Below are 57,671 nucleotides of genomic sequence, written 5' to 3'. Positions count from 1 at the left end.
GTTCAGCAGGCACTGGCCGGCAAAACGATCCGCAAGGTAATTGCTGTTCCAGGTAAACTGGTTAATATTGTTGCCGGTTAATCGGCTTTAAGCCGAAGGAGACATCTACCTTTTGCATATCCTCTTCATACTTGTTGTGCGTGGCCTGTATCAGCTCGGGAAAGACGCTATGCAGGCTGATGTCCAACAATGCGAGAGCTTCGGCGGTAATACCTCCCGGAACCGCCACTCTGGCCTGTAACTCGGCTGGTGTCATTCCGCCTTCCGTGAGCAGCTTTCCAGTGCCGATAATCATTTCACCGGCCAGGGCGCATAGCTCCGTACGGTCTATACCTGTAGCTTGAACTGCGGCTTGAATCCACTGGTCCATAAAAAAGGCCAAGAAAGCAGGACCACAACTCGAAAAATCCGACGTGATCCGAGTATAAGATTCTTTAACCCGAATCGGCCTGCTGATGTGGGACATAAGCTCTTCCAGAAGGGTGCGATCCTCCTCTGTAATCCGGCTTCCATGGATGCACAGTGAGGCTCCGCTGCCCACTTGGTGGGTGATACTTGGAATAATTTTGGACACTTTGGCTTTCAGTGCATGTTCCAAAATACGAATCTGCACCGGGCTTGTGATAGATACGACGATTTGCTCTTCTGTAATGACGTTGCGTATTTCATCCGTTACGGCTTTTGATTCCAGCGGCTTCACACAGATAAACAGAACATCGCTTTCCGCTGCCGTTTCACGGTTGCTTTGGGCTGCATGCAAACCTGGATAGCGACGGGCTAGCTCGGTTACCTTGGAATGCGTTCGATTGCTTGCTGATATTTGCTGCGGCTTGAGTGCGTTAGAATTAATAAAAGACTCAATTAGCAGACTTCCCATGCTGCCAGTCCCGATAAATCCAACTTTCATTGTTCAACGTCCTCCTTTCATACTTTGCGGTATAGACGCTGTGCTGTCAGCTGTCATTCTTCTTAGTGTATGCGCCTGGTCTTGGCCGACATGACGAATTTTATGTCTGAGCATGTTAGATCGTCCCCGGGGTCGTACCACTTTTTTGTGAAAATGCTCACAGCGAGACCGTATGGAGGTTGTTTGCACCCTCCGGTTTAACGGGAATTGGACAGACTTGCTCTGTTTGATTGAGACGGTGTTTTCAGTCGGCTCAATTTCCCGAAATCCATGTGGAGTAGGGGACGATACGGAAATGAAACGTGTATGGACAGGAACAGCGATAACGCTTGCTGTAATCGGGAGTGGACTTATTTTATTTGCCGGAGGACAGCGCTCTGAGCCGCAAGAAGAGTGGACTTTACTTAACCATAAGGTGGAGCAGGCTGTGGCGATGGAGACAGAGCCAAATGAGTCGCAGCGCAGCAGTGACTACGCCCAGAAAAAGCCTGGTGTAAAAGAACCTTCAGACAAAGCTGAGCGCAGTAGGAATGCTGAAGCCGCTGACAATGTGAAACGTGATACTGTGCAGATTTCTACTGGTGTATCTGCTGCTGTGAGCGAAAACTCTATTGCGGGAAATTCAAGTGCCGTAAAGCAGTCAGGTGTTGCGAATCCGAGCTCAGACACAGGTATTGTCAGTTCGAGTGGTGCAACGACGAGTAGCACCAATAGGGTAAGTGATTCGGTTACTACACCCGATTCCGGCGAAAAAAAGGTAAACATCAACACGGCGACTGCTGCTGAGTTAATGGAATTACCAGGGGTTGGGGCTAAAAAAGCCGAGGCTATACTGAACTACCGTAATCAGCACGGGGCGTTCAAACGTGTGAACGATTTGGATCATGTAAAGGGAATCGGAGCTAAAATGTTGGCTAAAATGAAGCCGTATGTCAGTTTGTAACTTATATAAGATTATAATGTACAGGTCCTGAGAACGGCGGTAGCGGATATGGTTTACGTTTTAACTTGTTTATACGGGAGAGATGGAAATGAGTGCAGATGTACGCAAGGACTGGGACACCTATTTCATGGATATCGCTTATATGGTATCCACCCGTTCGCGCTGTGCGCGGCGTCATGTTGGAGCCGTACTTGTACAAGGTAAAAAGCTTTTGGGGACGGCCTATAATGGAGCACCATCCGGGGTACCTGACTGTTCTGAGGCAGGCTGCATGATCTCAGAGGAGTATGAGGTCGTTCACCGTGATGGGCGTGAGGAAATGGTTAAGAAGCAGCGTTGTATTCGCACTATTCATGCGGAGCAGAACCTGCTGCTGTTTACTGACCGAATTGATCGTGAAGGCTCTTCAGTATATGTCACCGACCAGCCATGCTGGACGTGTGCCAATATGTTGGCGAACAGCGGTATTGTGGAGATTGTATACCACCGACCTTATCCCAAAGATGCCGACAAGGTTCGTGCTATGATGGAGGAAAAGGGAATCGCCTTTCGTATGCTGAAAACCTATCATCCACCAAAAGAAACGCTGATGGATGTAATGAATTAAAAAAGTAAACGAGGAAGAACCTCTGACGAATGCTATTTTGTCAGAGGTTCTTTTTGTTTTGTGTTTTTTGGACAGAAAGCAATGTTTGCTACCGGAAGGTGATTGTATTCAAGCTAAGCTTGTGTTAACTAGACCTATATTGACCCTTACTGTTTGTTGGATTACAGGAAGTGCGGGAGCATGTCTGTATTCTGGACATATGCTTTTGTTACTCTGGGCGGGGGTTACCCTGATCTTTCCGCTTATAGCTTTATGGATGAAAATCCCCATCCGGCATATGGTATTACTTTGGCTTGCATTCAGTGGTGGTGGATTTCATTGGTTTTGGCATGATACGCATAATGTTAGCAGTATTCCCGATGCTCTTCATGTATCGTCTTCTATGGTGGAAGACATGCCTGTTCAAGTAGCAGGGCTTATCGCTTCTAAAGTACAGGTAGATGGTGATCGAACACAGTTTGAGATGAGAGTCACCTCAATCAATCACTACGGAAGTCATTCGAAAAAGGACGAGAATCGTACACCAATTTCTGAACAGGTCATTGTTCATATCAAGTTGGCTGCCAAGCAGGAACAGCAACTTGCGGCAGCATGGCAACGTGGAGATGCAATCCTAGTGCGGGGCACCTTAAAGGCTCCTACAAAAGCGGGGAACTTTGGAGGCTTTGATTACAGTGAATACCTGCACACACAGGAAATCCACTGGCTTTTCAAAGGCGATGGGGTAGCCTCGTTACAGAAACAGGAGGCTTCACTGTGGAACCGCTACACTTTGTTCAGATGGAATGATCAGCTAAGGGAGCAACTAGGGCAGAGAATGGAATCGGCATTTACATCACTTCATCACGCAGGATATATGAAAGGACTGGTGCTTGGGGTAACAGATGAGTTGGACCCAGCAACGTATAACGAGTTTACGAAGCTTGGTTTAACGCATATTTTAGCAATATCGGGCATGCATGTGGCGGTATATGCAGCTACACTATTATATTTACTCAAGCTACTAAGAGTTAGCCGCGAGACATCTCTTACAGTCGTTTTGATACTCATTCCGGCTTATGTCCTGCTGACAGGTGCTTCTCCCTCTGTTGTGAGGGCGGGAATTATGGCGATGATCGGCTTGTTTGCAGCCCGACGAGGCGTGCTCAAAGACGGACTTAATATTTTAAGTATATCCGCGTTGCTCATGCTGATTTGGAATCCATATTATCTACTTAGCGTCAGCTTTCAGCTTTCCTTTTTGGTGACAGGTGGGTTGCTCATTTATATGCCGCTTATGAAGCCGTTTTTCGCCAAATGGCCTTTCCTAATCGGCGGTGAGGTTGCGATTACAATTACGGCACAGCTTGTTTCGTTTCCAATGACGGTATTCTACTTTAATCAATTTTCGCTGTTATCATTTGCGGCCAATTTTGTGCTTGTACCCCTTATTACATATATCGTGCTTCCAATAGGTACGGTGGCGATGGGGCTTTCCTTTTTGTGGGGGGATGGGGCTCGTATTCTTGCGTGGCCGGCAGAGCAATTGAACGATTTGACCTTTTTACTAGTGAAATGGCTGAATGTGGATGATGCTTATGTGAGTATTTGGCCGTCTTCCTCCATCCTGTGGGTCATGGCGTATTACGCAGCTCTGTATAGTGTTCTGTACTGGCTTAAAACGTGGCTGACATCTCGCAGGCAAACAGACGATAATTCTGTTTTGAATTCCACTCCCATATCATCATCCGTGTATACGGGATTAGCGGCTTCTGCCGAATGGGCTGCTGTTTTGAATACAGCTCATGAACCTGAGGGAGCAGGGAAATTTGCGCGTCGACAGTGGAATGGTTATCGTCATTTGGCACTGGCTCTAAGTGTTATCGCCTGGCTTGGGATATTGTATACAGGTTACCAATCTCCTAGTGGAGGAAATACGGGAACTGTTCAATATCTGGATGTGGGCCAAGGTGACAGCATTTTAATTACCACGCCGGGCGGGAAACATATTTTGGTGGATGGCGGGGGTACAATGGACTTTGCTACAGGGAAAAATGCTTGGCGCAAACGCGCAGATCCCTATGAGGTAGGTGAAGATACGATTGTACCCTTGCTAAAGCAACGAGGTGTACATCGGCTGGACGCTGTCATTTTAACACACGGAGATCATGATCATGCAGGAGGACTACAGGCTGTGCTTGACCAGATTCCCGTATCTACCTTGTTTTTTAATGGTACCCTGACAGATAAAGCCCCATTCCGAAAGCTGTTGAACACGGCTTTAGACAAGCAGATTAAGCTGTACGGTGCACATCATAGTATGGAATGGGAGCCAGACCAGGCTACGAAAATCCGCTTTCTCTATCCGTTTACGCCACCGGAGAACGAATCTGAGCAGTTGCCTGTTATGAAGGAGCAAAATCATTACTCTGTTGCCATGATATTGGAGATGGAGGGAGCCTCTTTTTTGTTCACAGGAGATATGGATGATGCAGCAGAGTCGTCGTTGCTCTCTGAATTAACTCGTTTTTCATCAAGTGTGAAAGATAAGGGAGCAACGGGGGCTGTCGGGAAAGCTGTAGATGTCATGAAAATAGCACATCACGGTAGCAAGTATTCCACCTCGGAAGAGTGGTTATCCTACTGGCGACCGAAAGTATCCGTTATTTCGGTCGGTGCGACCAATACTTACGGACATCCGAATGAAGCGGTATTGGAACGTTTATCGGCAGTTGATTCTGCTATATATCGAACAGATACGATGGGAGAGATACAGATTCGAGCGCAGCAAGGAAAACTGAGTGTGAGGTACCAACGCAAACAGTACAAAACAGATACTAATACAACAACATACTAAAACGGGTGCTCACTCTCAGGAGTGGGCTGTTTGCTTTGTATCCAATCTGCATGGACAGTAGCTGTAAGCTTTGATAGAATCATATGAGTAATGAAAATGAGAATCATTATTAATGGGAGGAATATTGTGAGTTATTTTAAATTTAGAGCATTGGCTTATTTGTTCATCATTTCATTAATGCTGGTATTGAGTGCATGCGCTACAAGTGGGGGTGGGACTGTAACAGAAAGCGGTCAATCGACTGCTTCCAAGACCACATCAATTGGAGATGAGGCTGCCACACGTACATATGAAAGTGATAAAGGTACAATTACTCTTCCTGAGCATCCCCAGCGTGTCGTAGTAGCAGTCGGTGATTATGTAGGTGATGTGCTAGCACTTGGTATTACACCTGTAGGGGCTCCAGATACCGTATTTAATGCTCCATATTATAAAAAATACTTGAATGGTGTTGAAAATATCGGTGACAGCTCCGCGTTGTCCCTTGAAAAGGTGATCACCCTAAAGCCGGATCTGATCATTACCTATGATGAGAAAGCATATGAAAATCTGAAAAAAATAGCGCCTACTGTGTTTATTCCATATGGTAAATATCAATATAAGGATCGTCTGATGGAGCTGGGCAAAGTGTTAAACAAGGAGCAGGAAGCGAAGAATTGCCTAGCTGATTTTGCAACCAAGATTGCTGAGAAGAAACAGGCTTTGTCTGACGTCATTGATTCGGGCAAAAAAATCGCTATTTTTGAGATTACAGGAAAAGAATTATATCTATATGGAAAATCTTATGGACGTGGTGGAGCCATACTTTATGACGAGCTGGGACTTCATGCTCCTGAGAAGATAGAAAAGGCAGCGTTCGAGAAGGGGTGGGCCAGCATTTCAATAGAGGCTTTACCGGAGATGCTGGGCGATGCCGATTTTTTAATGTTGGGTATTAGAGGCGACGGAGCAGACCAAGGAAAAGATATTTTATCTAAAAGTGTGTGGAAGAACCTTTCTGCCGTTAAATCAGGTAAAGTATATCAATACTCAATCGACGATTTTTATTTTCAAGATCCGATTGCTCTGACTTATCAATTAGAACTCATATCTGATTTTTTGGTTTCCAAGAAGTAACAATATGATCTTGCAGTTCGAAGGCTAGCATTTAGATGTATGTAGGAGCTAGGGGAAGGTGACTACCTTCCCTTTTTCTGTTATTCTAAGGGAGGATATGCTGGGGATTCTGGGCTTTTTGGTATAATTTTTTTTGTTAAAAAAATAAAATTAGTGTCAGACGTCTATCCTGCAACAATTTGCAAAATGGATACGTCTGTAATATTGCAGGGAGAGGGGGATCCTTTGTGGTAGAGCAGGGACTCATTCGAGCCGCTCAATCGGGCGATCGCGACGCTCTCATTACCCTATTAAGAGAGATAGAACAGCATGTGTACCGTACGGCATATTACATTCTAAACAATGAGCAGGACGCCATGGATGCTTCACAAGAAGCCCTCATACGGATCTATTCCAAAATTAACTCTTATGAGGAAAAAGCGCAGTTTAAAACCTGGGTCCAACGCATTGTAACGAATATATGCATCGACAAATTCAGAAGAACGAAGCCCTCGGTTTCCATTGACGAGCACGACATGATATTCAACGATCCCCAAAACGTGGAGGTCGAGGTGTTGACCTCTTATATGGCACAGGATGTTCGTGAGGCTATACAACAACTTCCGGAGCACCACCGGACGGTAATTGTCTTAAGATATCTGCAGGATTTTTCCTATAACGAGATTGCAGATTCTCTGGATTTGCCGCTAAATACGGTCAAGTCATACTTATATCGTGCAAGACAGCAATTGCAAGGGCTACTTCAGGAATATCAGAAAGGTGGTGTATCAGGATGAAGTGTGGGGAAGAGGTGATGGATTGGATGCAGCGTTATGTGGATCATGAGCTGGGCGAAGAAGAAACGTCCCAATTAATGAACCATATTGCGACTTGCCCGGACTGTGCGGAAAAATTTCTTATTCTTCAGACACTCTCTCGCGAGCTGGAGGAATTGCCTGCGGTTTCCCCGGCGTTCAGCCTGGTGGATTCCATCATGCCTCAGCTTGATGCCATTGACCGCGCACGTGAAGAGCAGGGAAGTGCGCTTCAGGAAATGCAGCCTGTGACTGTAGAGCCTGGACCAGTGCCTAGACAGCGTACCCAGCCTACACCTTGGTGGAATCGAATGGCTGGGCGCGCTGCTATGGGCGTGGCTGCTGCTGCTGTTGTACTGGGGATTGTAGTATTTAACTTCGAGCCTAAAACAGTGCAGGATGCGGAAGGCATACTTACAACCCAGACGCCCGAAGTGACGAATCCGCAGAATCAGACGGGAATTCTTCCAGATACATCCAATGGCAGTGGAGGCCGTGATGCAGCCATTGGTTCGGATTCTACACAGCAGCCATCAGAGCAGGGGCAAGGAACGAATGCATCTCAGCTACCTGCGGATAAAGATCCTGACCTGAGCAAAGGTGCAACCAATGCAGACGATGAAAAGAACTCTTCCAAACGGGATGCTGGGAAACGTGACGATCAGCGAGCTGGGGAGGAAGACTCGACGAAATCTGCACCAGCTGAACGTTCTTCTCGTCAGGAGGAAGGGCAGGGACAGCTACGTACGGATCGTCAGATGACAAAGGAAAATCCGTCTGCTGCAGATGCTCCTAAATCTGAGGACAAACAGTTAAGTCAGGAAAAATCTGATCAACCTACGATTGCATCTGATGAACAGTTAGAACCGAAAATGGAAAAAGCGCCCTTAGCGGGTACGGGTACGGCTCAGGACGGTAATAACGATAGCACAAGTACGAATGATTCATCTTCGTCGCTTAGTCAGGAATTGAAGGTGCAGGAGCGGATTGCGTCAAACGAAACGTCGAAAGACACGACTTCCAAAAGCATCACTAAGGATTCGGGGAATGCCTCGGGAACGGATAGCAGCAATGCAGCTTCTAATGATCAGCAATCATCCGTGTCACAAGACCCAGTTCGTAAAGAAGGCTTTGTATCTAATTCACTGGTCTCTCCAGACAACGATAATGCTTCCAGCTATAGTGCCCAATCCGCATCTACAGATCAGCTCAACTCGCCTGATGGTAGCTATGCGGTGGCTATTGAGGGCAAAAAGCTGAAAGTGTATAAGCTTTCCGATAACGGTGTAGACCGAACAACCCTGGAAGTCCGTACTTTAAAAGGTGCCTGGGTCAAAGGCAGCTGGTCAGAAGACAGCCAGACCTTTATGTATGAGACGGAGCAGGATGGGACAGCAAGTAAATATACGTACACCGTCCCGCGCAGCACTGGAAAATAGTTTCCGTAAGTTGACACACTTTTAAAAACAGAGAATAAACTATATGAACCGACGTCGTATCCCGACGGCCGAAAGTTTCTAGAGCTTTCTGCTGCCGTGTTGATATAGATGGTGGTGAAGGGATCCTGCCTATAGGCAGGGTCCCTTCGTTTGTATCATGACTTGCCTTCCGTTCGGATGTCGGGTACGATCAGTGGGTGGGGGGAACGGAAAATGGATATAAAAACAGCCTCTAAGGCTATTCGCAAAGGCGACATTTCGCCAGTGTATTTGCTATACGGCAGTGAAAAATATCAAATGAAGCAGTTTGTTGAGATGCTTAAAGAGAAAGTGGTGGAAGAGGAGCATCGTGACTTCGCCATCATTCCTTATGATTTAACCGAAACGCCCATTGAGGTGGTCGTGGAGGAGGCGGAAACAGCGCCTTTTCTGGTACCAAAGAAGCTGATTATTGTACGGGATACCAGTGTATTTGCAGCAGGCAAAGATAGCGGTAAGATAGAGCACCGGCTTGAGACGCTGTTGACTTATATGGATAACCCGACTGACTATAGCGTCATCGTTTTTACGGTTCAGGCTGAAAAGTTGGATGAACGGAAAAAGATTGTCAAAAAACTGAAAAGTGATGCTTCGGTTATTGCTTTTGCTCCAATGGGTGGAGATGATCTTGTGGCTTGGATTCATAAGCGTGCAGGAGAAAGAGAAGTGCAATTGGCAGCAGGAGCTGCTGAAAGTCTCATTCAATTCACAGGTACCGGGCTGCAATCCTTGGCTGCCGAGATAGACAAGCTTTGCTTGTACGCAGGAGCACAGGGAACCATCTCATCTGCTGATATAGAATCCCTGGTGCCTCGCAACACAGAGCAAAACGTATTTGCGATGGTTGAGGATCTGGCTAATTTGCGGCTGGATAAGGCACTCAGTATTTTCTATGAGTTGCTTAAGCAAAAAGAGGAACCGATCAAGATTGCCGCTTTGATCACGCGCCAGTTCCGTATTATGTTGCAGGTCAAAGAGCTGGCAGGTCAAAGCTATTCCCAGCAACAAATTGCGAGTCAGCTTAGTTTGCATCCTTATGGAGTGAAAGTTGCAGGAGACCAAGCGCGGAGGTTTCGCCCTGAGCAGCTGCGTCAGCTTCTCTACGAATTGGGCGAGCTGGATTATCATATGAAAACAGGTGTCGTTGATAAGGTACTGGGACTGGAATTATTTTTAATGAAAATGGGTGCGGGGGCTTCAATCTAATTCCCTCCATGTGCTGTTATAGAGTCAGCTAATGTATCGTGAAAAGCTGACTCTATAAATTAATAAAAGTTATAAACTAAAAAACCTGATCAGCCAAGGCTGGTCAGGTTTTTTTCATTAACGTATGAAAGTAGCTCTTGCTTACGCTTGAGCTGTAAGAGCGTTAAGTTTTTTCGCCAAGCGGGATTTCTTGCGAGCAGCTGCATTTTTGTGGATCAGACCTTTAGTTACAGCCTTGTCCAGCTTTTGGGAAGCTACTTTGAAAGCAGCAGCAGCAGTTTCAGCTTCGTTACCTACCAACGCTGTATCGGCAGCTTTTACTGCTGTACGAAGCGCAGATTTTTGGGAAGCGTTCAACGCACGGCGTTTGTCGCTAGTTTTAACGCGTTTGATAGCGGATTTGATGTTTGGCATTACATTCACCTCCTGTAAAGGCATTACTTATGAACACAAACGTTTCACAACTTAAAATATTTTAGCATGCCACACCTCAAATTGCAATAAGAAAACATTCTGAGGCGATGCGAATTACAGGATGAAAATGGATGTGCATAAACCTGTTGGGTGTCTCGCACACTATAGTCAAAGATGGTATCCAAGGAGGCTTAAAAGATGGATCTGGATTTGCAGAAGTATGCGGTACGCACGGATTTGGCATTAGAGGCAAGAGAACTGGCCGAACGGGATCAGCCTGTACCTCTGGCAGGCATAAGTGAGAATGTGGAGGAAGATAACGGAATCAAAATCACACGGCTGGATGTACTGAATGAAGAAGGAGCCAACCGTATTGGGCGGGTACAAGGACATTACGTCACACTAGAAGTACCCGGCCTGCGTGAAGGCGACACGGGGCTCCAGCAACGTGTCGCTATTGCATTTGCAAAAGAAATGGAGCATTTTATACAAAAAATAGGAATCTCTAATACGGCAAAGGTACTGGTGGTAGGTCTGGGCAACTGGAACGTCACTCCCGATTCGCTGGGTCCGCTTGTCGTTGAAAATTTAATGGTGACTCGTCAATTTTTTGAACTGACACCTGATCAAATCAACCCGGGCTATCGAGATGTAAGCGCAATTGCACCGGGCGTCCTGGGTATTACGGGGATCGAGTCCAGTGAAATTGTTCAAGGCATCGTGGATCGCACAAAGCCAGAACTGATTATTGCCATTGACGCTCTGGCGTCACGTTCACTGGAGCGCGTCAACACGACCATTCAGGTGGCCGATATCGGGATACATCCGGGTTCAGGTATTGGCAACAAGCGGCGCGGTATCACCAAGGATATTATGGGCGTTCCGTGTATCGCTATCGGCGTACCAACGGTATGCTACGCTTCGACCATTGTCAATAACGTAATTGAACTGATGAAAACACATTTTACCAAAGAAAAGGCTTCTACAAAAGCAATCCTGGGGATGTTGGACGATATTTCAGAACCTGAGAGACTTGGGCTTGTGAGAGAGGTCCTACAACCGCTGGGGCATGATCTGATTGTGACTCCTAAAGAGATCGATGAATTTATTGAAGATATCGCGAACATTATTGCTACTGGATTGAACGCTGCTCTGCACGAAGCTGTTGATCCTGGCAATGTCGCCGCCTATACGCATTAATCAAGGGTTGGTAAAATCGTATTTCATACACAAAAGTCTCTATCTAACAGGAATCTAATCTCTTTCAAAAAGGGAGGTGATATATCTGTAGTAGAGATTTTTTGTGTTCTAGCAATTGTTCTCCGTTCATAGAGTTGAAGTATAAGAGATTTCCGTAGCAGATAGGAACCCTATGTTCCTAAATAAAGCGGGTTTCGACGGGACGAAGGAGGACAAGGCTCACATGAAAAAAATTCAGACCTGGAACGTCGGAAGATGGAGAAGAAAAGGTATCGAAATTTTGGCGATGGGACACACGCTTGTGCTGCTGATCATGGGCTCGGCGCTTTTATTTGTCGTTTTGGGGCTAGGGGGATTGGCAGAAAATCGTCTACAAACCTCTCCTGTTTCTTCCATGAAAGGATTGGCAGGATCGGTGTCCAGCGGTTTTTTCGCGGATATGCTAGGTATGGAAGTACCTCATTTGGCACAAAAGAAGCAGCAATCTTCGTTGTCGGGTGAACAATGGTCGCCTTTTGTTTTTCAGATGCTTACAGGTATTAATCCGCAGGACCCTAAAAGTCTCATTTCTCGTGAAATTCCTGGTATGTCTGCAGGAGCACCTGTCTTGCTGCGTAAGGGTTCGGGGAACACCAAGGTAGAGGGTCCTACGGATTATCAGCCCGATCAGGGGACGACGGATGCCCCTGGTGGCTCAGATACATCTGAGAATCCACCGACTACTACGCCGGATATTCCGACAACACCGGAAACAGACCCGGTACGTGAGGATCATCCAGGTGATACAGCCAAAGGGGACAAGCGTATATTAATCTACCATTCTCATCCCAGAGAAGCATATAACCCACTACTCAGCAAAACCAGTTCCAATCCTAATTCAGGTTCTAAATCAGCTAATGTGTCAAGGGTAGGGGACTTTGTAAAGAAGAGGCTGGAAAAGCAAGGGATATCCACATTGCATGTAAACAAGGATTATGCCACTACAGTTCAAAATTACAATTGGAACTACTCCTATAAATATTCACGCGAAACAGTCAAGGAAGCTTTAGCTGGAAATAAAGGTTTAACTTATCTGCTTGATATCCATCGAGATTCACAACGTCACGGAAAAACAACAGCAACCATTAATGGGCTTTCCTATGCCAAGGTATATTTTATTATCGGGCATGACAACAAAAATTGGCGCGAGAATGAAGCTTTTGCTGCTCGTATTCATGAAAAGTTGGAAAAATCGTATCACGGCGTATCACGTGGTGTATGGGGGAAAGATGGTGGCAAAGGCAATAACGGTGAGTACAATCAAAGCTTGTCTTCCCACAGTATTTTGATCGAAATTGGGGGTATTGACAACACCGAGGAGGAGTTAAAACGTACCTCGGACGTTTTGGCGGACATGATCGGTGAAGTGTATTGGGAAGATCAGAAAGCTCAGAAAGCGGGCACTAACGTATCGGATACAAAAAAGAGCAACAGCGGCAATTAAATGAGGTAGCGGTAAGGGGGAAGGGTAATGTCTGGACATTTTCGTAAGAAAGCACTTGGATTTGTACTGCTCATGGGGGCAGGCATTCTACTCGGTATGCAACTGGCAGGATCTGGCCTTCGTTCAGTGTATGGACCGGAATGGAATGGGGATACGATTCAATCGGTAAATCATCAGAAAGTCGGATATGAACAGACGGTTATTGAGGATACACCCGCAGCTAACACTCGTGCATATAGCGGTACGTATAGCACAAGTGGAAATGTTAAGGTTGAGCCGACAACGGGAGTGGGTATAAACGAAGCTAGTGGAAGGGAAGAAAATGAGGAACAGACGGAGCATGGGGCATCCAGGTGGTATTCGACGACTGTGCAGCATGTCAATACTCAGGGCCTGGAGACACCGCGTGAACTGCTGGCCGTCAAGGAACAGCAAGCCTCGGTGGATACCATGGCGGACAAAACAGCTGGGTTGCTTCAAAACCTGTCGAGACAGGGCATTCGATGGGTCGTATCTGTATTTGATGGAGTAACAGAATAGAAATATTGCTGACCCCCCTTACAACTGCTATAATAAGCTGATTGACACTAGGCATTGTGTGGGGGTAAGGCATGACTGACATTTTGGCAAGACAACGTAAAATTCGGAACTTTAGTATCATTGCACATATAGACCATGGTAAATCCACGCTGGCTGACCGGATTTTAGAATATACCGGTGCACTCACTTCTCGTGAAATGCAGGAACAAGTGCTTGACCAGATGGAGTTGGAACGGGAGCGCGGAATTACGATCAAGCTCCAGGCAGTGCGACTCACTTATAAGGCCGATGACGGCGAAGAGTACATTTTGAATTTGATTGATACACCGGGACACGTCGATTTTACGTATGAGGTATCCCGTAGTTTGGCAGCCTGTGAAGGTGCTTTGCTGGTAGTAGACGCCGCGCAGGGAATCGAGGCACAGACGTTGGCTAACGTATATTTGGCGTTAGATAACAATCTGGAGATTTTGCCGGTGCTTAACAAGATTGATTTGCCAAGTGCTGATCCTGAACGGGTAAAACAGGAAATCGAGGATGTTATCGGCTTGGATACAAGCGAGACCGTGCATGCTTCAGCCAAAGCTGGAATCGGTATCAAGGAAATTTTGGAGCAGGTAGTCAGAAGTGTGCCTGCTCCGCAAGGTAATCCGGATAATCCGCTCAAGGCACTCATTTTCGATTCGCACTATGATCCTTATAAAGGCGTTATCGTATATGTTCGCGTCGTGGATGGTAGTATTCGAGCCGGTTCGAAAATTAAAATGATGGCGACTGACAAAACGTTTGAGGTTATTGAAGTTGGTGCTTTTATGCCGCGTATGAACATTGTGGACGAGCTGAATATCGGTGATGTTGGCTTTATCGTTGCCGGAATTAAGCATGTAGGCGATACGCGTGTCGGGGATACCGTGACAGATGCAAAAAATCCAACATTAGAACCGATGCCAGGTTATCGCAAAATAAATCCGATGGTTTATTGCGGTCTGTATCCAATCGAAACATCGGAGTATAACGATCTGCGTGAGGCGCTTGAAAAGCTACAGTTGAACGATGCTTCGCTCAGTTTTGAGCCGGAAACATCAAGCGCGTTGGGCTTTGGCTTCCGTTGCGGATTCCTTGGTCTGCTTCATATGGACGTTATCCAGGAGCGGATTGAACGTGAATTTAACATTCCGCTGATTACAACAGCACCAAGCGTTATTTACCGCATAAAGTTGACGAATGGGGAAACGATCCAGATCGACAACCCATCGAATTATCCGGAAATCGGACGGATTGAACATGTGGAAGAGCCCTATGTAAAAGCAGGTATTATCGTCCCTAATGATTACGTAGGTACGGTGATGGAGCTTTGTCAAACCAAGCGTGGGGAATACGTAAATATGGAATACCTGGATACGACACGGGTAACCATTACGTATCAAATTCCGCTGTCTGAAATCGTATATGATTTCTTCGATCAGCTTAAATCAAGTACCAAAGGCTATGCTTCCTTTGATTATGAGATTTCAGGCTATCGCCAGTCCAACCTGGTGAAAATGGATATTTTGTTGAATGGCGAGCAGGTCGATGCGCTGTCGTTCATCGTGCATAGAGATCGGGCTTATCATCGCGGACGTATTATCTGTGAGAAGCTGCGCGAGCTCATCCCGCGTCAAATGTTTGAGGTGCCGATCCAGGCATCTGTGGGAACAAAGGTTGTGGCGCGTGAAACCGTTAAGGCGATGCGTAAAAACGTCTTGGCCAAATGCTACGGCGGCGATATTTCTCGTAAACGGAAGCTGCTTGAAAAGCAAAAAGAGGGCAAGAAGCGTATGAAGCAGGTCGGTAACGTAGAAGTACCACAGGAAGCATTTATGGCGGTACTGAAAATAGATGAGTAAAGCTGCTTGAAGTATTCGTCCATTCTTTCATGGGGCATTTGCCGTGCATGGAGAATGGACGTTATTTATTTGAGCAAGCTATCCAGAGATGGAGTGTTTGTTATCTCAGTTGCAAAAATAGTATAACAACAGCATCTTTAAGCGTATTTCTAAAGATGCTTTACTCTTACTGCAACAACTACACCACAAAAAAATGACCGATGGTGGTAGGCAGCGGCGGAGTGGTCCATTTGAATCTGGAGAAGCGTAGCCTTTACTCCCCAATTTTAACTGTAAGAGTGCTTATATAATAGAAAATTGGGAAGTAACAGCGATCAGAAGATCAAATGGAACACGAAGCGGTTGATCTCGACCTTCGGCGTATTTTTTCACTATTCCCTGAATTGACAAGGAGGATCGGTATGACCGCATCCATACAAAAACATGAACATTCATCCGCCCCTCAAGCGGTTTACCTGCATATACCTTTTTGCACGAATAAATGCTTTTACTGTGATTTCAACTCTTATGTGCTCAAGGATCAACCTGTTATGGAATATCTGTATGCACTGGAACGAGAAATGGAACATACAGTCAAGCTTCACCCGCCAGGAGAGATTAAAACCATTTTTGTCGGGGGTGGAACACCAACAACCCTAAACCCGAAGGAAATGGAGTATTTTCTGAAGAGTGTCCGAACCTATTTTCCACATTGGGCGGAAGATATTGAGTTTTCCATGGAAGCCAATCCAGGCACCACTGATTTTGAAAAACTCTCTGTGATGAAAGAAGGCGGCGTCAATCGACTGAGCTTTGGTGTACAGGCTTTTCAGAATGAGCTACTCACAGGTATAGGTCGTATTCACAGTACAGATGACGTATATCGTAGTTTGGAAAACGCCCGTAAGGTAGGCTTGGACAACTTGTCGATTGACCTGATGTTCGGTTTGCCGAATCAAACGGTGGACATGCTGCATGAAAGCGTGAGTAGAGCACTAGAGCTGGAGCTTCCTCATTACTCTATCTACAGCTTGAAGGTTGAAGAAAATACGCTCTTCCACACGCTGTATCAGAAAAATCAGCTACCGCTTCCACACGAGGATGATGAACTGGAAATGTATTTACTCCTCATGCGTCGCATGAAAGAAGCGGGTTATGAGCAGTATGAGATTAGCAATTTTGCAAAACCAGGCTTGGGGAGCAAGCACAACATGACCTATTGGCGAAATGAAGACTATTACGGTCTCGGCGCAGGGGCACATGGATATGTTGGCAGAGAGCGTCATATGAACATTAAGGGTATTAACCCTTATGTGGAGGCTAGTCGTAATGGTTTGCCACGTCTGGATAGCTTTGAGGTGCCAGCGGCGGAAGCTATGGAGGATTTTCTTATGGTCGGTTTGAGAATGCTAGAGGGCGTTTCTAAGTCCCGTTTTGAAGCTCAATTCGGTCAGGCGTTGGAGGATACATTTACTGCTCCTCTCGGAAAAATGCTCAATGCCGGGTTAATCGAATCCATTGAGGACGGTTATCGTTTGAGTGAACGCGGCATTTTATTCGGAAATGATGTATTTGCAGAGTTCATCGGTTCTATCACGGTAAATTCATAAGTCGTAGGCTTCAGTACAGTACGTTTCAACTTTATAAGCTGGGAAGATCATTTTATAACACCATTCTGTCACATCAGGGTAAATGGAGTATTGCGATTCTATGCGTTATGTTGTATATTTATTCATTATATGCGGCAAGCGGCAGGAGGAGAGCAATATGGCTTCAGTGTGTAAAGATGTATTGTGCAGAAGTGCGGTTCCTGAGGATGTGGAGCCTTTATATCAAATGATTAGCGGCTATGCAGAGCGGGGGATTATGCTGCCACGTTCGAGGGAAGTGCTTACGCGCCAACTGGAGCTGTTTATTGTTGCAGAGGTGGACGGCGAAGTTGTTGGTTGTGGTTCTTTATGCAAATTGGGCGCTGATCTGGTAGAGATTCGCTCCCTTGGCATCTCTGAAGGACACAAAGGTATGGGTATAGGCTCTAAGCTCGTGGAGGGCCTTATTATAGAAGCTCAGCGACAACGTATTCCTAAAATTATGGCATTGACCTACGAGGTCTCCTTTTTTATAAAAAACGGTTTTGATGTAGTAAGCAAAGAGATTTTCCCTGAAAAGGTATGGACCGACTGCATTCACTGTAGTAAACAAAACAATTGTGATGAAATCGCAGTGTTGAAAGTACTGAACTGACCTGTCAATAATGAGGTCAGTTCTTTTTTCATCAGGACCTAATCATGCGTATATTATACAGGCTACATTGTTTAATCCTGATTCATTTCTCATATGTTTTGAGCAACCACCAAATGAATTGATGATGAGGCTCCAGTTCGGAAGGTATTCCATTCAGGCTTCTTATCGGATGGTCCTTATGATAATCAGTATCATTATAAAAGTATGCAGTGCCGGCTAATGGAACTCGGTGTTTATATTTATACAAGGCGACAACATATCTTTCAGACGCTCCGCTTCTGCTTGGACTATATGTATATCCTTCCCAATCGGCTAGTGTTAAATCATCGTAATGTTGTATTGCCGATATACTGTATTTTATTTGCTTGGGAATACTTGGACTGGATTCTTGAGGGTAAAACAAAATGGTATTCCATATGCTTAAAAGTATTGTAGGAACCAAGATTAAGGCACAACACAGGGGGCTTAATTTACGAATTAAATGGATGACTGAAATAATAAGGGCTGCATTCAGGATGAATACCAATGGCAAAGCAACTATTCTTCCTAGTCTTGTATACGGAAACAACTCGATTAAAATTTGAAACATACAAATTGTAGGTAAAAGTGCGATCAATGCGTATAAAAGATTGCGGCGATTAGTTCTCAAATTTAATTCCTCCTCAAGGACAAAGAAGCTATAAAAGAAGCTATAATGGTATGGAGACATAGTCTCGAATTTTTCTATTTTCTGTGTCACTATACATAAATACGGTTTTTATGCGCTGTATATTGAGATTTTTCGTGAAAAAGTGTAAACGTTGTGGATTCATTCCAGTAAACTAAACTGTTGTGATAAATCTTGTTTATTGAAAATACTGAACTGACTTGACAATGATCAGGTCGGTTTGGTATTTTTGTATTAACGGTTAGCACTCATCGCGAACGAGTGCTAATGATTCCATTAACAATCATGCTATTATGGATAAACAACAAGGGGGGATTCGCTTGTTAACCGAACGTCAGAGACTCATTCTGAATGCGATTATTGATGACTACATTCGTTCGGCTGAGCCAGTGGGTTCCCGCAGCATATCCAAAAGGCAGGATGTCGGATTCAGCCCGGCCACAATCCGTAATGAAATGTCGGATTTGGAGGAACAGGGCTATCTGGAGCAACCCCATACTTCTGCGGGACGCATCCCGTCTCATAAAGGCTACCGTTATTATGTGGACCATCTGGTGCCACTGAATACACTGAAGCCTATGGAAATGCGGGAACTGAAAGCCTTTTACGCCGAAAAGCTGAATGTAATGGAGCAAGTGATCCAGCATGCGTCAGGCATTTTGTCCCATATGACCAATTATACTTCCATCCTGCTTGGGCCGGAGGTTTTTCATACTTCATTGCGTCATTTTCAGCTGCTGCCGCTCAACGAAACGACGGCTGTGGCGATAATCGTGACCAATACCGGTCAGGTGGAGAATAAAACGGTAGATATTCCACCGGGAATTTCAATTTCCGAGATGGAGAAGGTTGTGAATTTACTGAACAGCAAGCTGGTCGGTGTGCCGATTTATCAGCTTAAATCACGCCTTTACACCGCACTTGGTCAGGAGATGGAGAAGCATGTGTCTCATTTTGAGGACGCTATGAAGGTGCTGGATAAAGCACTGGATAATGAATCGGATCAGCGCTTGTATTTGAGCGGTGCGACGAACATGCTCAATCAACCTGAATTTAAAGATGTAGAAAAGGTTAAACATATTCTCGATCTGCTGGAGGAAACACCAACGCTACTTAAACTAATGACACCTGTTGCCGGAGCACCTGAAATTCAAGTCCGCATCGGCACTGAAAATGATCATGAAGCGTTTGCCAATTGTAGCCTAATTACTGCCACGTATGCAGTAGACGGAGAAGCGTTGGGCACTATAGGCATACTGGGTCCGACACGGATGGAATATGCGAGAGTTATTAATATTTTGGGTATCCTGTCTAAGGATTTGACCGCAATGCTAACGCAGCGGTTTAAATAGAACAAGACCGCATAGGTTGCGGTACTACATGTTCCGCGCCGGGATACGGTTTGTATCCTGCGCGGGTGCATTGTTGCGTGTTTTTGTAAAGGTAGTTATGACTTGAAGGAGGTGAAACATTTTGAAGGAAGAACAAGCGTTCCAAGAAGAAAAACAACAAAATGTAAGCACAGAGGAAGCCGCCGAAACGAGCCAGCAGGAAGAGCCGGTTAATGAAGCGGCGGCACTGGAAGACCAAGAAAGCGAAACAGAGCTGACTAAGCTTCGCGCTCAGGCGGAAGAGCATCAGCAACGGTTTTTACGCGCTCAGGCGGATTTTGATAATTTTCGCCGTCGTACGCTGAAAGAAAAAGAAGACCTTGCCAAATATGCATCTATGAAGCTGGTTACCGAGTTGGTGCCTGTTTTGGATAACTTCGAGCGTGCGCTGGCAACAGCACCGCAAGGAGCGGAGTCTGAGTCATTCAGCAAAGGCGTGGAAATGATTTTCCGCCAGTTTGAGAGTGTGCTTCAGGCAGAGGGAGTAACGGCCATGAATTCAGTGGGACAACCGTTTAATCCTGATTTCCATCAGGCTATTATGCAGGTAGAGAGCGAAGAGCATGAGGAAGGCATCGTCGTTGAAGAGGTACAAAAAGGATACATGCTGAAGGACAAGGTGCTTCGTCCAGCGATGGTAAAAGTGAGCATGTAGCTTTTTCAATATACATTAGAAATACATCAATTTGATTCAACCATTCTGGCCTGCGGGCCTCGTATATACAGAAGGAGGAATTGTCCGATGAGCAAAGTAATCGGTATTGACTTAGGTACAACCAACTCTTGTGTGGCTGTTATGGAGGGCGGCGAAGCGGTCGTTATTCCAAATCCGGAAGGCGCACGCACAACCCCTTCCGTTGTTGGTTTCAAAAAAGATGGAGAACGTACTGTAGGGGAAACGGCAAAACGCCAAGCAATTACGAACCCAGATCGTACAATCATGTCCATCAAGCGTCACATGGGTACAAATCATAAAGAAAGCATTGACGGCAAGGAATATTCCGCACAGGAAATTTCCGCTATGATTTTGCAAAAGCTGAAATCCGATGCTGAAGCTTACCTGGGACAAACGGTTTCTCAAGCTGTTATCACTGTTCCAGCTTACTTCAATGACGGTCAACGTCAAGCAACCAAAGATGCAGGTAAAATTGCCGGTCTGGAAGTTCTGCGGATTGTCAATGAGCCAACAGCAGCTGCATTGGCATACGGTATGGAAAAATCCGAAGACCAAACGATCCTCGTGTATGACCTGGGTGGTGGTACATTCGACGTATCCATTCTGGAACTGGGCGACGGTTTCTTCGAAGTTAAAGCAACAAGCGGCGATAACAAGCTGGGTGGCGATGACTTTGACCAAGTGATTATTGATTACCTCGTAAATGAGTTCAAAAAAGATCAAGGCATTGACCTAAGCAAAGATAAAGCTGCTGTACAACGTCTGAAAGATGCAGCGGAAAAAGCGAAAAAAGAACTGTCTGGCGTACTGACAACGACGATTTCTTTGCCGTTTATCACAGTAGCTGATGGCGTTCCACAGCATTTGGAGTTGAACCTGACTCGTGCGAAATTTGAAGAATTGTCTGAAGGTCTGGTAGAACGTACTTTGGGACCTACTCGTCAAGCGATGAAAGATGCAGGCATGAGTGCCAGCGACATCGACAAAATCGTTCTGGTCGGTGGTTCCACACGTATTCCGGCTGTACAAGAAGCAATCAAAAAGCTGACAGGTAAAGAGCCTCACAAAGGCGTAAACCCTGATGAAGTGGTAGCTTTGGGCGCGGCAGTTCAAGCAGGTGTACTGACTGGTGATGTCAAAGACGTCGTTCTCCTTGACGTAACTCCACTGTCCCTCGGTATTGAAACCGCAGGTGGCGTATTTACTAAAATGATTGATCGTAACACGACGATCCCTACGAGCAAATCGCAGGTGTTCTCGACGTATGCCGACAATCAGCCTAGCGTAGAAATTCACGTGTTGCAAGGTGAACGTGAAATGGCAGCAGGCAACAAAACGTTGGGTCGTTTCCAATTGGGAGATATCCCTCCAGCACCACGTGGTGTACCACAAATCGAAGTTACCTTTGATCTGGATGCGAACGGTATCGTGAACGTATCCGCTACAGATAAAGGCACAGGCAAAAGCCAAAAAATTACGATCACATCTTCCAGCGGCTTGAGCGATGAGGAAGTAGAACGTATGATGAAGGATGCCGAGTTGCATGCGGAAGAAGATAAAAAACGCAAAGATTTGGTAGAAGCGAAAAACGCTGCGGATCAACTGATCTACTCTGTAGACAAAACGATTAAAGATCTGGGCGAAAAAGCGGATGCAGGCGAAGTCGAAAAAGCAAATGCAGCTAAAGAAAATCTGCAAAAAACGCTGGAAACCGACAACCTGGAAGACATCAAAAAAGCTACTGAAGAACTGACTGAAATCGTTCAGCAATTGTCTGTGAAGCTGTATGAGCAAGCGGCTCAAGAAGCACAGGCTCAACAAGCTCAAGATGGCGCAGCAGACAGCAAAGGCCGCGACAATGTGGTTGACGCGGACTATGAAGTTGTTGACGAAGACCAGAAGAAAGACTAAGTTACGGATCGGGTAGTGGTAGCTTTACGGTACACCGATGCGTTATGATATACTGAATAGTAATTGCAGCGTAGCTGCCTTGATAAATAACAATTAGCCGAAGGGTAACAGTTATTTCCAAGATAAATAAGCATATTACGGGTTGTACTGCCTTGAAATGATGGGAAGGTCAAAGCCGGGTCATCCCGTGCCTTTGGCTTTCCTTTTATATGTAGTGCAGACACGTTGTAGGCATGGGGGTGGAACATTGGCTGATAAGCGTGATTATTATGAGGTGCTGGGCGTCGCGAAGGGCGCTTCGGATGAAGAAGTCAAAAAGGCTTACCGTAAGCTTGCGCGTCAGTATCATCCGGACGTGAACAAGGCTGCGGACGCGGAAACTAAATTTAAAGAAGTGAAAGAAGCTTACGATGTTCTCAGCGATGGTCAGAAGCGGGCAAGATACGACCAGTATGGTCATGTAGACCCGAACCAGGGCATGGGAGGCGGCTTTGGTGGTGGTGCCGACTTCGGTGGCGGGTTTGGCGATATTTTTGATATGTTCTTTGGTGGCGGCGGCAACGGTCGACGCGATCCGAATGCACCGCAGCGTGGGAACGATCTTCAATATACGATGACGATTGAATTCAAGGAAGCGGTGTTCGGTAAAGAAACCGACATTCATATTGAACGTACGGAAACATGTGATACATGTCACGGTACGGGAGCCAAAGCGGGTACTCAACCACAAACCTGCTCCGTCTGCCACGGTAGCGGACAGGAAGAAGTGGTGCAAAATACACCATTTGGTCGTATGGTTAATCGACGCGCCTGCTCCAATTGCAGCGGTTCCGGTAAAATCATTAAAGAAAAATGTACGACTTGTAGCGGTTCGGGTCGGGTACGCAAGCAACGTAAAATTCATATCCGTATTCCAGCGGGTGTGGATGACGGCGCACAAATGCGTATTAACGGTGAAGGCGAAGGCGGTGTCAACGGAGGACCGGCAGGTGACTTGTACGTCGTGTTCCGCGTGAAATCGCACGACTTCTTTGAGCGTGAGGGAGACGATATCTACTGTGAAATTCCGCTGACGTTCTCACAAGCAGCATTGGGAGATGAAGTCGAGATCCCAACGTTGACCGAGAAAGTGAAGCTGAAAGTTCCAGCAGGTACACAAACAGGTACTTACTTCCGTCTTAAAGGCAAAGGTGTGCCAAAACTGCGCGGCGTAGGTCAGGGTGACCAGCATATTAAGGTCGTTGTGGTAACGCCTAGTAAACTGAGTGAGGAACAAAAGGATTTGCTGCGTCAGTTCTCTTCGCTTAGCGGAGAGCAGACACATGAGAATGAGCAGTCTTTTTTTGACCGTGTGAAGCGCGCCTTCCGAGGCGACTAAGCCCAATTAGGAATCGCGGAGCTTCAACCATGAATCAAAGGAAACTATTCCGCAATTGCGGGATAGTTTCCTTTTTTTATATTCACGTAAACACATACATAACCATTTTTGTATAGGCATGTTGAACTGTTGAGACTTAATATCAAGTAGAAAGGGGTGAGTTCCATCGGAAATGTACTGCTTAAGCTACGTCGGGGTAAACCGCTATTAAAGCTCAGAGGCCTAATTACACTGCTAGTATGTCTAGTTATGGCACTTGTGCTTCTGCCTGTAACCCTGTTATTTGCTGAGAGAGTGGAGCATGAAACTGAGAAGGGACTAGAAGAAAAGGCAATGTCCATCGCGCGTACACTCGCCCATACGCCGCTTATTGTCGAGCAATTGCAAGGGACGGGTTCGTCTCCTTCCATGCAGGAGTATGTGAAGAGGGTTTCAGCAGCAAATCACATCCAGTTTATCGTGGCAATGGATATGAAGGGAATTCGTAAAACGCACCCGGATGCTAGGATGATCGGCAAAGCCTTTGTCGGTGGAGACGAGTCTACTGCACTTCATGGCCATGAGAGCGTGTCCGTTGCGAAGGGAACAATGGGCTTGTCCATGCGAGCCTTTTCCCCCGTGTTCAGTTTAACGGGGAAGCAGGTAGGGGCGATTGTTGTGGGTATATCCATGCAAGATGTACAGATGGCTCAGGAAGGCAACAACCGTCTTATTGCAATAGCCATTGGCACTGGAATGTTGATTGGCACTGGAGGTGCGGTTGTGCTGGCTCGTAAAATCAAAAATATGCTAGTCGGTCTCGAGCCGCCGGAAATCGCACGCATGCTGGAGGAACGCAGCGCTATGTTGCAATCTATCAAGGAAGGAGTTATTGCGGTAGATGAATTCGGTTGTGTCATGCTGATGAATGCAGAAGCAATACGTCTGCTTAGACAAGCGGGGATTGAAGATTTCTCATTCTCCGGACAGGAGATTACCGTTTATCTATCCGCTTTTCGATTGCAAGAGGTCTTGGAAGCGAGTACTCCACAAATGGATGAGGAAATGGAGCTGGGTGGAATAACTTTGCTGACCACCAGTGTTCCGATACGGGTCAAGGGGGAAATTGTGGGGGCAATTGTAACCTTTCGGGATAAAACGGAGATGAACCGGCTTGCGGAACGTTTGACAGGAGTGTCCCTGTACACAGAAGCACTACGTGCGCAGGCTCATGAATTTATGAACAAGCTGCATGTCATTATGGGGATGGTACACTTGCAAATGTATGATAAACTAGAGCATTACATTATGGATGCCGTCGAGCATCATCAAGTGGAGATTGGCTCCATCACCCGGCAGATCAGGGACCCAGTTATGGCAGGGTTTGTGTTGGGGAAATTAAGCCGGGCCAGAGAAGTAGGGGCGAATTTTGAACTGACTCCAGGTAGTTACTTGCCCGAATCCAGTCAAACCCAAACGACGCATGAACTGATTACTATTCTTGGAAATCTGTTTGATAATGCGGTGGAGGCGATGGAATCTTTGGAGCACAAGCGGATTACCCTTTCACTTTATTATGAGGAAAGTCAGAAGAACGGTTATCTGACCTGTATCATGTGCGATAATGGTCCGGGTATACCGGAAGGGCTTGTAAAGGCTATATTTGAAAAAGGTTTTTCGACCAAGGGAGAGTCACGAGGAATGGGCCTTTATCTGGTGACGCAAAGCGTGAAGAGATTACAGGGAAGTATAAAGTTGATCCCAGCCGAGCAAGGGTGCTGTTTTCAGATTACGATTCCATACATTATAGCGGGGAATGATGAACATGATTAATGTCCTGATTGTAGAAGATGATCCGATGGTTGCGGAATTTAACCGCAAATATATGGAGCAGGTGGAAGGTTTTCGATGTGGGGGCTGGGCTTCTTCTGTAGAAGAGGCGAAGAAATATATAGCTGAACAGGCCATTGATCTGATACTGCTAGATGTGTATATGCAGGAAAGCAATGGCCTCGATTTACTGTCATTCATACGGGAGACAGGTGTAAATATAGATGTCATTGTCATCTCGGCTGCAAGTGACATGAACAGTGTCAAAAAAGCGATGAACTTCGGCGCGGTGGATTACTTGATTAAGCCGTTTCACTTTAACCGTTTTTTGGAGGCCCTCACGGGGTACCGAGAGCACATTAGCATCGTGCGTGAGCACAGTCTACTTTCTCAGGAGGAACTGGACCGACTGATTTATCATAAAAGCTTGACTAAAGACTTGGCACGGTTGCCCAAAGGCATAACTAAATCCACGCTGGCTATGATATGGAATTGTATCCAGCGGCATAATAAGGTGCTATTTTCCACCGAGGATATTGCGGAGAGCGCAGGGATATCCAGGGTGTCTATGCGCAAGTACCTGGCTTTTATGACAGAGATTGAGGCTCTTTCCATGGAAACCATATACGGTACCATAGGACGCCCTGTTTACCAATACCGAATATTGCCACAGGCAGAAGGCATCATGAATAGTTTTATTTAAATCTTCTTTCTGATTACTTTAATTACAAAAGTGAATGATTAGTTATAAAACCAAATAAAGCGTTTTCCAAGGTGTAGAATGGAAACATGATCATCATTCTTCACTTTATGGAGGGAGATTTATGGAAAATGCTACGAATCAGCCTGTCATTCAAAAGGGGCAAAGATGGAGTAAAAATTTTGTAGATGGCATCAGAATGCTGGGTAGGATAAAGTTGGGGGTTATTCCTCTTCCACTCTATGCCGTGATCGCGCTGATTGTTTATGCAGCTGCAGTTACTGAAAGACTTCCAAACGATCTGTTGGGCGGGTTTGCCGTCATCATGATTTTAGGTATACTGCTCAGTGATCTAGGGGCCAAACTTCCGTTGCTTAAGCATATTGGCGGGCCGGCCATTTTATCACTTATGGTTCCATCGTTAATGGTATTTTGGAATATGTTCAGTCCATCTGCGATGGGTGCGGTACACACGCTTATGAAAACCTCGAATTTTCTTTACTTCTACATCGCATGTCTAGTAACGGGAAGTATTCTTGGCATGGATCGCAAAATGCTGATGAACGGAATTGTTAAAATTTTTGCCCCCATTATTATAGGATCTATTGCAGCTGTTGGCGTGGGGATGGTGGTGGGTATGGCTTTTGGCTATAGCGCCTATCATACATTTTTTTTCATCATCATTCCGATTATCTCCGGTGGGATTGGGGAAGGCATTTTACCGTTGTCCATTTCGTATGGATTAGTGCTGGGCAAGGATTCGGCAATATTCGTATCCCAGTTTATCCCGGCTGCAATTATCGGGAACATTGTTGCAATCATAGGTGCGGGTGTTCTGAAGAGATTAGCAGAGAAGAATCCAAAAACTTCAGGTAACGGAAGGTTACTAAAACTAGATAAAGATGCAGACAAGTTAGCCCCGGCAAGTCTGGAACAATCGATTTCTTTTCCATTGATGGGAGGAGGTCTGCTGTTGGCCTGTACTTTCTTCATTGTGGGTAAGCTGCTGGAGCCGTATGTCCATATTCCAGGTCCGATCCTCATGATTCTAGCGGCGGCATTAATTAAGTGTATTCAGATCATGCCGAACACATTGGAGCAGGGAGCTTTTCACTTGTACAAATGTATAACGGCAAGTCTGACGTGGCCCTTGATGGTGGGATTGGGTATTTTGTATGTACCTTTGGATAGTGTAGTTAGGATTTTAACGGTTCCTTATGCCATTACTTGCGCATCTGTTGTAGTTGCATTGATTGTTACCGGATACTTCACAGGAAAATGGATTCACATGTATCCCGTAGAAGCTGCTTTGGTGACTAGCTGTCGCGGTGGGTTAGGGGGCACGGGAGATGTAGCCATTCTGTCTGCGTCCAATCGGATGGAACTGATGCCTTTTGCACAAATTGCAACACGTATTGGCGGGGCAGGCACGGTCATTTTAGCAACTTTGTTACTCCAATTTTGGAGCTGATGAGTTTTATACACAGGACTGAGTTTCATATCCAAATAGAGACATGAAAGGACGGAGAAAAATATGAGCAGTTTAATAGACGAAATTAGAGAATTACATGCAGGTGGCAAAATGGAGACCTTACCAAAGAAGCGAATTGAAACGATGGAGGGGCTGTCCAAAGTGTATACGCCGGGTGTAGCTGAAATTTGTATGGAAATCGCCAATGACCCAGCCAAAGCATATCAATTAACGATCAAAAAGAATACAGTAGCAGTCGTTTCAGACGGAACAGCAGTACTTGGATTAGGAGATATCGGACCGGAGGCCGCTATGCCTGTAATGGAGGGTAAAGCAGTGTTGTTCAAACAATTTGCAGGTGTCGACGCCTTCCCAATCTGTCTCAACACGAAGGACGCTGATGAAATTGTTCAAATTGTCAAAATGATTGCTCCTGCCTTTGGCGGCATTAATTTGGAAGATATATCTTCGCCACGCTGTTTTGAAATCGAGAGACGGTTGAAGCAGGAACTAGACATTCCAGTATTTCATGATGATCAGCATGGTACGGCAGTTGTTGTATTAGCGGGTCTGGTCAATGCATTAAAGGTATGTGGCAAAAAAATGGAGGATGTCAAAGTTGTATTTGCAGGGATTGGTGCGGCGGGTATGGCCTGCTCCCGTATGCTGCTTAAGGCAGGTGTGCGCAATCTGATTGGCGTTGATCGACAGGGAGCTATTCATCGTGACGTGGAGTACAGTAACCCGCATTGGACAGAGTATGCGAACATGACTAATCCGCACAATTTAAGTGGAAGTTTATCCGATGTGATTGTGGGAGCTGATGTATTCATTGGTGTGTCAGGCCCGAATATACTGACTGTAGAGGATATACAGAGCATGGCAACTGATCCTATTGTGTTCGCCATGGCGAATCCGAATCCGGAAATTGATCCAGCTGTAGCCGCACCTCATGTACGTGTACTTGCTACCGGTCGCTCCGATTTTCCAAATCAGATTAACAATGTGCTGTGCTTCCCGGGAATTTTTCGGGGTGCTCTAGATTGCCATGCTACGACGATTAATGAGGAAATGAAGCTAGCTGCCGGACTTGCCATCGCTGATGCGATCTGTCCTGAAGAGCTAAGTGAAACTTATATCATACCGAATGTTTTTAATCCGAAGGTGGTTCAAAAGGTACGGGATGCTGTTATTCGTGCTGCATGGGAGACAGGAGTAGCCAAGTCAGGTGAAGCTCCGGCAGCTACTTTACACCCGTAAAAGTTATAGTCTTCACAAACTATAGTTCACTGTCTAGGCCCACTGTTTCCATTATCGTCTGCATCCGTCTAGTCTTCGTAGGGAATATAAAATCGTGCCAATGAGCAGGATATAACAAAGCGTAACGCTCTATGCTTTTGAAGAGCAGTTACGCTCAATACTACACAGGGAGATTTTGAGATGGGCGAAAAAAATATTTTGGCGTATTTCAAAAGTCCTGAGGAAGCACAGGGAGCCGCTAGAAAACTGGAAGCACTCCGGGTAGCCGATGTGTCGATAGACCGATTTAGCCGGTATCCGCGGCAGTCTACTGGCAACGCCGGATTGCCTGTATTTTCAGGACAGATTAGCAGCTTATCCTCACTGACACAGGGCGTGGACTTTACAGATGCAACTCCAGCAATACTGGCTGCGGCTGATCCGTCCGCCAGTGGCATGAGTGATGGAGGACAAGGCGGACCGACAGGCCGCGATATTTTGTTGACCGCTGTGGTGGATGAATCCATACATCATCAGGCGATGTCCATCGTGGAACAGGCGGGTGGAATGCTGTGAAAAGTTTGGAAGGAGCAGTGACCGATGTCCAAAAACAAACGGTTTGATAAAGTGCTGACCAAAACCGAAAAAATCAAACGCATGCAATCTGCTAAAAATGAAGATGTTGAGTTCTCGGCAGATCAGGCAGATGCTGAGGATCTAGAAGCGATCCGGCGTAGCGAAGTAGCTGACCGTCGTCAGCAGCGTATCATAAACGACAATGAGTAGAATTTAATAAAACGGGTTATCCCCATCAACAATGATGATTTTGGGATAGCCCGTCTTATTTGTGTTCTTTCCTCTTCCTATTCATTATCCGCTATATGCTGTTGCACTAAAAACAAGCGGACCGGAGACAAATGCAGTCGTCGCAGGCGTCTGATTTTCAATAATCAGTTGGTAGTTTTGCACGCCCAGAGGTGCAACGTCTACCGTTTCGACATTAAGAATAATATTGTTATCGAAGACATTGGATTCCAGTCCGTAATAAATTTCTTTGCCAGCTCTCCAAATCCGTACAAGTACTCTAATGTTACCGGCACCGACAAAACGTAGTCCAATCGAGGCTTTTAACTCTACTCGGTTGTTGACAGCACCAGGAATAGCAGGATCAATAAATACAGACGTTGTAGCAATTCCAAGTCCGGCTGGAGAAATCGGAACAGGAAGATTTATACCATTCGTGATAGGTGTAATAACACTGGCATTATAATCTAACACTGTCTTTGCCATACTAAATCACTCCTTTTCTAGTATATTGTATTGTATGTACTAGAGTTAAGGGTGCTTGGACTAATAGAGGACAACATATACAAGTTCAATAAAAAATATTTTAAATTCCGATAATACTAGCTTTTTTGAACTCCTGTGCATGTATATAGTACAATGTAATGTATGCATGTGAAATGAGGAGGAAATGAAAACCATGTTGTGGAATGAAATTACAATACATACAACGGAAGAAGCCATCGAAATGATTTCGAATTTTCTGCACGAAGCAGGTGCAGGAGGGGTTTCCATTGAAGAATCCGGTTCGCTCAACAAGCCGCGGGATACGTCCTATGGGCAGTGGTATGATCGGCCTTTGAACGACATACCTGAAGGACAAGCGATCATCAAAGGCTATTTTGCCGAAGAAGTGGACATGGATAGTATTCGTTCGCAAATTGTGCCGCGCGTCGAAGAATTGAGAACTTTCGATATTGATCCTGGCGAGGTTCAGTATGAGCTGAAAACAGTTGATGAGGATGACTGGGCAAATGCTTGGAAGCAATATTTCAAGCCTTTGCGTGTATCGGACCGTCTGACGATTAAACCCACTTGGGAGGAATATGAGCCTGCGAGTGAAGAGGAAAAAATCATTGAGCTGGACCCTGGTATGGCCTTTGGGACCGGAACGCATCCTACGACATCCCTTTGTCTGAGAACGCTGGAGTCTGTGATTAAGGGTGGAGAAGAAGTTATTGATGTCGGCACGGGTTCCGGTATTTTGGCCATTGGAGCTGTAAAGCTGGGAGCGAAGCATGTACTTGCCTTGGATTTGGACCCGGTGGCAGTATCCAGTGCGCGGGAAAATACGCGTTTGAACGGACTGGAGGAACGCATCACCATTAAAGAAAGTGATTTGCTATCTGTACTTAATGCAAGCGATCCAACGCTGGGTATCCAGTTACCGGTCAAGCTGGTGGTAGCTAATATATTGGCAGAGATTATTCTGCTGTTCATTGATGATGTATATAAAGCCCTGGAACCAGGTGGTATTTATATTGCTTCAGGGATTTGGAAGAACAAAGAAGAAGTTGTCGAAACTGCTTTGAAAGCAGCTGGCTTTGAGATTGCCGAAATAAGCCGGGATGAAGATTGGCTGGCGTTTGTGGCGAGAAAGAGGTAAGTATGGATTTTCTACAAAATATTTTTCGTGTAAATTTAAATGTTCTTCCCTTTTATTTACTGGCTGTGATCATATCGTTCACGGTTCATGAGTTTGCACATGCGTATTATGCCAATAAATTTGGTGACCCTACAGCCAAGCTACTTGGGCGCGTGACTTTAAATCCGGCAGTGCATATTGATCTGCTGGGTACGCTGCTGCTGTTGATCGGAGGCTTTGGCTGGGCCAAGCCAGTTCCGGTTAATCGTGACAATTTTAGCCGTCCGCGCCTCATGGGCATTATCGTATCGGCTGCGGGTCCGCTGAGCAATCTGCTGCTTGCATTTGTTACTACTTTGATCTATGCCGTGCTCCTTCATTTTCAAGTATTGCCGGGGATGGAGAACCAACGGGTAGCTCAAGCAATCTATTTGTTTATCAATGCTCTGATCAATTTAAATCTATTTTTGTTTATCTTTAATTTGATCCCACTGCCTCCACTGGATGGATACCGGATTGTGGAAGATGTGGCCCCCACTCCTGTACGCCGTAAACTTCAGCAATTTGAACAGTGGTCGATCTTTATTTTTCTGCTTATCCTGGTCATTCCGCAGGTTCGAGCTGTAACAATTGAACCTCTTTACACGCTGGCCCAGATGATTTATATACAGTTTTTGCAGTTCTCTTTTTATATCACTGGATTGTTTGGAGCCTAAGGGCTCCTTTTTTTACGAGAATAGGTAGGTATAACCTGAATAGAAGAGGGAACAGACTGGTCATACAGGCGCAAAAGATGATATGATGTTGCTTGGTGATTTATTCGGATTTTGTACGGAACGTTAGTGGACAACAGTTATTTTTAGAATGAGGATTTTGCAAAATCCAGGAATAGGTGTGAGAGAGAATGCAGCGTTATTTTATTCCGGCAGAGCAATTTCTAGAAGATCACGTGATTGTCGCGGGTGAGGACGCGCGGCATATCGCTAAAGTCATGCGGGGCCGTAGTGGTGACAAAATTATAGTTAGTGACGGGGTATCTAAAGAAGCGCTGGTTGCTTTGGATACGATTGAGCAGGATCATGTTACGGCGACGATTATTGAGCCGCTGAAGATGACCTCTGAACCACATGTGCAGGTCACCATCGCTCAGAGTCTTCCTAAAGGAGACAAGATGGAGACGGTGATGCAAAAATGTACAGAAATCGGAGCAACCGGGTTTGTACCGTTTTTGTCCGAGCGTACGGTCGTGCAGTATGATGCCAAAAAAGAAGGCAAGCGACTGGAGCGTTGGCGCAAGATTGTGAAGGAAGCGGCTGAACAAAGCCACCGTAACCGGATTCCAGAAATTAGCGCGCCCATGACGTGGAAAGAACTTCTGGCTTCTTTTGCTGGGTATGATTTGATATGTTATTGTTATGAAAAAGAGCAGGGTAAACAGCTACGGGATGTAATCCAGCCTTTGGCAGGACAATGGGCGTCGACGGACATGCCGCGTGTTCTGCTGGTGGTAGGCCCGGAAGGCGGCTTTACTGAAGCGGAAAGCCTGGAGGCCGAGCAGGCCGGGGCACAGTCTACAGGACTGGGAAGACGTATTTTGCGTGCTGAGACCGCAGGAATGGCTGCATTGGCATGCATTTTATATGAGACAGGAGAAATGGGAGGGGTTTAATATGCCGTCAGTGGCATTTTACACATTGGGCTGTAAGGTAAACTTTTATGATACAGAAGCGATCTGGCAGCTGTTTAAAAATGAAGGTTATGAACAGGTGGACTTTGATGAACAGACTGCTGATGTCTATCTTATTAATACATGTACCGTTACGAATACCGGTGATAAAAAGAGTCGTCAGATCATTCGCCGCGCGATTCGCCGGAATCCAGATGCCATAGTGGCAGTAACGGGCTGTTACGCCCAGACTTCTCCTGCCGAAATTATGGATATTCCTGGCGTTGATCTCGTTATCGGGACTCAGGATCGGGACAAAATCATTCCGTTCGTGCAGGAAATTCAAGGGACGCGTCAACCGGTGAACGCCGTGCGCAATATTATGAAAACGCGTGTATTTGAGGAAATGGATGTGCCTGATTTTGCTAATCATACTCGGGCCTTTTTGAAAATTCAGGATGGTTGCAATAACTTCTGTACCTTCTGCATCATTCCGTGGTCGCGGGGTCTATCCCGCAGTCGTGACGCCGCCAGCATTATTGCACAGGCGCGTCAATTGGTACACGCGGGCTACAAGGAAATTGTGCTCACAGGTATCCACACTGGCGGTTATGGTGATGACATGGATAATTATGACCTGTCTGATCTGCTGTGGGATCTGGAGAAGGTGGAAGGGCTGGAGCGTATCCGTATCAGTTCGATTGAAGCCAGCCAGATTGATGAAAAAATGCTTGATGTGCTGAACCGTTCCACCAAGCTGGTTCGTCATTTTCACATACCGCTTCAGGCGGGGGATGACACTGTATTGAAACGGATGCGTCGCAAGTACACGACAGAAGAGTTTTATAACAAAATGCTTATGATTCGCAAAGCAATGCCAGATGTAGCGATTACAACGGACGTGATTGTCGGCTTCCCTGGGGAGACGGATGAAATGTTCCGCAATGGCTATGAGCTGATGAAAAAAATCGGTTTTTCGGAAATGCACGTGTTCCCGTACTCCAAGCGCAGTGGAACTCCTGCGGCGCGTATGGAGGATCAGGTGGACGAAGACGTGAAAAATGCACGAGTGCATGAGCTGATACAACTGTCAGAGCAAATGCAACTGGCGTATGCTGAGAAGTTTGTAGGTCAGGTGCTGGAGGTCATTCCGGAAGTTGCGCCGAAAGGGACCGAAGATAGCGGCATACTCCATGGATATAGTGACAATTATATTCAACTGGCGTTTGAAGGTACTGAGGATCTGGTTGGCAAGGTATGCCGCGTGAAGCTGACGAAGGCAGGCATTAATGAAAGTGAAGGCCAATTGGTCCGCGTACTAGAGAATGGGTTGCAAACAGCTCTGTAAGAACAAAAAAAGCCTGAACAGGCAATAGAGATGGCAGACAAGGATTTCGCCTTTCCTTACAGAGAGGACGGAATCCTTGTTGCGCAAGGAAGGGAGATTACAGGATGGCAGCAAAAAAGGAAATTTCCGCAGGCGGCGTTGTGTTTCGCAAACAGGGGGAGCAGCTTGAAATTCAGCTCATTACTGACCGATATGGCAAGGTATCCTTGGCTAAAGGGAAAATGGAGTTGGGAGAAACAATCGAACAGACGGCTTTACGTGAAATTCGCGAGGAAACAGGGTTGAACGGGCGGATTATCCAGCATGTAGATATGATTGCTTATACGTATCAGCATCCAGAATTTGGGGAAGTAGATAAAGAAGTACATTATTATCTCGTAGAGGCACTGGATGGGGATTTACAGGCACAGATCGAAGAAATTAAAGGAGTTGCGTGGCATACGCCTGAGGAAGCATGGCGTCTCCAGCGCCAGGGTGGATATGACAATAATGATGTCATTTTAAGCAAGGCGCTGTCCATGCTAGGAATTAATGTTTGATTCTGTGGGGAGATATGCGATCCTCTAAACGCGTCCACACAGGTAGATAGCAGAGAGGCAAGACCAGCAGAGAGCTAATAACGTTAAACAGAGTTTGGGCATGGGCTACCTTGGCTCCGGGCTCGGTAGATATCCAGGCAGCGGCCATCTCCAGACCAGGGATCAACGGCATAAAGAGCAAGGCTCCGCCGACGTTCAGCAGCACGTGGGACCAGGCTACAAATTTGCCGGACACGCTGCCGCCAACAGCGGCAATCAGGGCGGTTACGCAGGTGCCTACATTGGAGCCGATGACGATGGCGATCCCCACATCGGCTGGCAAGGCTCCCGCAGCGGCAAGGCTAATCGCCATGCCAATGACGGCTGCGCTACTGTGAACCAGCGCGGTCAGGCAGGCTCCAGCAGCGAAGGCCCACCACATGTTGGCTGCAGCGTGACCAAGAAACCAACGGAATAGTCCTGCCTGCTCAATCCAGGGTCCGACCGACTGCATCACGCGAATACCCGCCAGAATCAGCGAAAATCCAGCAAAGACGAGGCTGATATATTGTACAGCCTGCGGACGGCTGAGCCCATTGGAGCCGGATGAAGCTCCGGCAGACACATACTGGCGACTGGGGACAGCTTCACTCCACAGGACGGTAGTGCTCCAGCAGAGCAGTGAGCCGCAGAGCAGCGGAATAGCCAGCTTGCCGAGCTGGAGCCCCATCAGCTCGGTGGTCAGGCAGGTGCCGATATTGGTGCCGAGAATGATGCCGAGCGTGCGGCCGTAGGTCAACAGCCCGGCGTTGACCAGTCCGATCGTTAGCACCGTTACGGCGGTGCTGCTTTGCAGCAGGGCGGTAATGCCTGAGCTGAACAGCATGCCCCGCCAAGGGGAAACTGTGGCGTGGTTCAACCAGCGGGTGAGGAAGGGGCCGGCCAAATGCCGGAGGGCTGCTTCCATCAGCTTCATCCCGCCCAAAAAAATAAACAGCCCGCCGCACAGCGGCAAAATAACGTGTATAAACACGAGCATAGCCCCCTTTTCTAGGTGAAAATACTTATGTAACAGCCTATGATCTACCGAGGACAGCCATGACAAGCATGGCCGAGCTGTTTTTTTATAGAACGATAATTTTTGTAGTATCATCACAAGCTTTAAAAGCGTGACGTCGATATACAGGCGGGCAGTAGCGAAGCGGATCATTTGAATCTGGAGAAGCGAGAGCGTTCGCCTTTGCAGGGGGATTCTTACCATTAAAATCATTTATAAAATCCAAAGAATCCCCGTGCAACAGTGATCGTAAGATCAAATGATCCGCGGAGCCGCGCCCCTATCGAACAACGTTTTAACACTTTGAGTAATCCAAGAATGGGAGTGAAGGATTTTGCCTTCAGTAATATTAGAACGCAGCCGTAAAAAAAGGCTGGAGCACGCACACCCTTGGGTGTTTAAAAACGAAATAGCCAAGATTGAGGGTGACCCAGAGGCAGGCGATTTGGTCAGCATCGTTAACCATCAGGGGCGTTATTTGGCGACAGGTTACTATAATCCGGCTTCACAAATTACAGTACGTGTGATGTCCTATGAGCCGCTGGAAGCAATGGATCAAAACTTTTTTGCCCAACGCTTTCGCAAATGTCTGGAGCACCGCGAACGTTTTGTGACCGGGGGAGAAGCTTATCGGTTGGTGTACGGCGAGGCTGATTTTTTGCCTGGACTGATTGTAGATCGATTTGGTGATGTGTTGGTCGTGCAGTTGTTAACGCTTGGCATGGATCGGCGCAGGGAAGAAATCAGGGATGCGCTCGTTGAAGTAGTGGGTCCTGTTGGTATATATGAGCGCAGTGATGTATCCATCCGAGAGCTGGAAGGATTGGAGCAAACAAAGGGTCCTTTGTACGGTGATTGCCCGCGTCATGTGGTGGTGACGGAAAATGGGCTACACATCAAGGTTGATATCGTAGAGGGCCAGAAGACGGGTTATTTCTTTGACCAGCGTGAAAATCGTGCGGCCATAGCACCGTTGATGACAGGTTGGGGAGCACGTAGTGGAATTACGCTACAAGAAGTTGCTACAGACTCAGGGGACGCTGGCACAATGGTCATGAAGCCAGTGAATAAAAGTGGTAAGGTTGTTGAATTCCCATTCTGGGATGGTGCAACCGTATTGGAATGTTTTTCACATACGGGAAGCTTTACGCTCAATGCATGTAAACATGGTGCTAAAAAAGTAACATGTCTTGATATTTCTGAGCATGCGATTGAGAGTGCGCGGGATAATGTCAAGCTGAACGGTTTTGAGGAACGCGTCGAGTTTGTCGTCGACGATGCTTTTCAATATTTGCGCAATCAAGTGAAAGGTGTAGAGGAACGCAATGCACGAGCCGGGGGCAAAGGAGATACATCCAAGCCGCTGACAGCAGGTGGCGGACGCACCTTTGATGTGGTCATTCTCGATCCGCCAGCCTTTGCCAAAACGAAGAACGCTGTCAAAGGAGCTACACGTGGGTATAAAGATATCAACCTGCATGGGATGAAGCTTGTCAATGAGGGCGGCTATCTGGTGACAGCGAGCTGTTCGTTCCATATGCGGCCAGAGCTGTTTTTGGACACTATTAAGGAAGCGGCGGCAGATGCCGGCAAAATCCTTCGTCTGGTAGACTGGAGAGCGGCTGGTAAGGATCATCCTCAAATTTTGGGTGTGGAGGAAGGCCATTACTTGAAATTCGCCATCTTTGAGGTGCGCAGCCGGACACAGCTTTAGGTTTCATACAAAGTCAAAGTCAATCGCCTTTTTGGTGATTAAATAGGTAAAATAGACTCATTTTAGGTATAAATCAGTCCTGTAGAGAAGGCATGCACCAAGCCAACCTGCGGGACTGATTTATTTTTAGGGGGAGGATCAATTGCTACAACATGGCAAACGTACGTTCTTTTCTCCCTTGCCTGATATGCTATACTGTTTAATAGAATGTTGTTCGTTGGAAAGGAGGCCGCATCATGTCGGTCCGCTTGTTAATTGGCCGCTCTGGTAGTGGTAAAAGTACGTTAATCCGCAATGAAATGACGTCTATGTTACGCGAGGAGCCGCTAGGTAAGCCTATGCTGTTACTTGTACCGGAGCAATCGTCATTTGCTTCCGAGCATGCGTTACTTACAGAAGCCGGAAACGGTATTCAGGGGTCGGTGCGCGCCCAAGTGATGGGATTTCATCGTCTTGCCTATTTAGTTATGCAGGAAACCGGGGGTTCAGCACTGGTGCCTGTAACGGAAGAAGGCAAGAAGATGCTTTTATATAAAATTATTCGTCGTCGCAAGGATGAACTGAGCTTGTTTAAGGATTCGGGAGACCAGCTCGGCTTTGTGGATCGGTTGAATACATTGTTTACGGAGCTAAAGCAGTATGGAAATGATACTCGGTCTGTACCCGAGCAACTGGAGCGAATGAACGCTGTGGGAGAGTCAACTCCGATTTTGCGCGGCAAGCTCAAAGATATCAGTCTAATTTACGAGGATTTTGAACGAGAGCTGACGCTTAAATATATAGACGGTGAAGATACGCTGCGCATGCTGGCAGAACAGATTGCGGAGTCTTCCCTTGTGCGTGGAGCAGACATTTGGATGGATGGCTACCGTAGATTTACACCACATGAATACAAGGTGGTGGAGCAACTTATGCTGCATGCCTCTTCGTTGACGGTGGCGCTGACTTGCAACCGAAGCTACGAGAGCGGACAGCTTCCGCATGAGTTGGATTTGTTTCATCCTTCGGCGGCTACCTATGTAAAGCTCAAAGGAATGGCGGACGAGCTGATGATAGAGACGCAGACACAATTACTTCGCCCTGATCCGTTGCCGAGATTTAAGGAGCGTCCAGCGTTGGCATATTTGGAGGCTAACTTTGAACATCGTACAGGGTTACGGAATCAGGAACAACGGATGCGGCTGCAGCAGCTACGAGAGCAGTGGACAGAAGAACAGCCGGAGGGCATAAAACTGTACACTGCGGTTAATCGCCGTGCAGAGCTGGAAGGGGCTGTACGCGAAATGCGCCGTCTGGCCCGAGATGAAGGCGCGCGTTACCGGGAGATGGCTCTGTTTGTACGTCATATTGAAGATTATGAGCCATGGGTGGAACCGATATTCAAACAGTATGAGGTTCCAGTATTTCTGGATCAGCGAAGAAGTGTATTGCATCATCCTTTGGTGGAATTGATTCGGGCTTCGCTGGATATCGTGCAGCGGCGTTGGCGATATGAGGATGTATTCCGTGCGGTCAAAACAGACCTTCTCTTGCCGCTGGATGGTCGGGTGAGCCGTGAGGAGATGGACCGTTTGGAAAACTATGTTCTGGCCTGCGGAATACAAGGCAGCCGTTGGACAGACGGTCGGCCGTGGCAGGCTGTGCCCAGCTTGTCACTAGAGCTGGAGGAGCAAGAACGGAACCGTAGGCGGGATGAAACGTTGGATTTGATGGAGCTGTGCCGGGATGTGATCGTGACGCCTTTACGTGCGTTTGAGAAACGTATGGGCAAGGCACGAACTGCACTTGAGAAGTGTGAAGCGGTATATCTGTTACTGGAAGATGCAGAAATCGGCCACAAGCTGGACGCCTTCATTCATCAGGCAGAGGAAGCAGGAAATCCTGAGCAGGCGAAGGAGCATCGTCAGGTATGGGATGCAGTGCTTGAACTACTGGATCAGATCGTCGAAATGATGGGTGATGAGAGACTGGATACCTCTTTGTTTGCGGGCGTGCTGGAAACGGGATTGGCCGAGTTCCGTATGGGACTTGTTCCGCCAGCTCTGGATCAGGTTCTGGTCGGAAACACGGACCGTACACGTGTGTCCGGTATTCAACATGCCTTTGTGCTAGGTATGAACGAAGGTGTGATGCCGGCTGTATTCCATGAGGACGGTGTGCTGAATGAGCAGGAGCGTACGGCATTAAACGAACGAGGCGTAGAGCTGGCGCCGGATATGACAAGACGTCTGTTGGACGAACGTTTTCTCGCTTATACGGCCCTTACCTCAGCCGGTAAAAGCCTGTGGATGAGCTATGCAGTGACTGATGAAGAAGGCAAGTCGTTGTTGCCGTCTGAGTTAGTACGACATGTGCGGCACCTGTTTCCTAGTTTGGACGAACGTCCGTTGGCTGGATACCCTTTGCCTGGGGATGCTTGGACGACGCAATGGGAGTATGCTTCTCATCCGTCCGAGGCTTTGCCGCAGCTCATTGCGCAATTACGGCATTGGCGACGTGGCGGTGACATTTTATCTCCTTGGTGGGAGGTATATAACTGGTATGCAAGCCAGCAAGGGCGTGAGAAGGACAAGCTGCGTCAGTTGTTAACCTCACTTTTTTATGAGAACCATGCTGAAATGCAGAAGGAAACGAGCCGCCGTCTGTACGGTAGCAAGCTGCGTACCAGCGTATCTCGTATGGAACGTTTTGTGGCATGTCCATTTTCGCACTTTGCCTCTCACGGTCTTCGTTTGAAGGAACGTCAAATGTATCGCCTGAAGGCCCCGGATATCGGACAATTATTCCATGCAGCGCTTGGAGAGATGGCGATCAATCTGCGTAAACGCAATGTCAGCTGGGGCAGTCTCAGCACCGAGGAATGCCGACAAGAGGCGGAAAGTACAGTGGAGCGTTTGGCTCCTCGTCTGCAAGGCGAGATTTTAATGAGCTCCAAGCGGTATGGCTACATTTTGCGCAAATTGAAAGACATCGTGAGCCGTGCTTCGTTGATTTTAGGTGAACATGCGCGAAGAGGTAGTTTTGAGCCGATTGGGCTGGAGTTGGACTTTGGACCGGGTCAGCAGCTTCCTCCGTTAAGCTTCCGGTTAGATAACGGCGTTGTGATGGAAATTGTCGGACGGATTGACCGTGTAGATGTGGCAGAGGGAGAAAAGGGGTTACTTTTGCGTGTCATCGATTACAAATCTAGCCAAAAGGATCTCAAGCTGCATGAAGTGTACTATGGCCTGTCCTTGCAAATGCTCACCTACCTGGATGTGCTGCTGAATGCGGCGGAGGAATGGTTGGGCGAGACTGCTTATCCAGCGGGTACCCTGTATTTTCACGTCCACAATCCGATGTTGCAGTCGCCTAACGGTCTTAGCGCAGAACAGGCCCGCCAGGAGCTTTTGAAACGTTTTAAGATGAAAGGATTATTGCTTGCAGATCGGGACGTAGTTGGACAAATGGATACAGCATTGGACAAAGGATATTCCTCTATTTTACCTGTTGCGGTGAAAGCAGACGGCAGTTTTTATAGCAGTGCTTCGGTTGCTTCGCCGGAACAGTGGGACAGCTTGTTAGCCTCGGTGCGTAATAATATTCGGACGATTGGCACACGGATGACAGAGGGCGATGTGGCCATTGAACCTTATCGAATCCAGCAAGAGACGGCTTGTACCTTCTGTTCTTTTAAGCCTGTTTGTCAATTTGACGACAGTCTGGAGGGCAGTGGCTACAATCAATGGGGTAAACCCGGTAAGGATCAAATCTGGAATCTGTTGGGTCATACGCAGGAAGGGAAAGGAGGAATGGACCAATGATAGACACGTCAAACACTAAAGACATGCCGAAGCCGGAAGGCAGTATGTGGAGCGATGACCAGTGGCGTGCCATTTCGGAATCGGGTAACAACATGCTGGTCGCGGCAGCGGCAGGGTCTGGTAAAACAGCGGTGCTCGTAGAGCGTATTATTCGTAAAATTGTCGATCCCCAGCTTGGCTTCAGCGTGGATCGGTTGCTGGTAGCAACCTTTACGAAGGCTGCAGCCGCCGAAATGCGTCAACGGATACGCGAAGCGTTGGAACGTGTGTTGGAACAGGAACCGGAAAGTGAGCATGTACGCCGCCAGCTGTCGTTGCTGAATCGGGCCTCGATTACAACGCTTCACTCATTTTGTATGGAGGTCATCCGCAGGCATTATCAGGCCATTCCTCTTGATCCTGGTTTTCGGATTATGAATGAGCATGAGACAGAATTGTTGCGTCAGGAGCTTCTAGAAGAACTGTTTGAGGAGAAATATGAGGCTCATGATGAAGGTAGTACATTCCGCAGACTGGTCGACTGGTTTAGTGGAGAACGCACCGATGATGCAATGTACGTGCTTGTTCAGCGGTTGTATGATTTTTCTCAAAGTCATCCTTGGCCAGAACATTGGCTGCGGGAGACAGCGGCAGCATTTCGTGTACAGGATGTAGCCGCTTTGGGAGAGACTCCCTGGGTTCGCAGCATTTTGACAGATGCCGTACTTTCTTTGCGCGGAGCAGCGAGCTTGCTGGAACAGGCGCATGAAATAGCTATGCAGCCCGGCGGTCCTGCACCTTATGCCGTGACGCTGCAAGAGGATGCGGCGATGGTGAAGGGATTACTGCAAGAGCTGGAGACACAGCCGTGGGCATCTCTATATGATCATTTTCAGACAGCTGCCTTCGGTAAGCTCAAGCCGGTCAAAAAAGATCAGACTGAGCCTGCATTGCAGGAACGGGTTAAGACGCTGCGCGAAGCAGCCAAAAAAATGATTACAGATATGAAGGCTTCCCTGTTTGGCAGGAGAGCAGAAGCCTATTGGGAGGAGCTGCACGCCGCGGCTCCGCTGATGGACGAATTGGTAGAAACCGTGATTGTATTTGGGGAACGATTTCAACAGCACAAGCAGTCAAAAGGGTTGGTGGATTTCGGGGATTTGGAACATTATTGTCTGAAAATATTACGACATCCCGATTCTACTCCGTACAAGCTACTACCTTCCGACGCTGCACTCGAATACAAGGCGCAATTTGACGAGGTGCTGTTGGATGAGTATCAGGATACGAATACCGTACAGGAAGATATCGTTAGGCTGGTATCACGGGAGGAACCGGGTAACCGTTTTATGGTGGGCGATGTGAAACAGAGTATTTATCGGTTTCGGCTGGCGGAGCCGGGTCTGTTTTTGAATAAGTATCAACGGTACGGCATGCAGGAGCAGGAAGATGGCTTTTTAGTTGATCTGGCGCGTAATTTCCGCAGTCGGCAGGAAGTTGTCGATGCGGTCAATTTGGTGTTCCGCCAGATTATGAGTGTGGATGTGGCGGAAATTGAGTACGATGAACGAGCCTGGCTGGTACACGGCGCATCCTATCCCGACCCCTCGGATCAAGACACTGCATCTGTATACGCACCTGAGCTGCTCTTAGTTGATAAGGGTGGACAGGGTCTTTCCGAGGCTTCGGAGCTGTCCGAAACGGGGGATGAATCTGCTCTACAGGAAAGTGAACTGGCTGAGCTTGCGGAGCTAGAAACGGCACAGTTAGAGGCTCGTGCGATCGCGCAACGGATTAAAGAACTGACCGGAGACACTGGACAACCACTGTTGATTTACGACAGAGGGTTAAAAGCGATGCGCCCGGCAGTCTACGGCGATATCGTCATTTTGCTTCGTTCCGCAAGCGTGTGGGCCCCCCTAATTGTAGAGGAACTGCGGCTTGAGGGCATTCCGGCTTCAGGGGAGCAGACGACAGGCTTTTTTAAAGCAACGGAAGTTGAGGTGATGTTGTCTCTGCTGCACATTATTGATAATCCGCAGCAGGACATCCCGCTTGCATCCGTGCTTCGTTCGCCGATTGTTGGCTTGACCGAAGATGAACTTGCACAAATTCGGTTGGAGAAGCCGGATGGATTATTTTATGACGCATTGCTGGCGGCAGCAGAAGTTGACCCACTGGAAGAAAGTGAAAAAGGGATCTCAGCTGACATCATGGAGTTGGATCTTTTCCCTAAGGACTCTTTATCTTCATCTGACTTTGGTAATAGAAATGACGGGAATACGTTATCTGCCCGACTACGTTCATTTTTGCGTAACTTGAAAGCCTGGCGGCAGGAAGCCCGACAAGGAAGCTTAAGTGCATTGATTTGGAATGTGCTGGAGGAAACAGGATATCTGGATTGGGTCGGTGGACTGCCTGGCGGCTCACAGCGTCAAAGCAATTTGCGGGCGCTATATGACCGAGCGAGACAGTATGAGACTTCTACGTCCAACCGAGGATTATTCCGATTTCTGACCTTCATTTCCCGTCTACGGGAGCGAGGCGGTGATTTAGGATCCATTAGCGGGGGGACTGAACCCGATCAGGCTGTCCGTATTATGACCATTCATAAAAGTAAAGGACTTGAATTCCCTATCGTGTTTATTGCTGGGACAGCAAAAATGTTCAATCAACAGGATCTCAATGCGCCGTTTCTTATGCACAAGGAGTTGGGGTTTGGTCCTAAATATGTGGAGGAACAAAATCGTGTCAGCTACCCTACACTGCCTAATTTAGCGATCCGCCGACGCTCACAGCTGGAGCTATTGGCTGAGGAAATGCGGGTGTTATACGTGGCGCTTACGCGTCCGCGTGAAAAGCTAATTATGACCGGAACCGTGAAGGACCTCGCTTCGCGCGCAGCGGGTTGGGCACGTGCCAAAGAACATACGGAAACGGTCTTACCAGACTATATGCTGGCGGCAGGCCGCAGCTATCTGGACTGGGTAGGTCCTGCTTTGATTCGGCATCCTTCTGCTACTTTGTTGAGGGAAGCGGCAGGTGATCAGGATGGGTACTATCACAGGCTGGAACATATGCGGGGAACAGACTGGTTATTTAAAATCGTAGCCTCGGAAACACTTTCCGGCTCTCGTGTGAACTCAGATCATGAGGAAGAGGTGTCGGGCGAAGAACGCCAAAAGAAGACAGAAGCACTGAGAAATGCGGAGCTAATCGACTTGAACGAAGAGAGTGAAACGGATATTGAAGCTGCTCTTTCCTGGATCTATCCGTATGAACGGGCTGGCAAGACGGCAGCCAATACATCGGTTACTGAGATGAAAAGATGGCTGGAAATGCAGGAGATAGGTTCGGGCGATTGGCTGAATCTATCTAACTCTCTACTAGCAGAGTTACCGGAGGATCGGGAGGATTCTCACACTGTGGGAAGTCAATTACACTTGCGCAGACCTAAGTTTATGGGGAATCAGCGACTGACTCCAACGGAACGAGGAACAATCTATCATACGTTGATGCTGCATTTGCCATTAGATAGGGGGATGAGCGCCGAAGTTATTGAGGAAACCAAGGCTCGTTTGCTCAATCAGCGTATGTTACTGGATGTTCATGCAAAGGCGCTAGATACGGATAAAATATTACGCTTTTTCACTAGTGAGCTGGGTAGCAGAATGCTGGGGGCATCCCATGTTCAAAGAGAGCTTCCGTTTACTTATACCATGCGGGCAATCGATTACTGGAACCACAGCTTACCATCGATGTCACCAGGACAAGAAACAGATTCGGAAGGTGGACAGGACGGCGATAAAGTGCTGATGAACGGGATTATTGACTGTCTATTTGAAACTCCCGAAGGACTCGTGCTGGTGGATTATAAAACAGATCGGATATCTGAATATCGTACACTGTCCCATTTAACAGACCAATATCGTTTTCAATTGGAGCTGTATGCCCGTGTGATCGAAGAGATTACAAGCAAAAAGGTCGCTGAGAAGTGGCTGTATTTTTTAGAAGCTGGAGAGAGTGTACAGCTGTAGTTATATAGATAGGGAGAGGAGGAATAGCATGCGGATTTTGCATACAGGTGATTGGCATTTGGGCCGCACGTTGGAAGGACGCAGCCGTTTGAAGGAGCAGGAGGCGTTTTTGGAAGAGTTGGCGAAAATGGCTGACGATCAGCAGGCCGATTTGATTATGATGGCTGGAGACGTATACGACTCAGTCAATCCTTCGGCCGCAGCCGAGCAATTGTTTTATGAAACATCTGCCCGTCTTACGGCTGGAGGAAGACCACTCGTCGTCATTGCGGGCAATCATGATCAGCCGGAAAGGGTATCCTCGGTCACACCGCTGGTGAGCGGGCGTGGAATTACGTTGCTGGGACTGCCCCATGGGGAAGCGGTACGCGTTCGTACACCGCGAACGGGTGAAATGGCATGCATTGCAGCCTTGCCATATCCGTCCGAGTCTCGTCTGAACGAGCTATTGTCTGAAGACGGAGATGAAACAGTCTTGCGCGAGGCATACAGTCGCCGTGTGAGCTTGCTGATGTCACAGCTGGGCACAGCATTTCGGCCTGACACCGTTAATTTGTCGATGAGCCATATTTATGTGCTCGGCGGGCTGGAGTCGGATTCGGAACGTCCGATTCAGGTCGGGGGGGCGTATACCGTAGATCCGTCTGCTTTGAGCATTGGGGCACAGTATACGGCTCTAGGACATTTGCATCGTCCCCAATATGTGAAGGGAGACGGGCTGATGCGTTACAGTGGCTCGCCGCTGGCTTATAGCTTTTCCGAAGCCGGACAAGCCAAATCGGTTACGTTAATTGACGTGGTTGCTGGCAAGCCTGCTCAGGTCGAGGAACTGTATATCACCAGTGGACGCCCATTAGTGAGGTGGCGCGCACGGGGAGGTCTGGAGGAAGTATATCGCTGGCTGGACGAAGGATTGGATGCCGATGCCTTTATTGATCTGGAAATTACGCTGGATGAAGCGATGTCGATGGGAGATATTCAGCGGCTGCGCAAAAGCCGTGAAGGCATCATTCATATTCGCCCCATGTATCCAGAAATGGCTGCCGCACAGCTGGAGCACCAACGATCAGAACTGCCAGTGCATGAGTTGTTCCGGGCATTCTATCAGCGGCAGACAGGTGGAGCACAGCCAGATGACGGATTAGTACAGTTGTTTCTGGAACTGGTGGAACAGGATGATGCAAGAGACCACGCTGAGGAGGATGACACATGAAACCAATCCTTCTAAAACTGGCGGGGTTGCAAAGCTACCGGGAGTCGCAGGAAATTCGCTTTGACGATTTGACCGAAACTGGGTTGTTCGGAATTTTTGGCCCAACAGGTAGTGGAAAATCAACGCTGCTGGATGCCATTACGTTGGCTATGTACGGTAAAGTGGAGCGGGCAGTGAATGGTACACAAGGCATTATGAATCATGCTGAGGATACGTTGTCTGTTGCATTTACGTTTGAATTAATGTCAGCTCAAGGTCCTCGTCGTTACCGTGTAGAACGACGTTTCAAACGTGCTGGAGGCGTATCGGTTAATAATACGCTTAGCCGTTTTATTGCGTTAACAGAGGATGGCGAGGAAGTGCTTGCCGATAAGGTGCAGGATGTGACGCGCTGTGTGGAGGAGTATATCGGCCTGAAAATGGACGATTTTACACGAGCTGTCGTATTACCGCAGGGAAAGTTTGCGGAATTCTTGTCCTTAAAGGGCAGTGAACGCAGACAGATGCTACAGCGTTTGTTCCATCTGGAGAAGTATGGAGACCAACTTGCAAAAAAGCTAAGCCGTCGTGTGAAAGATAACGATATCGCACTGAAATCGTTAGAGGCAGAGCAGCAAGGGCTGGGAGATGCCAGTGCTGAAGCGCTTGAACATGTAGAGTTGCGTCTCAAAGAGGCGATTGCCAATGCAGAAGCTTCGCGTCGTGAGCTAGAGCGTGTCTCACGTGAATGGGAGGCGCTAAACAAAACCCGTGAGCTGGTCGTCGAGCTCAGCCAAAGATCGAACGAGCTGGAGCAGTTGGCAGCACAGGAGCCGGGCATTGCTTTGCTGGAGCGCAAGCTTCGACAAGCATCTGCAGCCGAGGCATTGCTGCCTGCGCTGACGGATTGGAAGGAAGCCATTGCTGAAGCGGAAAAACGGCAAAAGAGTGCCGAAGAAATGGAAGTCTTGGCCACTACCGCGCAGGAGGCTGCGCTGGTGTCTGCGCAAGCAGATGAGCAGGCCCGGCAAGCACTCAGTGTCGAAGAACCGAAGCTATTGCTTCGGATCGACCAACTAGAGCAGGCACTTCAACTGGAGCGTGATACGGAAGCATTGCGTATTGAACGGGAAAGCCTGGCGGCCGAGCTTGTGCAAAGCGAACAAACCCTTGCTGAACATGCAGAAGGACTCGCAAAGGAACAAGAGCTACAGACGCGAGGCTTGAAGCGACAGCAGGAGCTTCAACAAGAGCTAAAGCAAAATGAAGTGCGGGCAGATGAGCGGCGTATGCTGCAAGAGGCTGTGCAACGGTTGCAACAGCTGGAAATCGCGAATGAGCAATTGCGTGAAGCTGAACTGGAGTACACCGCTCAGGAGAAACGGCTTGCGCAAGCTGACGAACGTCTAAAGCTGACGGACCAGGAGACACAGGAGACAGAGGCACGGCGTTCTGCCCTTGCTGCACAGGCAGCTGATGGTATTGAGGCATTGCTGACGTTGGAGGCAGAGATCACCGCCGATATGTCGTCACTGGCCTCCGAGGAAGAACAACTGCGCCACGAGCTCCGTGCCGAGGAGCTGGGGCGTCTCGCTCAGCATCTCGCTGCCGAGTTGCGCGAAGGCGAGCCGTGCGCAGTGTGCGGCTCGCTGCATCACCCCGCGCCTGCCGTCGTTGCGGCGCATAGCGCGGATGCCGCTGCGCCAGATGAGCTGCACCGCCTGCGGCTTGGTTTGCAGGAGCTGCGCCTCACACTGCGCCAGCAGTTGCACGAGCAGCGCAGCTTGCTGGCGCAGCCCGCCACCGCAGACAGCGGCGCTGCCGCCACGGGCGAGCCTTTCACGCCTGCGGCAGCGCCAACAGAGCCGCGCGGTATTGCCGCTTGGGTGGAGCGCTGCACGGCGCTGGAGCGTGCTGCGGCAGAGCTAGCCGCACGTGCGCATGCACTGCCTGCCGAGGCACAGGCGCTACGCGAGGCAGACGCCGCCGGACAGCAGCGGCGCATCCGTGCTGCTGCCGAGCAGGAGGCAGCAGCTGCAGCGCTGACGCAGGCACGCAGCAAGCGCGAGGCATGCACCACGCGCAGCGAGGGGCTGCGCGCCGAATGGGCGGCGCAGCTGCCGGATGTCGCTCCGAGCGAAGCCGCGGAGCGTTACCGTGTCATGCAGGAGCGCGACGGGCGTGCGGAAGAACTGCGGTCCCGGCTGGAGACGAGTGTGACCTTCCTCGAAGGAAAGGCGGCGCGTGTTCAACAGATACAGCAGAGTATCATCGAGGAGGACAAAATCATTATTGCCCGTCGTACAGGGCTCCAAAGCAAAGATGATTCGCTTCGTGAAAAGCTAGCACAGCTCCGAAAATGGGTTGGAGATGGCCAAGCGGCTTCATTGTTGGAAGAAGCGACCTCGCGACTGTTGGGACTGAAAAACGGAGCCGAAGCCGCGGCACGCCGCCGTACCGAAGCGGAAGAACGCAAGCAGCAAGCCGTTCATGCTTCACTGATTGCCCGGCAGGCCTCCGACTCGGCAGAAGAAAGACGTCAGATGGCAGAGTCCCGTTGGGGCAGCCGTCTGGAAGCCTCCTCTTTTGCTACGGAAGCAGAGGTTATGGAATGTTGCTTGGGACCGGAAGAAGTCGCACGTTATGAACGTGAAGTGAGTTTGCATCGAGAACGAGAAAAAGAGCTGTCTTCCCGCTTAAAGCATGTCGAAGAGCAGCTGAATGGAGCAACGGTAACAAAGGAACAGTGGGAAACGACCACTGCGCAGCTGCGCGATTGCCGTACACGCGACGAAGAGGCGCTTCAGAATCGCGCCAAGGCTGAGCGTGATTTAGAGGACTTGCAGCATCGACACGTCCGCTGGATGAAGCTGGAGTCCAATCGTATACATTTGCGTAGCGAAGCGGAAAAAATGTCCAAGCTCCAGTCTGTTTTTCGTGGCAATGCCTTTGTTGAATATATTGCCGAGGAGCAGCTCATGCAGGTTAGCCAGTCGGCTTCACGCCGCCTGCGTTTTCTGACCAAGCAACGTTACGCGCTAGAGGTAGATTCCAGCGGTGGTTTTGTCATTAGTGACGATGCCAACGGTGGGGTCAAACGTCCAGTATCGACCTTGTCCGGTGGCGAAACGTTCCTGACCTCCTTGTCGCTTGCGCTTGCGCTGTCGGCTCAAATTCAATTGCGGGGCCAATACCCTCTGCAATTTTTCTTTCTGGATGAAGGCTTTGGAACGTTAGACCCTGAGCTGCTTGACACAGTGATCACTTCACTGGAAAAGCTGCACCACGATCAATTGTCTGTTGGTGTGATTAGTCATGTGCCTGAACTACGGGCCCGTCTGCCGCGCAAGCTAGTTGTTCTTCCAGCAGAGCAGGCTGGAGGCGGCTCACGTGTGGTTATGGAAACTTTTTGAAGTAATGTGATACAGGTCACAGATACAGTTTCAAACTATTGTTATAATACAGCCAAGCCGACAAGTTAATCATACAGCACCCCGGCGGACGTATGCTGCGGAAGAAATCTTCCCGTCATACGTCCGTTCAGAGGGGCTCTGCCAAGAGCTCCCGGGGTGCTTCTTTTTTTTGCAAGCCGGAATTCGCCCAATTTGATGTAGCAAATAGCCCGTTTTTGAATAACATACGGTATACATGCAAGAGCCTAGGAGGAAACAACCATGGAAAAAAGCATGACAACCGAAAAAGTTACAGCACCGGAACAGACGGATGCTAAAACACTATGTCAAAAGCATATGCATCGTTATGTATGCGTATGGGTGAAGGACGGGACAATGTATGATGGCATTGTAGAGCATGTGGATGATGAAAAGATATACTTAGCCGTTCCTATGGGTGGAGACGAGATGGAGAAAGTCAATGTTAATCTCCCATATCCACCTAACAATTGTGGCTGCGGCTCCCGTGCTTATGGTGGCTATGCGTCTTATCCTCCGTATCCGTACCCGTACCCGTATCCAGTACCCGCTTATGCATATGGGTTCCCATACGGACGCCGTCGTTTTAATCGTTTGATTCTGCCACTTGCAGCGTTGACAGCGATTAGCTTGCTGCCTTATTACTAATCCTGATTCCTTAGTCGCCAGATATACTGAATTCTCTGCTCTCTCCCGCCTACAGTTCTTGTACAGTACAAGTGACTTTAAGGCGCATCCATACATCATCACCATGCAAGGCTGTTTCTTCCATTATGAAGAAACAGCCTCTTTTTCACGTAAACCATCCCAAATATGATCCAATAATTGAAACTGTATCAGTACAGTTCAATGAAATGAAGTATCCTGTTTATCCATAAACCATGGTAACATCTAGCGTGTAAAGAAACATAAGACGGAATAAGCATGTAATGAAATAAGCATGTAATGAGTATGTAAAGAGCAGGTGGGAGGATATTGTGAAAAAATACGTTTCAATTTTATTGGATATAGAACTTAAAATTCGCGAGGGACAATATAAATCAGGTTACAAGCTGCCGTCGGTCCGTGAGGCTTCTGAATTATACAGGTGCAGCAAAAGCACTATTCTGCGGGCATATGCTGAACTTGAAAAGAAACACGCCATCTATTCCATACCGCAAAGTGGATACTATGTAGTGGAAAATTCGGGCGATTTACACCATAGCCATATGCAAGACTCCGTTGATTTTGCTTCGGCCTCCCCCGATTTGAATGTATTCCCTTATCTGGATTTCCAACATTGTTTGAATCAGGCTATTGACACCTACAAATATCATCTGTTCACCTATGGTGATTCGCAAGGACTGGAAACACTGCGTCATACATTGGTTTCCCATTTAGCCGATACTCAGGTGTTTGCAAAAATGGATCGGATTATCGTTACTTCGGGTGTTCAGCAGGCATTGGAGATACTCGCTAAAATGCCGTTTCCCAATGGCAAAGAAAAGGTTTTGGTCGAGCAGCCAAGTTACGATATATATTTGCGTTTTCTGGAGGAAGAGAACATACCCGTCAGTACCATCGTCCGGACAGCGGAAGGTATGGATTTTCACGAATTGGAGAACCAATTTAAGAACGAGAGCATCAAGTTTTTTTATACCATGTCAAGATATCATAATCCATTAGGAGTCTCTTACAACACAGAGGAGCGAAAAGCAATAGCTGCCTTAGCCGCCAAATATGATGTGTACATCGTAGAAGATGACTATATGGCAGATTTGGGGGCTGATCATCTTTTTGATCCCATTTATGCATACGACCAGACGGACCATGTTATTTATTTAAAAAGCTTCTCGAAAATCATTTTCCCCGGCTTACGATTAGGAGTTGCGGTATTGCCAGAATCCCTATTGAAGACGTTTAATACCTATAAAAGATATGTCGACACATCTATTTTGTCTCAGGCGGCGCTTGATATTTATATTAAAAATGGAATGTATGAACGCCACAAGCACACGATATGTAAACTGTATTCGGAGCGCGTTCGTGCTCTTAACAAGGCTGTGGAACGATACAATCAGGGCGGATACGTTCAGACTTCAGCTGTAACCTCAGGAGTTTATATGCAGTTTAAACTGCCTCGGACGGTGAATTTGGAACGTTTGGTACAGTGTCTTTCCGCGAGGAACATCCAGGTTGTAGCTGGGAAAGGCTTTTATTTGTCAGGCTATAGGGAACAAGAGAAGTTTTTGCGCATAAGTATTTCGCGCTCGCAGTTGGATCAAATTGATGCAGGGGTGAAAGCTATTATAGAGGAAGTTAGTAAGGGAAACTGGTATTAAGACCCTTTTTCCGTTATGATACATATAGAAACATAAGTATAACCAAACATGGCTGTATATGTTTCTATTCAGTGCGGGAAATACATAACTTTGAATGCCGAGAGCAAGGGCAGTTTTTGCCTATTTACTTATGATCGGCTCACTGCCAAAGGAGGGTTTTGAATGGACGATCTGTTTTTGAAAATTGTGGATGGAACCATCCCCAGCAAAAAGGTGTTGGAAACCGACAATGTGCTCGCATTTCATGACATCCAGCCTGCGGCGCCAGTACACGTGCTCATTATTCCCAAAAAATATATTCCTTCGATGAACGCTGTGACGGAGGAGGATCTTCCTCTTATCGCGGAGATTCATCGTGTTGCGGTTGAGGTTGCGAAAAAGTTAGGAATCGCTGAGTCTGGCTATCGGTTGATTAACAACTGTGGCCCAGATAGTGGACAAGCGGTGGGGCATCTGCATTATCACTTACTGGGCGGCGCCAAATTGGGTGCCTTGACAGGTATTTCGGACTCACATTCTTAAAAAATGACAGAGCTTGTCTTTTCAGTAATACGGAAGTGAATGGAGAAAAATGGCCCTTTATGTATTCATTTTTTCTTATAGGTTGACACCTGGTTTCCGTTTCACCTATAATAAAATTTGATGAACCGTGTTATTGCTCTTGGACGGTCTGGTCGGAGGGAGGGAAAACTGGTGTCTGAAACTAAAGTTCGCAAAAACGAGACAATTGATGCTGCACTTCGTCGCTTTAAACGTTCCATTGCTAAGGATGGCGTATTGGCTGAGGTGAAGAAACGCAAGCATTATGAAAAGCCAAGCGTAAAGCGCAAGAAAAAGTCCGAGGCTGCTCGTAAGAGAAAGTTCTAGGAGGATCTAAGCAATCATGAATTTGAGCGAACGATTGAACGAAGATATGAAGCAAGCAATGAAGAGTAAGGACAAGTTCAAACTCTCCACCATTCGAATGGTTCGTTCTACGATTAAAAATCTTGAAATAGATTTGAAACGGGATTTGGACGACAACGAAGTGCTTGATATTCTGAGTCGTGAGATCAAACAGCGAAAAGATGCCCTCCATGAATTTGAAAAAGCCGGTCGTGATGAACTTGCGACAAGCACTAAAGCAGAAATAGAGATCATCGCTCAGTACCTTCCCGAACAACTTTCTGAGGAAGAAATTAAAGTTATTGTACAGCAGACCATCCAGGAAACCGGTGCTTCTTCGAAAGCCGAGATGGGGAAAGTAATGACGGCCTTGATGCCTAAGGTAAAAGGCCGCGCTGACGGTAAGCTCGTGAACCAAGCGGTTCAGCAATTTCTGCAATAAACCTGCGACAAACAGGAAAACACAACACCCTCTGTTTACAGAGGGTGTTATTTCTATATAAGCGATGCCTACCATAGAATGTAATGATGAGAAGATTCTTATATGTAAGCGTTATTGTTAATTGTGTGAAACGTGATGTCCGTTGGGTGCGTAAAGTATCTGACAGCCGTCAGGATTAGCAATATACCCAATAATTTCACATTAAATCCTGAAAAATGTATAGTTTGTCTAACAAAGTTTGGTATGCTGTAACATAGAAAGGTCGAAAGGGGGGAGAGAAATGCATAGAGAACATCACCACTCCAGTCGCAAATTGATCTTTTTAACGTTGTGGATTATGGTATCCGTTTTGCTGTTACCCTTAGTTCATTCCGAATCAGCGGCGGCCCAAACTAAAGGTGGAGCTGTGTTTGTTATACCAGTTGATCAGAAAATTGAGCAAGGTCTGGGCAAATTTATGGAACGTGGATTTGCAGAAGCAGCAGATTCCAAAGCAGGTCTGATTTTACTGGATATTAACACTCCCGGTGGACGGGTAGATACAGCGGAGAAGCTGGGCAAACTGATTAAAGACAGTCCAATTCCGACCGTAGCCTATATAAGGGGCGAAGCGGCCTCAGCGGGTAGCTATATTGCGTTGAGCGCAAACAAGATTGTTATGAAACCGGGGAGTATTATCGGAGCAGCAGCGTTAGTAGACGGCAGGGGGCAGGCTATCACAGATCCAAAAACGATAGCTTGGTGGAAGAGTAGCATGGCATCTGCCGCAGAAGCTGGAGGACGTAATCCGGATATTGCCAGAGGTATGGTTGACTCTAAAACGACCATATCTATTCCAGAGATGAACTTTAATAAGGAAAATGGTCAGATCATTTCTTTAACCAGTGAGGAAGCGCTGAAGTTGGGTTATGCAGATCACATCGCGTCTTCCGAACAAGAAGTTATCCAGTGGATGGGTTACAGCACGGATGATGTAATTCATGTGGAGCAAACATGGGCTGAAAAAGCAGCCGAGATATTGACCAACCCAATTGTGCAGACGTTGCTTTTATTTATCGGTATCGCGGGTGTCGTTATTGAGCTGCTCGTACCCGGTTTTGGTGTACCGGGAATTTTGGGCATACTCGGGTTTGGGTTGTATTTTTTCGGCAATTATATCGCTGGTTTTGCAGGTTCGGAGACGTGGTTGTTGTTTATTATCGGTCTGGCTCTGCTTATCCTTGAAATGTTCATCCCAAGCTTTGGTATTTTGGGCATTTTGGGTTCAGTCAGCCTTGTCGTCGGAGTTGTTCGCGCAGCATACAACATGCAGCACGCGTTTATATCTTTGGGCATTGCCTTTGCAGCTGCGGTTGCCGTGGTGGCGATCATCGCGGTTGTATTCAAGGACCGAGGGATATGGAACCGTTTTATACTTAAAGAAAGTTTAACAGCTGAACAAGGTTTTTCTTCAGTTGTGAACCGGGAAATGCTATTAGGTCAAAGTGGTGTCAGTCTGACACCACTTCGTCCAGCCGGAACGGTACTGATCGCTGATGAGCGAGTCGATGTTGTAACGAACGGCGAGTTTATTGCTACAGATATGCCGATTATAGTATCCAAAGTAGAAGGTGGGCGTATTGTGGTCAAGGCAGACACTAGCGTCTAAACAAGTAAACAACAAAGAATTAGATTAATGGAGGATGATGCGAGTGTTCGAATCAGGTATTGTCAGCGTTTTGCTGATTGCCGTTGTAGTGATTATTGTATTGAGCGTATTTTTCAGTTTCTTCCCGGTGATGCTGTGGATTTCAGCATTGGCTTCGGGTGTGCGCATTGGTATCATTACGCTGGTAGCTATGCGGTTACGGCGCGTCACGCCAAGCCGAATTGTCAATCCGCTCATTAAGGCAACCAAGGCGGGTCTGGGCTTGAACATCAACCAGCTGGAAAGCCATTTTCTCGCAGGAGGGAATGTAGACCGAGTGATCAATGCGTTGATTGCTGCGCAGCGAGCTAACATTCCGCTTGAGTTTGAACGTGCGGCAGCGATTGACCTTGCGGGACGGGATGTTCTGCAAGCGGTCCAAATGAGCGTTAATCCGCGTGTTATTGAGACACCTATTGTGGCTGCGGTAGCCAAGGATGGTATCGAAGTAAAGGTTAAAGCTCGTGTTACGGTGCGTGCCAACATTGATCGACTTGTTGGGGGTGCCGGAGAAGAAACGATTATTGCACGGGTCGGTGAAGGTATTGTTACAACCGTAGGTTCCAGTAACTCGCATAAGGACGTATTGGAGAATCCAGATTCAATTTCAAGAACTGTATTGTCCAAAGGTTTGGATGCCGGGACAGCATTTGAAATCTTGTCCATTGATATTGCGGACGTTGATGTAGGTAAAAACATCGGTGCTTTTCTACAAACAGAGCAGGCGGAAGCGGACAAACGTATTGCGCAGGCAAAAGCGGAAGAGCGGCGTGCGATGGCTGTAGCGCAGGAGCAGGAAATGAAGGCACGTGTTGTAGAAATGAGAGCACGCGTGGTGGAATCCGAGTCCGAAGTGCCGCTGGCAATGGCTGAAGCGCTGCGTGGCGGGAAGCTTGGCGTCATGGACTATATGAATTTGAAAAATATTGAGGCAGATACGCAAATGCGTAGCTCCTTAGGCAAACCGAATGAGAACTCGGGGAATGACAACAAGAACCGGGATTAATAACGGGACATAGCCGATGAATGACGGCAGCTAGGTGGTGAGTAATGAACTTTATCAGCTGGATCTTTGAACATTTGTATATCCTGATCGTGATTGGCTTTGCTTTGGTGTCCTTCTTGGGGAAAAGCATCCAAGGTACAGGGCGGAAATCACCGCCGCGAAAAGGTATGCCTACCTTTGGGGGGGATCAGGGTTCTCGCGGGCTCTCGACGTCATCCAGACCCTTCACAACGGAACATGGGCAAGAGCAGCGTCAGCAGGATGTTGCTGGTGAGTTGCAACGTCAATTTCCTAATGAACGACGGGCGGTTATGGAGGCTCGTCGTATAGAAGAAGTGGGCGATCGGTCGGAAATGGAAGAACGGATGGACCGGGATTCATTAGATAACGGTTCGACTCTAGAGGATCGGATCCGTGCTATGGAAGAAGAACGCAGATTGGTTTTAGCCCGTCTCGATCGTATATCCAACGCGAGGGAGTCAGGGGAAATTACAGATGCGCCAGAGATAGCTTCACAAGAACGTAATACGGTGGATACGGCTGATCTGCGCAGAGGTGTGATTTGGGCAGAAATATTAGGTCCTCCGCGTTCCAAGCGCTACATGGGTGGAGGAAGACGTTAAAATGATAGTGGATCCGTCACGGCTTTGGCTGTGGCGGATCTTTTTTTGTGATGCTTTAGGGATACATAAGCATGCTCAGAATAAAAAGTGAATTAACGACAAATGCTCTAATTACCTGACAACGAATGTGATAATCTCTTGTGTGCCCTAGGTTTCTAACATTTGCTGTCATCTAAAATGGTGGCATTTTGTCTAATTTAGGGCCTCATTTATGAAAATATATTCGTGAGAAATGATCAAATGTAACAATATGAATGAAACTTTCTGAAAGCAGTTTTCATTTTTTCTTTTTTATATATAATGTTCTCAATGATAGATACTTATGAAATTTACTCCATATTTAGCTAAAAATTGATTTAAATTGAGGTGATAAACAAGGTTATAAAAATGAAAAATTAATTTTTAGGAGGATGGAATGGATGGGGAATAGCTTGTTCAGAAAGAAGAGCATTGATCAGTTGATTGCTGCTACGCGGGGGGAAAAAGCACTCAAAAGGGAACTAGGTGCGTTTGATTTAACGATGCTTGGAATTGGAGCCATTATTGGAACGGGGATTTTTGTGTTGACAGGTACGGGAGCAGTTGGGACTGACCCCCGTTTGTGAGACAGGGATCAAAACACCTTTCAAGTTTAAGCAGCCAGTCGCCTGTAATCTACC

The 57,671-nt window shown here is 47.4% G+C and carries 48 protein-coding genes and 1 pseudogene (1 of these 49 running past the window's edge); 44 read left to right on the top strand and 5 right to left on the bottom strand.

What is annotated here, in order from left to right; all coding sequences use genetic code 11:
* On the top strand, window positions 1-81 hold the 3' end of the coding sequence (gene leuS, locus NLX74_RS23770; RefSeq protein ID WP_254330609.1) for a leucine--tRNA ligase. The gene continues 2,358 nt to the left of window position 1, outside the view; 81 of the gene's 2,439 nt are visible here — the last part of the coding sequence; the start codon falls outside the window, past its left edge; the stop codon is at window positions 79-81.
* Here leuS and comER read toward each other — a convergent pair.
* Window positions 62-907 carry a late competence protein ComER gene (comER, locus tag NLX74_RS23765; RefSeq protein ID WP_028540440.1) on the bottom strand — a complete coding sequence of 282 codons (846 nt, stop codon included), beginning with the start codon at window positions 905-907 and terminating at the stop codon, window positions 62-64. The genes leuS and comER overlap by 20 nt on opposite strands.
* 295 nt (window positions 908-1,202) lie before the next feature.
* Between comER and NLX74_RS23760 the strand changes: the two genes are divergently transcribed.
* The 8 genes from NLX74_RS23760 to holA all read left to right on the top strand — a co-directional run bounded on the left by NLX74_RS23760 (window position 1,203) and on the right by holA (window position 9,887).
* A complete protein-coding gene (locus tag NLX74_RS23760; protein ID WP_254330608.1) occupies window positions 1,203-1,850 on the top strand; it encodes a ComEA family DNA-binding protein in 648 nt (215 codons plus the stop codon).
* 88 nt (window positions 1,851-1,938) lie between these two features.
* Window positions 1,939-2,457 (top strand): deoxycytidylate deaminase, encoded by a 519-nt coding sequence (locus tag NLX74_RS23755; RefSeq protein WP_025723414.1) that lies wholly within the window; start codon window positions 1,939-1,941, stop codon window positions 2,455-2,457.
* A 180-nt stretch (window positions 2,458-2,637) separates the two neighbouring features.
* On the top strand, window positions 2,638-2,790 hold the full coding sequence (locus NLX74_RS25945) for a hypothetical protein (protein ID WP_254330637.1): 153 nt from the start codon (window positions 2,638-2,640) through the stop codon (window positions 2,788-2,790).
* Window positions 2,720-5,293 (top strand): ComEC/Rec2 family competence protein, encoded by a 2,574-nt coding sequence (locus NLX74_RS23745; protein WP_254330635.1) that lies wholly within the window; start codon window positions 2,720-2,722, stop codon window positions 5,291-5,293. The genes NLX74_RS25945 and NLX74_RS23745 overlap by 71 nt, the downstream gene beginning before the upstream one ends.
* 126 nt (window positions 5,294-5,419) lie before the next feature.
* Window positions 5,420-6,409 carry an iron-hydroxamate ABC transporter substrate-binding protein gene (locus tag NLX74_RS23740; protein ID WP_254330606.1) on the top strand — a complete coding sequence of 330 codons (990 nt, stop codon included), beginning with the start codon at window positions 5,420-5,422 and terminating at the stop codon, window positions 6,407-6,409.
* 227 nt (window positions 6,410-6,636) lie between these two features.
* Window positions 6,637-7,185, top strand: a complete 549-nt coding sequence (locus tag NLX74_RS23735) for an RNA polymerase sigma factor (RefSeq protein ID WP_013311184.1) — start codon at window positions 6,637-6,639, stop codon at window positions 7,183-7,185.
* On the top strand, window positions 7,182-8,642 hold the full coding sequence (locus tag NLX74_RS23730) for an anti-sigma factor (RefSeq protein WP_254330604.1): 1,461 nt from the start codon (window positions 7,182-7,184) through the stop codon (window positions 8,640-8,642). The genes NLX74_RS23735 and NLX74_RS23730 overlap by 4 nt, the downstream gene beginning before the upstream one ends.
* A gap of 213 nt (window positions 8,643-8,855) precedes the next feature.
* On the top strand, window positions 8,856-9,887 hold the full coding sequence (holA, locus tag NLX74_RS23725) for a DNA polymerase III subunit delta (protein WP_254330603.1): 1,032 nt from the start codon (window positions 8,856-8,858) through the stop codon (window positions 9,885-9,887).
* 141 nt (window positions 9,888-10,028) lie between these two features.
* Here the strand turns inward: holA and rpsT are convergent, their stop codons facing one another.
* On the bottom strand, window positions 10,029-10,301 hold the full coding sequence (rpsT, locus tag NLX74_RS23720; protein WP_013311181.1) for a 30S ribosomal protein S20: 273 nt from the start codon (window positions 10,299-10,301) through the stop codon (window positions 10,029-10,031).
* A gap of 198 nt (window positions 10,302-10,499) precedes the next feature.
* Between rpsT and gpr the strand changes: the two genes are divergently transcribed.
* From gpr to NLX74_RS23690, 6 genes are all read left to right on the top strand, one after another.
* The gene (gene gpr, locus NLX74_RS23715; RefSeq protein ID WP_039272306.1) at window positions 10,500-11,501 is read left to right on the top strand and encodes a GPR endopeptidase; all 1,002 of its coding nucleotides are present in this window, start codon (window positions 10,500-10,502) and stop codon (window positions 11,499-11,501) included.
* A 223-nt stretch (window positions 11,502-11,724) separates the two neighbouring features.
* On the top strand, window positions 11,725-12,984 hold the full coding sequence (locus NLX74_RS23710; protein ID WP_069290028.1) for a stage II sporulation protein P: 1,260 nt from the start codon (window positions 11,725-11,727) through the stop codon (window positions 12,982-12,984).
* A 27-nt stretch (window positions 12,985-13,011) separates the two neighbouring features.
* Entirely contained in the window at window positions 13,012-13,524 is a 513-nt protein-coding gene (locus tag NLX74_RS23705) for a hypothetical protein (RefSeq protein WP_235309317.1), read from the top strand.
* A gap of 71 nt (window positions 13,525-13,595) precedes the next feature.
* Window positions 13,596-15,410 (top strand): translation elongation factor 4, encoded by a 1,815-nt coding sequence (gene lepA / locus NLX74_RS23700; protein ID WP_029515362.1) that lies wholly within the window; start codon window positions 13,596-13,598, stop codon window positions 15,408-15,410.
* A gap of 401 nt (window positions 15,411-15,811) precedes the next feature.
* Window positions 15,812-16,999: a radical SAM family heme chaperone HemW gene (gene hemW, locus NLX74_RS23695; protein ID WP_039272303.1), complete on the top strand. Its 1,188-nt coding sequence runs from the start codon at window positions 15,812-15,814 to the stop codon at window positions 16,997-16,999.
* Between the two features lie 157 nt (window positions 17,000-17,156).
* Entirely contained in the window at window positions 17,157-17,633 is a 477-nt protein-coding gene (locus NLX74_RS23690) for an N-acetyltransferase (protein WP_254330601.1), read from the top strand.
* Between the two features lie 82 nt (window positions 17,634-17,715).
* Here the strand turns inward: NLX74_RS23690 and NLX74_RS23685 are convergent, their stop codons facing one another.
* Complete coding sequence (locus tag NLX74_RS23685) at window positions 17,716-18,282, bottom strand: hypothetical protein (RefSeq protein WP_254330599.1); 567 nt, start codon at window positions 18,280-18,282, stop codon at window positions 17,716-17,718.
* Between the two features lie 338 nt (window positions 18,283-18,620).
* Between NLX74_RS23685 and hrcA the strand changes: the two genes are divergently transcribed.
* The 10 genes from hrcA (at window position 18,621) to NLX74_RS23635 (ending at window position 29,661) form a co-directional block, all read left to right on the top strand.
* Complete coding sequence (hrcA, locus tag NLX74_RS23680) at window positions 18,621-19,652, top strand: heat-inducible transcriptional repressor HrcA (protein WP_013372178.1); 1,032 nt, start codon at window positions 18,621-18,623, stop codon at window positions 19,650-19,652.
* Window positions 19,653-19,773: 121 nt separating this feature from the next.
* Window positions 19,774-20,346 (top strand): nucleotide exchange factor GrpE, encoded by a 573-nt coding sequence (grpE, locus tag NLX74_RS23675; RefSeq protein WP_013311172.1) that lies wholly within the window; start codon window positions 19,774-19,776, stop codon window positions 20,344-20,346.
* An 87-nt stretch (window positions 20,347-20,433) separates the two neighbouring features.
* The gene (dnaK, locus tag NLX74_RS23670; protein ID WP_013311171.1) at window positions 20,434-22,278 is read left to right on the top strand and encodes a molecular chaperone DnaK; all 1,845 of its coding nucleotides are present in this window, start codon (window positions 20,434-20,436) and stop codon (window positions 22,276-22,278) included.
* A gap of 247 nt (window positions 22,279-22,525) precedes the next feature.
* On the top strand, window positions 22,526-23,656 hold the full coding sequence (gene dnaJ / locus NLX74_RS23665) for a molecular chaperone DnaJ (RefSeq protein ID WP_069290025.1): 1,131 nt from the start codon (window positions 22,526-22,528) through the stop codon (window positions 23,654-23,656).
* 156 nt (window positions 23,657-23,812) lie between these two features.
* Window positions 23,813-25,468 (top strand): DcuS/MalK family sensor histidine kinase, encoded by a 1,656-nt coding sequence (gene dcuS, locus NLX74_RS23660; RefSeq protein ID WP_254330598.1) that lies wholly within the window; start codon window positions 23,813-23,815, stop codon window positions 25,466-25,468.
* Window positions 25,461-26,168, top strand: a complete 708-nt coding sequence (dcuR, locus tag NLX74_RS23655) for a two-component system response regulator DcuR (protein WP_069290023.1) — start codon at window positions 25,461-25,463, stop codon at window positions 26,166-26,168. The genes dcuS and dcuR overlap by 8 nt, the downstream gene beginning before the upstream one ends.
* Before the next feature lie 121 nt (window positions 26,169-26,289).
* On the top strand, window positions 26,290-27,636 hold the full coding sequence (locus tag NLX74_RS23650; RefSeq protein WP_254330596.1) for a 2-hydroxycarboxylate transporter family protein: 1,347 nt from the start codon (window positions 26,290-26,292) through the stop codon (window positions 27,634-27,636).
* Between the two features lie 63 nt (window positions 27,637-27,699).
* Complete coding sequence (locus NLX74_RS23645) at window positions 27,700-28,896, top strand: NAD(P)-dependent malic enzyme (RefSeq protein WP_254330594.1); 1,197 nt, start codon at window positions 27,700-27,702, stop codon at window positions 28,894-28,896.
* Between the two features lie 180 nt (window positions 28,897-29,076).
* Window positions 29,077-29,451 (top strand): hypothetical protein, encoded by a 375-nt coding sequence (locus tag NLX74_RS23640; protein WP_013311164.1) that lies wholly within the window; start codon window positions 29,077-29,079, stop codon window positions 29,449-29,451.
* Window positions 29,452-29,475: 24 nt separating this feature from the next.
* Window positions 29,476-29,661 carry a YfhD family protein gene (locus tag NLX74_RS23635; RefSeq protein ID WP_069290020.1) on the top strand — a complete coding sequence of 62 codons (186 nt, stop codon included), beginning with the start codon at window positions 29,476-29,478 and terminating at the stop codon, window positions 29,659-29,661.
* Between the two features lie 84 nt (window positions 29,662-29,745).
* On the opposite strand, the gene NLX74_RS23630 is transcribed toward NLX74_RS23635, so the two are convergent.
* Window positions 29,746-30,165 (bottom strand): hypothetical protein, encoded by a 420-nt coding sequence (locus NLX74_RS23630; RefSeq protein WP_039272296.1) that lies wholly within the window; start codon window positions 30,163-30,165, stop codon window positions 29,746-29,748.
* A gap of 193 nt (window positions 30,166-30,358) precedes the next feature.
* On the opposite strand from NLX74_RS23630, the gene prmA reads away from it, so the two are divergent.
* The 5 genes from prmA to NLX74_RS23605 all read left to right on the top strand — a co-directional run bounded on the left by prmA (window position 30,359) and on the right by NLX74_RS23605 (window position 34,856).
* A complete protein-coding gene (gene prmA / locus NLX74_RS23625; RefSeq protein ID WP_250260895.1) occupies window positions 30,359-31,324 on the top strand; it encodes a 50S ribosomal protein L11 methyltransferase in 966 nt (321 codons plus the stop codon).
* A gap of 2 nt (window positions 31,325-31,326) precedes the next feature.
* A complete protein-coding gene (locus NLX74_RS23620; protein WP_023989504.1) occupies window positions 31,327-32,019 on the top strand; it encodes a site-2 protease family protein in 693 nt (230 codons plus the stop codon).
* Window positions 32,020-32,207: 188 nt separating this feature from the next.
* Window positions 32,208-32,972 carry a 16S rRNA (uracil(1498)-N(3))-methyltransferase gene (locus NLX74_RS23615; protein ID WP_254325242.1) on the top strand — a complete coding sequence of 255 codons (765 nt, stop codon included), beginning with the start codon at window positions 32,208-32,210 and terminating at the stop codon, window positions 32,970-32,972.
* A 1-nt stretch (window position 32,973) separates the two neighbouring features.
* Window positions 32,974-34,317: a tRNA (N(6)-L-threonylcarbamoyladenosine(37)-C(2))-methylthiotransferase MtaB gene (gene mtaB, locus NLX74_RS23610; protein ID WP_103049601.1), complete on the top strand. Its 1,344-nt coding sequence runs from the start codon at window positions 32,974-32,976 to the stop codon at window positions 34,315-34,317.
* A 104-nt stretch (window positions 34,318-34,421) separates the two neighbouring features.
* Window positions 34,422-34,856 (top strand): NUDIX hydrolase, encoded by a 435-nt coding sequence (locus NLX74_RS23605; RefSeq protein WP_013311157.1) that lies wholly within the window; start codon window positions 34,422-34,424, stop codon window positions 34,854-34,856.
* Here the strand turns inward: NLX74_RS23605 and NLX74_RS23600 are convergent.
* Complete coding sequence (locus tag NLX74_RS23600) at window positions 34,846-35,868, bottom strand: Na/Pi cotransporter family protein (protein ID WP_254330634.1); 1,023 nt, start codon at window positions 35,866-35,868, stop codon at window positions 34,846-34,848. The two genes, NLX74_RS23605 and NLX74_RS23600, sit on opposite strands and share 11 nt — an antisense overlap.
* Before the next feature lie 358 nt (window positions 35,869-36,226).
* Here NLX74_RS23600 and NLX74_RS23595 point away from each other — a divergent pair, with 358 nt between their 5' ends.
* The 14 genes and pseudogenes from NLX74_RS23595 to NLX74_RS23530 form a co-directional block, all read left to right on the top strand.
* Window positions 36,227-37,606 (top strand): class I SAM-dependent rRNA methyltransferase, encoded by a 1,380-nt coding sequence (locus NLX74_RS23595; RefSeq protein WP_254330592.1) that lies wholly within the window; start codon window positions 36,227-36,229, stop codon window positions 37,604-37,606.
* 236 nt (window positions 37,607-37,842) lie between these two features.
* Window positions 37,843-41,409, top strand: a complete 3,567-nt coding sequence (gene addB, locus NLX74_RS23590) for a helicase-exonuclease AddAB subunit AddB (protein WP_254330590.1) — start codon at window positions 37,843-37,845, stop codon at window positions 41,407-41,409.
* Window positions 41,406-45,425 (top strand): helicase-exonuclease AddAB subunit AddA, encoded by a 4,020-nt coding sequence (addA, locus tag NLX74_RS23585; RefSeq protein ID WP_254330588.1) that lies wholly within the window; start codon window positions 41,406-41,408, stop codon window positions 45,423-45,425. Before addB ends, addA begins: the two co-directional genes overlap by 4 nt.
* Before the next feature lie 28 nt (window positions 45,426-45,453).
* On the top strand, window positions 45,454-46,638 hold the full coding sequence (locus tag NLX74_RS23580) for an exonuclease SbcCD subunit D (protein ID WP_254330587.1): 1,185 nt from the start codon (window positions 45,454-45,456) through the stop codon (window positions 46,636-46,638).
* The gene (locus NLX74_RS23575) at window positions 46,635-50,030 is read left to right on the top strand and encodes an AAA family ATPase (protein WP_254330585.1); all 3,396 of its coding nucleotides are present in this window, start codon (window positions 46,635-46,637) and stop codon (window positions 50,028-50,030) included. The genes NLX74_RS23580 and NLX74_RS23575 overlap by 4 nt, the downstream gene beginning before the upstream one ends.
* Before the next feature lie 261 nt (window positions 50,031-50,291).
* Window positions 50,292-50,696, top strand: a complete 405-nt coding sequence (locus NLX74_RS23570; RefSeq protein WP_254330583.1) for a hypothetical protein — start codon at window positions 50,292-50,294, stop codon at window positions 50,694-50,696.
* A 329-nt stretch (window positions 50,697-51,025) separates the two neighbouring features.
* A complete protein-coding gene (locus tag NLX74_RS23565) occupies window positions 51,026-52,369 on the top strand; it encodes an aminotransferase-like domain-containing protein (RefSeq protein WP_254330581.1) in 1,344 nt (447 codons plus the stop codon).
* A gap of 162 nt (window positions 52,370-52,531) precedes the next feature.
* Window positions 52,532-52,891: a histidine triad nucleotide-binding protein gene (locus tag NLX74_RS23560; RefSeq protein ID WP_025722131.1), complete on the top strand. Its 360-nt coding sequence runs from the start codon at window positions 52,532-52,534 to the stop codon at window positions 52,889-52,891.
* Between the two features lie 171 nt (window positions 52,892-53,062).
* Window positions 53,063-53,236, top strand: a complete 174-nt coding sequence (gene rpsU, locus NLX74_RS23555) for a 30S ribosomal protein S21 (RefSeq protein ID WP_005547957.1) — start codon at window positions 53,063-53,065, stop codon at window positions 53,234-53,236.
* Window positions 53,237-53,252: 16 nt separating this feature from the next.
* Window positions 53,253-53,696 carry a GatB/YqeY domain-containing protein gene (locus NLX74_RS23550; RefSeq protein WP_013311146.1) on the top strand — a complete coding sequence of 148 codons (444 nt, stop codon included), beginning with the start codon at window positions 53,253-53,255 and terminating at the stop codon, window positions 53,694-53,696.
* A gap of 280 nt (window positions 53,697-53,976) precedes the next feature.
* Window positions 53,977-55,344 carry an NfeD family protein gene (locus NLX74_RS23545; RefSeq protein ID WP_254330579.1) on the top strand — a complete coding sequence of 456 codons (1,368 nt, stop codon included), beginning with the start codon at window positions 53,977-53,979 and terminating at the stop codon, window positions 55,342-55,344.
* Between the two features lie 43 nt (window positions 55,345-55,387).
* Window positions 55,388-56,389 (top strand): flotillin-like protein FloA, encoded by a 1,002-nt coding sequence (floA, locus tag NLX74_RS23540; protein ID WP_039272282.1) that lies wholly within the window; start codon window positions 55,388-55,390, stop codon window positions 56,387-56,389.
* Between the two features lie 44 nt (window positions 56,390-56,433).
* On the top strand, window positions 56,434-57,012 hold the full coding sequence (locus tag NLX74_RS23535; RefSeq protein WP_254330577.1) for a hypothetical protein: 579 nt from the start codon (window positions 56,434-56,436) through the stop codon (window positions 57,010-57,012).
* Window positions 57,013-57,431: 419 nt separating this feature from the next.
* Window positions 57,432-57,614 (top strand): annotated as a pseudogene (locus NLX74_RS23530) (amino acid permease); the annotation flags it as partial.
* Between the last annotated feature and the right edge of the window lie 57 nt (window positions 57,615-57,671).

This window comes from Paenibacillus sp. MZ03-122A (assembly GCF_024213325.1).
Classification (GTDB): domain Bacteria; phylum Bacillota; class Bacilli; order Paenibacillales; family Paenibacillaceae; genus Paenibacillus; species Paenibacillus polymyxa_B.
The sequence above is the reverse complement of the archived record's forward strand: the minus strand, read 5'-3'. Positions and strand labels throughout refer to the sequence as shown.

What these genes read in the sequence shown, in the direction of transcription:
- NLX74_RS23645 (WP_254330594.1), top strand. Translation starts at nt 27,700, where the DNA reads ATGAGCAGTTTAATAGACGAAATTAGAGAATTACATGCAGGTGGCAAA.
- mtaB (WP_103049601.1), top strand. Translation starts at nt 32,974, where the DNA reads ATGCCGTCAGTGGCATTTTACACATTGGGCTGTAAGGTAAACTTTTAT.
- NLX74_RS23605 (WP_013311157.1), top strand. Translation starts at nt 34,422, where the DNA reads ATGGCAGCAAAAAAGGAAATTTCCGCAGGCGGCGTTGTGTTTCGCAAA.
- NLX74_RS23545 (WP_254330579.1), top strand. Translation starts at nt 53,977, where the DNA reads ATGCATAGAGAACATCACCACTCCAGTCGCAAATTGATCTTTTTAACG.
- NLX74_RS23580 (WP_254330587.1), top strand. Translation starts at nt 45,454, where the DNA reads ATGCGGATTTTGCATACAGGTGATTGGCATTTGGGCCGCACGTTGGAA.
- NLX74_RS23710 (WP_069290028.1), top strand. Translation starts at nt 11,725, where the DNA reads ATGAAAAAAATTCAGACCTGGAACGTCGGAAGATGGAGAAGAAAAGGT.
- rpsT (WP_013311181.1), bottom strand. Translation starts at nt 10,301, where the DNA reads ATGCCAAACATCAAATCCGCTATCAAACGCGTTAAAACTAGCGACAAA.
- NLX74_RS23535 (WP_254330577.1), top strand. Translation starts at nt 56,434, where the DNA reads ATGAACTTTATCAGCTGGATCTTTGAACATTTGTATATCCTGATCGTG.
- NLX74_RS23570 (WP_254330583.1), top strand. Translation starts at nt 50,292, where the DNA reads ATGGAAAAAAGCATGACAACCGAAAAAGTTACAGCACCGGAACAGACG.
- dcuR (WP_069290023.1), top strand. Translation starts at nt 25,461, where the DNA reads ATGATTAATGTCCTGATTGTAGAAGATGATCCGATGGTTGCGGAATTT.
- prmA (WP_250260895.1), top strand. Translation starts at nt 30,359, where the DNA reads ATGTTGTGGAATGAAATTACAATACATACAACGGAAGAAGCCATCGAA.
- addA (WP_254330588.1), top strand. Translation starts at nt 41,406, where the DNA reads ATGATAGACACGTCAAACACTAAAGACATGCCGAAGCCGGAAGGCAGT.
- lepA (WP_029515362.1), top strand. Translation starts at nt 13,596, where the DNA reads ATGACTGACATTTTGGCAAGACAACGTAAAATTCGGAACTTTAGTATC.
- NLX74_RS23755 (WP_025723414.1), top strand. Translation starts at nt 1,939, where the DNA reads ATGAGTGCAGATGTACGCAAGGACTGGGACACCTATTTCATGGATATC.
- NLX74_RS23705 (WP_235309317.1), top strand. Translation starts at nt 13,012, where the DNA reads ATGTCTGGACATTTTCGTAAGAAAGCACTTGGATTTGTACTGCTCATG.
- NLX74_RS23690 (WP_254330601.1), top strand. Translation starts at nt 17,157, where the DNA reads ATGGCTTCAGTGTGTAAAGATGTATTGTGCAGAAGTGCGGTTCCTGAG.
- holA (WP_254330603.1), top strand. Translation starts at nt 8,856, where the DNA reads ATGGATATAAAAACAGCCTCTAAGGCTATTCGCAAAGGCGACATTTCG.
- NLX74_RS23615 (WP_254325242.1), top strand. Translation starts at nt 32,208, where the DNA reads ATGCAGCGTTATTTTATTCCGGCAGAGCAATTTCTAGAAGATCACGTG.
- NLX74_RS23575 (WP_254330585.1), top strand. Translation starts at nt 46,635, where the DNA reads ATGAAACCAATCCTTCTAAAACTGGCGGGGTTGCAAAGCTACCGGGAG.
- NLX74_RS23630 (WP_039272296.1), bottom strand. Translation starts at nt 30,165, where the DNA reads ATGGCAAAGACAGTGTTAGATTATAATGCCAGTGTTATTACACCTATC.
- dnaK (WP_013311171.1), top strand. Translation starts at nt 20,434, where the DNA reads ATGAGCAAAGTAATCGGTATTGACTTAGGTACAACCAACTCTTGTGTG.
- NLX74_RS25945 (WP_254330637.1), top strand. Translation starts at nt 2,638, where the DNA reads ATGTCTGTATTCTGGACATATGCTTTTGTTACTCTGGGCGGGGGTTAC.
- NLX74_RS23730 (WP_254330604.1), top strand. Translation starts at nt 7,182, where the DNA reads ATGAAGTGTGGGGAAGAGGTGATGGATTGGATGCAGCGTTATGTGGAT.
- NLX74_RS23620 (WP_023989504.1), top strand. Translation starts at nt 31,327, where the DNA reads ATGGATTTTCTACAAAATATTTTTCGTGTAAATTTAAATGTTCTTCCC.
- gpr (WP_039272306.1), top strand. Translation starts at nt 10,500, where the DNA reads ATGGATCTGGATTTGCAGAAGTATGCGGTACGCACGGATTTGGCATTA.
- NLX74_RS23640 (WP_013311164.1), top strand. Translation starts at nt 29,077, where the DNA reads ATGGGCGAAAAAAATATTTTGGCGTATTTCAAAAGTCCTGAGGAAGCA.
- NLX74_RS23760 (WP_254330608.1), top strand. Translation starts at nt 1,203, where the DNA reads ATGAAACGTGTATGGACAGGAACAGCGATAACGCTTGCTGTAATCGGG.
- comER (WP_028540440.1), bottom strand. Translation starts at nt 907, where the DNA reads ATGAAAGTTGGATTTATCGGGACTGGCAGCATGGGAAGTCTGCTAATT.
- NLX74_RS23550 (WP_013311146.1), top strand. Translation starts at nt 53,253, where the DNA reads ATGAATTTGAGCGAACGATTGAACGAAGATATGAAGCAAGCAATGAAG.
- NLX74_RS23650 (WP_254330596.1), top strand. Translation starts at nt 26,290, where the DNA reads ATGGAAAATGCTACGAATCAGCCTGTCATTCAAAAGGGGCAAAGATGG.
- NLX74_RS23635 (WP_069290020.1), top strand. Translation starts at nt 29,476, where the DNA reads ATGTCCAAAAACAAACGGTTTGATAAAGTGCTGACCAAAACCGAAAAA.
- NLX74_RS23560 (WP_025722131.1), top strand. Translation starts at nt 52,532, where the DNA reads ATGGACGATCTGTTTTTGAAAATTGTGGATGGAACCATCCCCAGCAAA.
- addB (WP_254330590.1), top strand. Translation starts at nt 37,843, where the DNA reads ATGTCGGTCCGCTTGTTAATTGGCCGCTCTGGTAGTGGTAAAAGTACG.
- hemW (WP_039272303.1), top strand. Translation starts at nt 15,812, where the DNA reads ATGACCGCATCCATACAAAAACATGAACATTCATCCGCCCCTCAAGCG.